Below are 43026 nucleotides of genomic sequence, written 5' to 3'. Positions count from 1 at the left end.
GGGAGTGTAAACTAAACTGTGTAAGTAAGAATGCGTACGGTTCTTACTCACACAGTTTTTTATTTGGTAGAATAAAAGTAACGAAAAAGGAGTGTGACTGATATGGCAAAGCCAAAGAAAAATCCTAACTCCGAAGAATTAGCGAACAAGATTATTGAAAAATATCAACCAGAATCTGTAGAGGACATGCAGAATGCACTCAAAGATATATTTGGACCTATGTTTGAATCCATGTTAAAGGGTGAAATGAATCATCATTTAGGTTATGATTCGAACAATAAAGAGGAAAAAGAGACAGAAAACAGACGGAATGGCTATGGAAAGAAAACGATTAAAACCAGTACGGGTGAAATGGATATTAAGGTTCCACGAGATCGTGATGGTTCCTATAATCCAGAACTGATACCGAAACGGAAAAAGGATGTATCTGCGATTGAGAGTAAAGTGATTTCGATGTATGCACGCGGGATGTCGCAGCGAGATATATCGTCAACGATTGAAGATATTTATGGTTTTTCAGTGTCCCATGAAATGGTATCGGATATTACAGATCAGGTTCTTCCTGAGTTAGAAGAATGGCAAACCAGACCGTTAAGCAGCTGTTATGCCTTTGTTTTTGTAGACTGTATGTATACAACGATTCGGAATCAATATGAAACAAAGAAATATGCCGTTTATACGATATTAGGATATACCATGGAGGGCACTAAAGAAATTCTTGGATTATGGCTCAATGAAACGGAAAGTAAACATAAATGGATGCAGATTTTCGATGAAATTAAGGCAAGAGGAGTCGAAGATATTTTCTTTATATCTATGGATGGAGTAAGTGGGCTGGAAGAAGGGTCACGTGCCATTTTTCCAGACGTTATTGTACAACGATGCATGGTTCACTTGATTCGTAACTCCGTCAAATACGTTCCTAGTAAGGATTATAAAGCATTTACCCAAGCGTTAAAGAAAATCTATGGTGCCCCAAGCCTGAAGGCTTGTCTAAGTGCTTTCGAATCTTTTCAACAACAATGGGCTGCCTATCCAGGAGCTATTGACGTTTGGACAAGGAACTTTCACCATGTCGAACAGCTTTACGATTATGGAAGTGCTATTCGAAAAGTGATGTACACCACCAACGCAGTGGAAAGTATTCATTCCAGCTTCAGAAAAGTAACAAAAAAAGGAGCATTCCCCAACGAGAACGCTCTATTAAAAGTATTATTTTTACGTGTAAAAGAACTCGAGACCAAATGGGAAGGTGGTCACATCCAAAACTGGGCAATGGTTATGAACCAACTTCTTCTACATGATGAGTTAAAAGATAGGGTGTTAAAGTACCTTGAGTAAAATGGGACTTACACACTTTATTTGACATTCCCAATAAAGCAGGCTTAAGCCTGCTGTTTGCCTTATTAATAATTTTCAAATCGACTTTCCACATAACCATCTATAGACCAAATATTTTCTCCTTCTTCTTCAGCCTGTTGTTGTGCTTCTTCAAATTCCTCTAAATACTTGGTATTTGGTTCATATACATAGCCTACTCTAGCATACCCTTCCTCAATCATTAATTGGTTGAAGTTTTCACCATCAACCCATATATAAGCAAGTATTCGTTCATAATTATCACGTTCAGGATTACCTCTTTCGATTTCTACTTCTTTTCCTTCCTGAAGCACTCCTTTAGCAAACTCACTAGATTCTTCTCCATATGGTTGTGGTTCTTTTTCAGGGTGAACAGATTCTGGGGTATCAATTAATAATAATCTTATTCTTTCTGTATTCCTATCCTCAAACTCAACAATAACTGTATCGCCATCAACAACTCTATCAATGGTAACTAATTCTTTATCGGTAGTACTTTCTTCTGTAGCTGTCGCAGTATCTTCTATTATTGTCTCTAATTCATCACAACCAGCGACTAAAAAAACAAAAAGCAATATTATGAGTAACTTTTTCATTGTTTATCATCCTTTATACTATTACGGTGCTTTTTATAAAACTCAAATGCAGTAGTAACAACCTCACGCATTTCTCTACCTTCTTTTGATGCTAAAACTTTAATATCTTTGTGTACTTCTGCGGGTACTTTTATCTGTTTATCCATCATTTTTTCAACTCTCCCTGCTTTTTTAATGAAAATCCGAACGTTAATTAACTTTCTTTCTCATTTTCATTACCTTCTTTTCCGATTTTTCTATCCGTTCTACATATTTATCTAAAAAGTCATCCATAATTTTTTGCGGAAAATAACCTACTCGCATTTTAATAATATTCTCAATCACCCATACTTTCCTTGTAGCTTCTTCATAATCACTAGAGGTTAAATCATATTCTTGCATATCTGCGCCTTGTCCTTCAGCTTTATGAACATTGATACGTAAATTATAAATATCTGACCGATATTGACGAGCAAAACGTAATAAGAACAATAATTCAATCGTTTCTTTTTCCTTTAGTTCTTTGGTATTCTTAAACATTTCAGATTGATCAGGGATATAATCAATAGTATTTTTAATACGTTCCCCATTGTTTAAAATATATCTATCTTTTAAATCCATTTCACAAAAAGCGCAATAATTTTTATGGATTTCAGTTGCACAAAAAGCACATGTTTTCATCTAACCACCTCCATTATAAGGGGAGACTATCTCCCCTTTATTTTTATATTTCACAACGCAATCATGACAAATAGTAACGGTTTCCTCTGTTCCTACAATCCCCATCATCTCTGTATTTCCGTGTGTACAGACCATATTTTACCATCATTTCTATAGTGCACCATATAGGTTACTAGTTTACTAGTAACCTATATGGTGCTTTTAATTTATTCTATCTCGGATAAAATGCACTTTAATACTGGTATACCACCGTTTTTTGCAAACAATTGAATCTCTAGAAACTGGTCTACTAAATTGTCTGTTGTATCATTAAATTTCCCTTTATAGCTTACTAACTCCCTTACTATTGGTGTTGTTATTTCTCCCTCTGGATGTATTAACTCTCCATTATCATTAATTTGATTTATCATATTTGTAACGACTTCTTGTAATCTTTTCTTACTCATTTTACAACCTCCAATTATTTTTAATTTAATCCTTGTATATAATCGCTAGCCTTCTGTGCTTGTTGCGAAGCTTTAACAATTAATGTTTTATCTTCTTTTAACACTCTCAACCATGAGCCAATATAGCTTGCTGAATTATCAATGGTTTCATTATCAATTCCAGATACTCCACATAACATGGAAGCCCCTAATTCTGCCACTAATTCCTCTTTACTATAACATTCCGTTCCGAAACCATTATGAGCTGTTATACCTTCTCTATCTATCCTGCTTGAATGTCCTGTACTGTGAATCATTTCATGAAATAATGTGCTGTAATACTCGTGTATATTCTCAAACTCTTTCATAGGTGGAACATTTATACGATCTTCAAACGGTTTATACCAAGCTCCTCCGGTTATCGAGCTGTAAGAAGGTGCATTTATATAAATATCTTTGATTTTTTCAGCTTCTTCTATTGGGTCGTGTATATATGTTTCATATTCTCTTTTCGGCTCAATTCCTTCCACCTGAGAACCAACTTCAAAAACTCTATAATACTTTAAAAACGGTATATTTTTTTCTTCTCCTGTTTCTTTATCCTCTACCTCTAACCACTTCCAAAACACAATTATTTGGCTTTTTTCGCCTTTTTTAACCTTACCGCCGGTATCTTTGATTTGCTTAAATGTTAGATATTCCCCACCATCTAGGAGCATCGTATTAATACCTCTATATGGCTTTTGTGTATTCCAATTTACTGCTTGCCCACTTGCAAAAGGCTTTTTCCAAGGTACCGTACCTTTTTCTAGTTTACTTATGATTTGATTTGTGACCATTTCATAGATTTTTTTACTCATTGTTTTAATCTCCTATCTTTTTTAGTATTTTGTAGTTGGCAAATCCGATAAGTGGATTTCCCAAAGGGGATTATTTTTCCCGTTTGCTAAGTAGAAGACAAACAGCTGTAAAAAATCGTCAATAAAACGTGGAATACCGTAACGAAGTGAGGATATGCCGAGCATAGCGACGAAAGTTTATTGACGATCTTTTTACGCCACTCTTAGCATTCAGTAGGAAAGGTTCGGGTGTCCTGCCTTCTGAATGGTTAGAGTGGCAGGTGTTTATTCTTCGGATTGCAAACAGAAAAATAACCAAAATAAAAAAGCAGGCATTAGCCTGCTCTCCTATGGTTTTATTCTTTTTATCTTTTGTTAATCAAGTTAATAATACAATTCTAATTTTTTTAGAGTGGAATAAGTTATATTGAGAGGAGAGGGGTTAATGAGAAAAGTAAAAAAAAGAAAATCACCCCCATCCAATAAACAACTTATGCTTATTTCATTTCTTTTATTTATCTTTTTTACTGTTCTTAGTATTAATCTTATTAACTCCAAAATTAAGCCAACATTGATGTACATAGCTGAGACCAAAACGACTGAATTTGCGACGAGAGCTATTAACTCAACAGTAAAGTTCGCTGAAGAATATACAATTGATGACATCACTAGAAATTCTACAAATGATAATGGAAACACTAGTATTGTTCGCTTTGCAAGTAAAGTTACAATTGTACACCGCCGTGATGAACTACGTGCACAAAAGATTTTGCAACAACGTGCATTTGATAATGATAAGATAGATTTTATTTGGGATACAACGGTAAAAACCATTAATGACAAAGATGGAAAAGTAGGTAGTGTTACATTAGTAAATACTAAAACAGGTGAAGAGTATGAGCATCCTGCAGATGGTGTGTTCATCTACATCGGAATGGTTCCATTAAGTGAACCATTTAAATCATTAGGAATCACCAATGAGGAAGGCTATATACCAACGAATGTAAATATGGAAACGGATATTCCAGGTATTTTGCTGCTGGAGATATTCGTGAAAAAGAACTAAGACAAATTGTTACCGCTACTGGTGACGGCAGTATTGCAGCAAAGTCAACTCAAAAGTACGTTGAGGAGCTAAAAGAAAATTAAAAATCTGAGACAAAAATCCCCGACAGAGTATCGGGGATTTTATACTTTCTATGATTTTATTCTTCTTTTTTCTAAAACACCAACCAATTCTTATGCATATTTATATTTTCATCAGATTTTCACATTAGAGTATTATTATACATATATAATCTTGAAGTCTTACCTTCTTTTTGTAAATAAGGGGCGATTTAAATGAAGTTCAGTATGAACGAATATGGTTTTCAAACTAATCTAGAATTTGGTGAATTAAAGGTATCTAGTCAAGAGGAATACGGCTTTCGACCATATCAACTATTGGTCTCATCCGTTGCAGTATGTAGTGGCAGCTGGCTAAGGAGAATATTAACAAAAATGCGCATTCCATTTGATGATATAACTATTTCGACAACAGTAGATAGAAATCCTGAAATAGCTAACCAGATTGAGTCAATTGATTTACTATTCACCATATCAGGAAAAGATATTTCACCTAGTAAAGTTGAAAAGGCGTTAGCAATAACTCGAAAAAATTGTGCCATGATTCAATCTATCGAGGATAGTATTAAAATTACGGAATCTTTCGAACTAAAATAAAGCAAAAACAAGCAAAGAATAGCTATCAACTTATCTCTCTCTGTTGATAGCTATTTTTTAATAGGAATCGTGAACCAAAATGTATGATTGTCGCCATCGGAAATCAAACCTACCTTTCCGTTATGTCTTTCAATAATTTCCTTTGAAATGGCTAATCCAAGACCACTTCCTCCTTGCTTACGACTTCTAGAGTTATCTATACGATAAAATCTATCAAATATTTTCTCCTGTTCTGACTGCGGTATATGTTTGCCCTCACCAGTAATAGATACTTTATATACGTGATTAAGACACTCTCCCTTAATAGTAACTGGATTCTTTCCTTTGTAGTATCGAATTGCGTTATCCATTAGGTTACTAATCACTTGATAAATCCCAAAGGTGTTGATTTCAACATATCTGCTATCTGCTTGAATGACACAACGAATATCTTGTTTATTTAATAACCAACGAAACATCTCTAATGATTGTTCCACTACAATTGCTATATTTGTGTACTCTTTTTCAGCTAAAGTTTTTCCTGATTCAACATCCCATTCCTTTAATTGATCCATTTGTTCAACCAAATTTGTCAATCGTTTCGATTCATTCAAAAGGGATTCATACAGTTTTGGCTCACCTTCTATTACACCGTTTTTCATAGCATTCAAATAACCATTTAAGTTGGATAGTGGCGTGCGAAATTCATGGGAGAGATCAGATACAATCCTCCGGCGTTGCTGATCGTTCATTTTTATCTGTTCAACTAATTGATTAAAGTGGTCAATTAATTGCCCCATTTCATCTGATGCATGAACTTGAATTGGTTCAGGATAGAAACCTTCTTTCATTCTCTGAGTAGATTTAATTAATTTTTGTAATGGTCTGATTAGTTTATTAGTTAAGTAAAAATGAAGCGTGCTCCCCACTACAACTGCAAAAAGACTAAAAGACAATAAATACTCAAATAATGCCGATTTAAATTGATCCTGTCTTCCTACATCCATTACCATACCTTCAACTAAAAAACAGGCAGTGTTATAGATTGCCCAACTAGTCACTAATATGAACGTGGTAACAACTATTGCATTTAATAACGTCAGCCTAAATATAAACTTTTTAGGCAACCACCCTCTTATTTTACTGAACAAATTTATACCCCATTCCTCTTACAGTCTGAATCCGTTCAGGTGATGCTGGGTTATCTTCTATCTTTTCTCTTAACTTTTTAATATGAGCATCTATTGTCCGATCTAAGATAGCCCGATCAGCGTTAGGATATAGTTGATTAATTAATTGCTCTCTAGATAAAACGATATTGGGATTTTCCATCAGATAATATAGGAGATTAAATTCATGCTTCGTTAAATTGACTCGTTTATCATAAAGCATAACTTCTCCTTTTCTTGGTTTAATACACAATCCATTAGAAGTAACCTTTTGACAGAAGAGCCCCGTTCGCCTCAGAACAGCTTCCACATGAGCAAGTAATTCCTCTGGTTCAAATGGCTTCGTTAAATAACCGTCAGCCCCTAATTTCAATCCATTTATTTTATCTGCTGTTCGAGCCTTTGCTGACAGCATAATAACTGAAACCTCGTTTCGTCCTTGTTCCCTTACCCACTCACAAAATTCCTCTCCACTCAATTTTGGGAGCATTAAGTCGAGGATGATTAAACATGGATGATACGTTAAAAATGCCTCTTTAGCCATTTCACCATCCCCGGCTTCTTTTACATCATAACCTTCCTTATTTAAGTAAATGGTAATCAGTTCACGTATCATTTTGTCATCTTCAATTACTAGAATGGTTTGTTTCATTAAATCACCTGTTTTTTATTTCATATTTTCAAATTCTGATACCATCATTTCATAATTTAGTGCACCAAAGGCTTGATATCGAATAACGCCATTTGAATCAATCATATAAGAAGTTGGAATTGGTCGTATTTGATAGGTTGTTGCAACTTCAATTTTTTTATCTAATAAAACAGGAAATGTTAATCCAAACTCTTCTACAAAATCATGTACATCCTGCATAGAGGCCTCTGTTTCAGTTAAATTAACAGCTAAAATTGTAACGTCCTTCTCTTGATAAAACTTTTCCATGTCAGGCATTTCTGCACGACACGGCGGACACCAAGTAGCCCAGAAATTAAGCATGACCCGCCTGCCTCTAAAGTCCGATAGTTTTACAGTTTCACCATTTAAAGTCTGCAATTTAAAATCTGGTGCGAGATTACCTACCTCTAACCCTACTGTAGCATCTGTAGATTCAACTTCGCTCGTTGAAGTGCTTTGATTACCTTCTGTGTTTAACTCCTCTGTATTTGAAGTTGTAGTATCGTTATCTTCACTCTTGACCAAATCATAAACAGCGTAGCCGAACATCGCTAATAGTACAACAGAAATGATTATTTTCTTCAATGAATATGCCCCCTATTACCCTAAGTTAGCTAACCAGCTATCTTGCACCAGCTTTAATAAGAAATTAGAGATTCTTGCCATCTGACCTGTAAAAAGAAGTACTCCCATGACAATCATGATAGCTCCACCGAATTTCATAATTTTTTGGCTATAACGAACTAGCCATCTTGTAGATCCGATGAAGAAGGTCAATAAAAGAAATGGTATAGCAAAACCGATAACATACATGATGGTATAAATAGCCCCTTGTGTAGGATTATTCCCAGCCACAACAAGAATTGATGCAAAGATAGGTCCAATACAAGGAGTCCATCCAGCTGCAAAGCCCATCCCAACAAATATAGTTCCGAAATACCCTACAGGCTTTTTGTTAAAATGAAACCGTTTCTCTTTCATTAACCCTTTCCACTGGATCCAACCTGCGACAAACAAACCCATTATGATAACAAAAATACCAGCGATTCGTTGCAAAAAGATACCAGATTGTCCTGATAATAAGTCTTGAACCCACTGACCTAAAATAGATACCCCTATTCCTAAACCGATAAATATCATGGAAACACCGGTTAGAAACAGGATTGCGTGTAGCAACAACTTGCTACGAACCTTTAATTCTTGTGAACCCTGAATTTCCTTTACAGTCATTCCTGTAATATAGGATAAATAAGCCGGAAATATAGGAAGTGTACACGGTGATAAAAAGGAAAGAATCCCTGCGCCTAATGCTAGCCATATCGTAATATCAGCAACCGCGCTCATTGTTTCACCTTCTTTCCATAGATAGTTAAGATCACACTACCAACAAGAACAACTGCATAAAACCAATGACTCAGATTGAACTGAAAGACGGTTGTACGAGAAAAAATAGCTAACAGCCATTGACCAATACTCCAAGATAATAGGCCAGTGAACACGAGGTTTTCTTTTGATAACTTGTCTTGTTGCAAAATAAATAGGATAAATAACAGAACAATTAACCCCAAATACTGCCAACTAAATACTGCTGCTCCAAAAATCATTTGGACAAATCCATAAACAAAGGAAGCTGTGAAAAATACAATGAGCCAAGCATACAAAACATCCATTGCTTGGTTATAATCCTTTGCCAACTTTAATTTTACATACACAATGGATAGAGCTACAGCAACATAAAAAGCTTTCGAGTCACTTGGATATGCAAGTATCGGTAAGGGATCATTAATAAAGGTAGAAAGGTTTGTTATAATTTTTCCAAGCCATAAAAATACTACAAACATAATGAACAGATTCATTATTCTATCTATCCGTTTTTTTGTTTCAAGTTTTGAATAAGGGCTTATAAAGCGAAAAAAAACGATCCCTAGCAAAAAGCTTCCAATGAGTAAGACTAATTCACTTTTAATAACTAGAGGTCCAATTAACCAAGCTGATGGCATGATCCTTACCTCCTTCTTCTAACAGAATAAAAGAGAAATGTTAAAGTTTTATGAAAGAAAATAAAAAAAGGTAAAGGCAATGCATTACCTTTACCGTTAAAATCCTGTATTTACGTCTATTAGATACTTTGATCAATACATACAATCAATCTATTTTCAATATCTGCAGCAAATTCCTTAATTGTTTCATCGTTAACCATCTCAATTAGAGCGGTTGGTCTAGGTAAACCAATTTTGACTTTGCCACCATCTTCATAAACAACAATTTTACAAGGTAAAAAGTAACCGACCATTTGGTTTTGAGTTAATACTCTTTGTGCTTCTTTTGGATTACATACTTCCAGCACTAAATATGGTTGGTCAAAATCTAACCCCTTTTCTTGTAATTTAGACTTAATATCAAACTGCCAAAGTACACCAAATTGTTCTTTCTTTAGACTTTCCTCAAGTGATTGAACAGCTTTCTCCATTGTTTTATCTGTTTCAACAGTATAATCGAACATAATAGATGATTCCTCCTAGATAAATTATTTACTTTATATAAATTTTAATAGGATTGAATAGATGACAAATCCTGCTCCTGCCAGGAACATTAGTTTTTGAGATGGTCATAACATTCCCCATAATTTCTTCACTAACTCTTCCCCTCTCAATCCGTAACTTTTATTTCATCCTTGCTTTTACCGCATAATGTTGTGAATTTAAATCAATTAGTTCAGCATCAATGTTTGCATTCTGAATAGTCTCTAGCATATCTGTAGCTGAAATCCTTTCGTGCAGTGGGGGACCTGATTCCGTCTCAATAGCCTTCCACTCGATAAGTAACAGTTGTCCGCCTGGTTTTAAAATTCGCTTAATCTCATTAAGCGTATGATCAATACTAGAAACTTCATGAATAACCATTGAGATAATCGCTTTATTTACTGACTCATCCTCTAGTTTAATTTCTACCAAATCATTTACAACATAATTAATATTCTCTATATTATCCTTTACTGCATTCTCTTTTAACATATCTAGCATCTTAGGCTCAATATCAACAGCATAGACAGTGTTATTAGTGCTTTTAGCAAATTGGAATAGTAAAGTATCCATTACCTGCACCGAGATCTGCAACAACATCATTAGCTTCTACTTCTAAGTATTCGATTATTTTATCAGGTGGTAATAATGCTTTTCTCTCTTCACTCACTAATTTATGTGCTTTATCTAGATTAAACTTCTTACCAGTCAGTGTTCTCACTCCTTTTTTATGAAAAAGGGACCCTCTAAAGGGTCACCTTCTATCCTTTTTTAATCCAAAACTTTAATACATCGCCTTCTTCAGTGTCTTGTAGTAGTTCATGCCCACCAGACTTTGCCCATGCTGCTAAATCACTTTTAGCACCTTTATCTGTAGCATGTACTTCAAGAACATCACCTGATTCTAGCTCATTTATTGCTTTCTTCGTTCTAACAATCGGCATTGGACATGCCAATCCTTTTGCATCTAATACTTTTGTTGATTCCATTATTTTTCCTCCTCATTAACCGTGAACCGCACAGCGGTTTGGTCCAATTTCCATTTCTCTTTGTTTTTCATCTTCAGGTGTGATTTTTCCCATGTTTGTTTCACGGATTTCTTGATATGCATTTGGTTGTGGTGGCAGATTTTCTGTCACCATTTTTCTAAATACATCTTCATCGTCTACTTGCAACCCTTCATTACGTTGATAAAGATCGCCCAAACGTGCAAAAACACTTCCGCCTTTACCAAGTTCTTCTGCAAACGAATAGTGCGCAGGTAAGACGATTAAATCTTCGGATAATTCTTTATATCGTTTATAAAGACTATTACGAAGGTCTCCAACCCAATCTTCCGCTTTACCAGCTAAGTCTGGTCGGCCGATGGATTTCACAAATAGAATGTCACCTGTTAAAAGATACTCATCATCAATAATTAATGATGTGCTTCCAATTGTGTGTCCTGGAGAATAAATTGGTTGTACTTTCACCTTTGTGTTTCCCACAACGATATCGTTTCGTTCTTCTAATCCCTTGAAATCATAGGTCAATTCTGTAGCGTCTTTTGTTGGTAAGTGATACGTTCCACCTACTTTATCAGCTAAAGCACGGCCACCCGAAATGTGATCAGCGTGGAGGTGAGTATCAATTAAATGTTTAATTTGTACTCCTTTTTCTTTGGCGAATGCTTCGTAAATATCAATCATCCGGTTTGTATCAATAATGGCTGCTTCACCATCAGATTCCACCATATACGATAAGCATCCTTTACCTAAACGTACAAATTGATATAAACTTCCGCCATCCTTTAGATTACCAATTTTCACTGGCTCTAGGTGTTCACTCCATGCTTTCATGCCACCTTCTAAATTATAAGTGTTAGTGAATCCACCTTCTTCTTCCAGTAACTCAGCTACCATTTGAGAAGAACCGCCTTTAGCACAAACAACAATAACTGCTTGATCTTTATCTAATTTTTCAGCAACAGGGTCAATTCCATCTAATAAATTAAAGTACGGTTCATTAATTACTTCTACATTCCCGCCTTCAATTTTCCAATTATCAAATTCATCTGTATTTCTAACATCTAAGATCAGTGTTTTTTCATGATTAACAACTTTTTTCGCTAATTCACTAGTTGTTATTGGAGTAGTCAATTTATTTCCTCCTTTATTTAAAATGTTAATGACGTGTTTGCATCTTTCGCATATTCAATAAAGGTAGCAGCGCCGCCTACTTCAATCCCTTCAACAAACGCCTCTTTATCTAAACTCATAACATCCATTGTCATTTGACATGCAATTAATTTAATCCCCATTTCTTGTGCCATTGACACCATTTCTTCAATTGCCGGTACATTCTCACGTTCAAATCCCTCTTGGAAGTGTTCTTTTCCTTCTGGAAGTGGGAGGTTTTTATGTGCCTCCTTATGAATTAGATTTAATCCCTCAAAAGTAAAGAATATACCTACTTCTGCATCAGACGCTGCAGCTGCAAGTGCTACGTTAAAGACTTTATAAGCATCAAAACGTCCTCCATTTGCTGCTATAATTGCAACTTTTGTATTAGTCATTTATTATTCCTCCTAAATTGTTGTGTTCTTATTAATTGCCTTCAGTTGGGCCTTCCCAATTTTTCATACCTGGTACTACATTTTTCACACTCTTAAAACCTTTTTCCATTAGTTTTTGTGCAGCTAAATCACTTCTACTACCCGTTCGGCAAATAACGTGTATATCTTGATCTTTGCTAAGTTCTTCAAAGCGTTTTTCAAGTTCACCTAGAGGTATATTCACAGCACCAGGGATATGACCAAAGGCATATTCAGCTGGTTCGCGAACATCAAGAATAGAAATAGATTCTTCACCTTCTACCTTGTTACGAAGTTCATCTAGATCGACCACATCCTCATGTTTGGTCTCACCTTTTGTCTCCGCTTCACTTGCTTTTCGTAAATAGTGTTTCAATACATCGCCATCTTCTACAGTTCCAAGATATTGATGCCCTGTACTTTCTGCCCACGCTTTGATGTCGGCAGTTGATCCTTTATCTGTTGCTTGCACTTCCATGACCTGACCTGCTTCTAAATTTGTAATTGCTTTTTTTGTCTTAACAATAGGCATTGGACAGGCTAAACCTTTTGCATCTAACACTTCATTTGCTGTAATGCTCACCAATATTCCTCCTTATATCTCAACTTCATCTTCCAAACTCAACATGCCGCCTTCCATATTCGTAACATCATAACCTTCATCCTTTAAGAAAGCACATGCTTTTCCACTTCTACCTCCTGAGCGACACACCATATAATGATGTTCAGTTTTATCAATTTCATTTAATCGCTCTGGAATTTCACCTAAAGGTATATGCTTAGCACCTGGGATTTTACCTTGTGCAACTTCTTCATCTTCGCGAACATCAATAATACTTAACTTTTCTCCTGCTTTTACTTTTTCCGCTAATTCTTTTGCTGTTATTTCTTTCATACTTTCCCTCCCTCCTATAACTCAATGATATTTTCCCCTAATGTATTTTAATTATAACTAAATATACATATACCACTATAGGTATTATGGAAATCAAAAAAATATACCAATACGGGTATTTTTTTGATTATAAAAAAGGTCAACTACTTAAATTTTGTTAACCTCTTTCATGGTACAAAATAAACTATAGAGAGTCAAATCATCTACTTTTCACAAGTAAACTTACTGCTTCTTTGATTAAATCTTCTGAGCTTTCACCAGCTTCTTTATCATCGCGAATACACTGTTCAAGGTTCGTACTAACTATTAAAGCTGCTGTACGGTCAAGAGCACTTCTTACAGCCGACATTTGTGTAACTACATCCCTACATTCTTTTTGCTCTTCCATCATTCGTATTAATCCTCTAACTTGTCCTTCAATTCTTTTCATTCTATTTTTCATTTGAGCATTGTACTCCATAGTGATGATCCCCCTTTCTTATTTTATTAGGTAAGTAATAGCCAACTACACGAAAGTTTTTTTTTGTTAAAAACCTTATACTCAAATTACTTTCAATTTGATCTGAGGCAATTACAATTATATCTTTATCTATTGGTAAATCAGCATAATGTCTTTTCAAATAAGGAAGTGGTAAACAATGAGCATCTCCCATTTTATCTTTACAAGAGGTTTGATAGTCTCTTGTATCTAAAAATACCACATCTTTTCTACCAAATAAACCAGTCGTTCGTCCGCTTAGTTCTTTAATTCCCCATATAGGTATATATCTTTGATAGAGAACCAGGAGACTGATTGAAATTATAATCATTAAGAAACTCATTGATCCTCCCCCTATCTACATTCATATAATATACCCTTAAGGGTATTTTGTCAAATAAAATAAAAAATAATTATTTCAAACCAGCAACTACTCTTCACCTCTTTAAGGTATTAAAAGAATGGAAAAGTAAATCCCAAATACCACTGCAATTATTATGACAAATAAACCAAGTAAGATAATCGTAAATTTCGGTGCATAGAAGGATTGATTATTGATTGCATTAATTTTTCTCATATAAGAAACCATTGCCATAATAATTGTAGCTATCCCTAATATTACTGAAGCCATGCCTATGGTATTTGCTAAAAAGTCACCGAATCGAGTCAGGCTAGATTTCATTGTGAAGTGCAAGTTGGTAACAAGAAATCCAACACCGATAATAGCAATGGCTGTTCTAATCCAAGCTAACAATGTTCGTTCATTCGCCATATGTTGTTGAATATATTGTGAATCCTTTGTTGGTTCATTTTGATACTTTTCTTTGCTCATGAATTAGTCATCTCTTCTTTATCATTTATTCACTAATTAGTATGGTAATAAATATTTTTCTTAATCATATCCTTTTGTTTTAAACAATTATATAAAGCTGTTTAATCAGTAGAAATACGACAAGTTGTAACTTGCCGTTTCTACTGGTTATACATGAAGTACTTGAAATTGTCCGTCACCTAACAATGTACGAATATAGTCAATTTTAACATTATTGAAATAAACAGAGTCCTTTTCACTTATTAAAAACTGAATGCCGTCTTCATTCATTATCAAATCATTATCTGATGCTGACTCCTCCAGAGCCAAGTGCAGCTTTGGACCACCTCAGCCAATGCCCATCGTCAAACGAACAAAGGGATTCTTTCCTTCTGCTACAAGTGGCTTTACTTCATCTTTAACTTTCGAAAGTGCAGATGGTGTAATCTTAACCATTTGGATTCCTCCTTCCTATTTAATCCATTTTATTTATCCCATAATTAAAATATATCCATCCATATTTTAATAGCGGTTCCTGCTATTAGTAATGCTAAAGTTACTTGTAACACCTTCGTATTTACTTTCTTTCCAGCATTTGCACCCAGTGGTGAAGCAATTAAACTAGCGATGATCATAATTGCTGCTGGGAAGTATTCAACTTGTCCTGTCGTAATTTTTCCTACTGTTGCCCCGATGGATGAGATAAATGTAATCGCTAATGATGAAGCAATTGTCATACGTGTTGGAATCTTAAGAACTACAAGCATAATTGGAACCAATAAAAACGCACCAGCTGCCCCTACAATTCCAGCTCCAACACCAACAATTAAAGCTAAAATAGCCGCAAGCCATTTGTTAAACTTTACTTGATCTAATGGAATATCATCAATACCTTTTTTAGGAACAAACATCATCACAGCGGCGATTAATGCTAATATTCCATAGGTTAGATTTATTCCACCTTCAGATAATAATTTTGAGCCGTACCCACCAATAAAACTACCTATAAGAATACTAACACCCATATAAGCAATAAGGGACTTATTTAAATAACCACCTTTTCGGTATGCCCAAACGCCGCCAATAGTTGCAAACAGTACTTGGACAGCACTAATTCCTGATACCTCATGCGCTGTAAATGCTGCTACACCGAGTAATGGTGGAATGTATAAAAGCATTGGATATTTAATAATAGAACCGCCTATACCTAGCATTCCTGAAATATAAGACCCAGCAAATCCAATTAAGAATATAGTGATAATAAAAGCAAAGTCCATTGATTCTCCCCCTTAAAGTATAGGGAACCATGTAAATCATGGTCCCCTTCTATTAACCTTTCTTAACCCAAAACTTTAATACGTCATTTTCTTCTGTATCCTTTAAAAGCTCATGGCCCCCAGATTTCGCCCATGCTGCTAGATCACTTTTTGCACCCTTATCTGTTGCGTGAACTTCCAAGATTTGGCCAGATTCTAATTCGTTCATTGCCTTCTTTGTTCTTACGATTGGCATCGGGCACGCCAATCCTTTTGCATCTAACACTTTTGTTACGTTCATTTATATTCCTCCGAAAATGAGTATTCATTCATATTGTGATATTAACTACTAACGTACCGCACAGCGGTTTGGTCCAATTTCCATTTCTCTTTGCTTCTCTTCTTCCGGTGTTACTTTACCCATATTTGTTTCACGAATTTCTTGATAAGCGTTCGGTTGAGGTGGCAAGTTTTCCGTCACTAATCTTCTAAATTCAGATTCATCTTCAATGTTTAGTCCGTGGTTCTTTGCAAATAGTGTCCCTAGTTTTTCAGCCACACTACCATCCACGTTTAATTCATCAATAATCATAAAGTGTGCTGGTAAAACAACTAATTCCTCTGATAATTCTCTATAGCGAGAATATAAGCTCTCTCTTAAGTCACCAACCCAGTCTTCAGCCTTCCCAGCTAAGTCAGGTCTGCCGATTGAATCGATGAACAAGATATCACCAGATAATAAGAATTTCTCATCTACGACAAAAGATGTAGAACCAATTGTGTGTCCAGGTGAATATAGTGCATGAATATCAATAGCAGTGTTACCGATTGTTACTACACTTCCACCTTCTAATGCTGCATATTCGAAGTTTACTACTTGAGCATCTTTCGGAGGCAACCAATATGTTGCACCTGTTTGTTCAGCAATTTTTCTTCCTCCTGAGATGTGATCTGCGTGAAGGTGGGTATCAAACACGTTTGTAATTTTTACCTCTTTACTTGTCGCGAAATCAATGAAAATATCTGTCATACGTGTTGCATCAATGATTGCAGCTTCCCCATTTGAAATAACCATGTAAGAAAGACAACCTTTCCCAATACGGACAAACTGATAAACTTCTCCACCATCTTTTAATTCCCCGACTTTAACGGGTTCTAAGTGCTCACTCCAAGCTTTCATACCACCTTGTAAATAAGACACTGTTAATCCTGCTTCAGATAGCATTTCTGCTACCATTACAGAAGAGCCTTCTTTGGCACAAACAACTAAGATTTCTTTATTAGAAGGAATCTTTTCTAGAATTTCTTCTACTCCATCTAAAAGTTCAAAATAAGGAATGTTGAAGTATTCAAAGTTTTCTCCTTCAATCTTCCAGTCTTCAAATGCATCTTCATTTCGAACATCTAAAATAAATAACTCTTCTTTATTAAAAACCTTCTGTGTCACTTCATGTGCTGTCATCATTTTTACAGTCATTCTTTTACCCCCTAAGGTATTATTTTTCACAAAAAAATTTCTTAGTTTTTTAAAGCATTTATAATACTACTTGGATCAAAACCTAAAACCCACGTACCATTCACTAGTTTTCTATTTTTGTTGTTTCTCCCGTCCACTGACTCATACCTGGTAATACATTAATTACATTTTCAAAACCACTATCCACCAATTTTTGTGCGGCTAAATCGCTTCTACTTCCAGTACGGCATACAACATAGATTTCATCTTCTTTTTTTAACTCGTTCATACGGTCTTCCAATTCCCCTAACGGGATTGAAACTGCACTTGGAATGTGATTAAAGGCATATTCTGCTGACTCCCTCACATCAAGAACCACAATATCTTCAGATAACTTTGATGCTAGTTCTTCATTTGTAGCAGTATTAGAATGTTGCTTTTCAACCGTTTCTTCATCGGATGATTTTCTTAAATAATGTTTTAGAGTGCCACCTTCCTCTAGTGTACCTAAATATTGGTGACCGGCACTGTTGGCCCACGCCTCGATATCAGCTTTTGATCCTTTATCAGTTGCTTGCACCTCAATCACTTGCCCTGCTTCTACATCTTTCATTGCTTTTTTTGTTTTCACAATCGGCATCGGGCAAGCTAGACCCTTCGCATCCAACACCACATTTACTTTGAATAAATCCATATCATAACCCCCTAATACCTATATAGGTATATTTGCATTCAAAAAAAATTATTCTGTTTCGCCTTCCCACGCTAGCATTCCGCCAGTCATGTTAATTACGTTAAATCCTTGGCCTTCTAAAAACTGTGCGGCACGACCACTTCTACCACCAGAACGACAAACCATAATATATTCCTTTGATTTTTCTAACTCATGCATTCGAAATTCTAATAAACCTAGCGGGATATTTAGTGCTCCTGTTATTTTCCCTTGTGCTACTTCATCAACTTCACGCACATCAATAATATTTAAATCTTTATTTTCTTCTACTAAATTTTGTAGTTCTTTTGTAGAAATTTCTTTCATACTTAAATTCTCCTTTCTTATTTAAATCTGAATTCTTATTATATAGAGAATAGGTATCAGTGTGTTAAGTACGCTCTCCCTCACACTGAATACTATTCACTCAGACTATCTCCAGGTATTCATGCCACCTTTAACATTTGTTACATTGGTGAATCCTAATTTCTTTAGAACTTTTGATGCTTTTTGACTTCTCATCCCACTTTGACAAATTACAACTACCTCTTTATCAGTTGAAAGTTCATATGTTGCTTTTTTCCCTAGTGTATGAAGTGGAATATTTTTAAAACCTCTAATATTATTCCCTTTAAATTCTGCTAGTGTTCGCACATCAACAAATTGCTTATTTTTATCTTTTAGTTCTGTTTTGAGTTCCGTTGTTGAAATATTTTTAATTCCTTTAACGGGAATAAATCGTTTTACAATAAAGAAGAATAATAACACATAAATAACATAATTTAAATATTCCATTTTATCGTCCTCCAACTAATGAAGAAAAAATCCATCATTTTTATATAAACAAGTTTACATTTCCATCTTCTGCGTCACCAAGATAAGCTGCAACCCCTGCATAATCAATACCCTCTAATAGTTCTTCTTTTTGAAGTCCTAATAAATCCATTGTCATTGTGCATGCTACTAGTTTTACATCCTGTTCCTTTGCCATTTCAACTAGATCTGGCAATGGCATTGCATTATGCTTTTTCATTACATCTTTAATCATCTTTGGACCGAAACCAGCAAAGTTCATTTTGGATAGTCCCATTTTATCTGCGCCTCTTGGCATCATTTTTCCAAACATTTTTTCCATAAAGCCTTTTTTCACTTCAATATTTTCATCTTTTCTTAGAGCATTTAGTCCCCAAAACGTATGAAAAATAGTAACTTCATGATCATAGGCAGCTGCACCATTCGCAATAATATATGCTGCCATTGCTTTGTCGTAATCACCACTGAATAGAACAATAGTTGTTTTTTTCTTTTCTGACATGTTAATCCCCCTATTTTGTGTGTTTATTTGTAATACTGTTACCCCTACGGGTATTTATAATAATAAAATAAAAAATGGGTGTCAACCCTTTTATTAAATCGTTACAAATCAACTGTGGCTTCCGTCTTACAAAACCTATAATATACCCTGATAGGTATTTTGTCAACAATGAATTCCTAAATAATTTATCATGTATTTAACCTGCAAAGATTCCTAGCTATCTATCTCTTTGTAATACTAGTAAAACTACAGGGACCAAAATCATGGAGATTATACCACTACCAACCGATAATGCAGTAAAACTTGAATTTGCGACAACAATACCTGATAGAGCTCCACCTGCTGCTCCTGCTAAAGCAACTAAAACATCTACCATCCCCTGTATCTTTGCACGGTTTGATGGAGTAGTTGCATCGATCACCAAGGCGGTTCCACTAATTAATCCAAAATTCCATCCTAATCCTAGTAAAATTAATGCCATCGTAAGATAGGTCATAGAATCAGTTGGTGCATAGGCAGCCAGTACACCGGCAAATAATAATGTAATACCTGAAGCAATTGTCATCAAATCACGCCCTATTTTATCGACAAGCATTCCGGTTACAAGCAAAGGAAGATACATGGATCCAATATGAAGACCAATAATCAATCCAACTTCACTCAATTCATGGCCATGCTCTCCCATATGCTGGACACATTATCGGCATAGCACGGTAAGGAATTCAAGATTAGAATACCTTCAGGACTTGCTGAAACAAGGTGAAACAAAGAAGAACCCCTCCCCCCTATATTAGCCGTCACGGGTGGGGTTCATTTTTTATGAAATTCTTAAAATCTGTACTATCTTAACAATGAACATTTTGATTTATTTATCTTAATTTCCATTTTTTCCAATAAAGCCAATAACATTACTGAATAATCACTGAACACTTTCAGCTATTGCGATAAAAGGATCCCTGTTTATGTCAGGCCCCCCTACCTATTCCAAGAATAGCCCATTTGGTTCCTTAATGAGGATCATAAAACCTTCCATATTGGATAACGAACCCCCATTTCCATTAATAATTACAGTTTCTTTTGTTTATTAGGCACATATTTGCAACGTATCTGATTAAACCCAACACACACATTCACTACCAATTAAAATGAATTCGACTAAAGAATAAGATATGGCAACCATGATCAGTGAAGCCAATCATTTATTTAAAAGGACATTTATTACTAAGAAGTAAACAAAAGTTTTTTTACCCACAATAGAAATAAGCAAATATTATAAGAATTCTCTTATTAAATAGAAAAACCGACATGCATCAGTGAACGTCTGTTTTTTATTATTTTATTTTATTATAACCCATTTACTTATGGGCAAATTTCTAGTAGTCTATATATAAAAAGGGGTCCTACCAACAAAACGCGGAAAACATACGCTAAGCAAATTTCGACATGAAGAAAGCCGATTTTTCCTACGCTAAGGATTCAACGGCTTTTAGTATTATTGAATAAGAGGGCGTAGTGAATGTAGACTTGCTACTTTACTTGCATCAAAGTTGTATTCACCAAGAAAATTAATGTGTTCCCATCCTAACGGAGAAACATGATTAAGTAAATCTTCTCTCAAATTCCCTTTTTCCTTCAATAATTTCGTTGCTTCTGTGAGATAAACAGTATTCCATACGCTAATTGCGTTTATTAGAATATTTAAAGCACTTGCACGTTGTAGTTGGTCTTGTATTCCTCGTTCTCGTAACTCACCTCGTTTTCCAAAGAATAAGGCTCTTGCTAACCCATTCATGGCTTCCCCCTTATTTAGTCCTCGCTGAATTCGACGGCGTAGTGTTTCGTTAGATATGTAATCCAAAATAAAAATGGTTTTTTCGATTCTCCCCATTTCTCGCAAAGTAATTGCAAGTTTATTTTGTCTCGCATATGACCCTAATTTCCCCATAATAAGTGAACCAGACACTTTTCCTTCTCGAATAGAATAAGCTACACGCAATACGTCATCAAAATTCTCTTGAATAATTTTAGTATTTATACGACCACGGAGTATATTTTCTAGTTTTGGGAATTCATTCGGCTTTTGGATGGTGAAAAGCTTAGAGTCAGCTAAATCACGTAGCCTTGGTGCAAAACGAAATCCTAGTAAATGACTCAATCCAAATACTGAGTCGGCGTAGCCAGCTGTATCTGTAAAATGCTCTTCAATATTTAAATCTGTCTCATGATGAAGTAATCCATCGATAACGTGTACAGCATCACGAGCATTGGTATTAATGACTTTCGTATAAAAACTTGAAAATTGATCACTGGTAAATCGATAAATGGTTGCCCCTTTTCCAGACCCATAGTGTGGATTGGCATCGGCATGTAACGATGAAACACCAACCTGTACGCGCATCCCATCAGAGGAAGAGGTACTTCCATCCCCCCAATAGGAAGCTAGTTTAAGCTTATGTTGAAAATTTACTAATGTAGCTTGTGCACGACTTATAGCATCATCGAATAAACGCCATTGCGCTGCATTAGCCATTTGATGATAGGTAACTCCTGGTGTCGCTTCTGCCATTTTAGTAAGTCCTATGTTAGTTCCCATCGCCATGAGAGCAGCCATGAGAACTACTTTTTCCTCTCCCTTTGGTGGGCGATTGGTTGATGCATGTATCAACATTTTATCAAATCCTGTCCAGTGTGCTACCTCCATTAAAAGATCAGTGAGCTTTATTCTTGGCAACATATTATATAAAGACAGGCTAAAAGCTCTCGCTTCTTCGGGTGTATTCTTCTCCAAACGGTCCACTCGGATCTTAGCCTTTTCGATATTTACTCCTTCTAGAGAATCAAGATTATTTGAAACCCATGTAAGGCGTTGAGCTAGTGACTTTCTTCTTTCCTCAAGATATTCATCTGCCGATGATCGAACAGCTAGTTTAGTTTCCGTAAGACGAGTTTTTGTCCAATCTTCTTTAGGAACAAGATACTCTTCAAAATCTTTATGAAGTCTACTACCGACTACGGATATGTCGCCTGAACGAATATGATTTTTCAACTCTGTTAGTGCAGCCATCTCATAATAGTGCCGGTTAATTATTCCATCATCACCGTAAACATGCTTCTTCCAACGTTTGGGAATAAAATCTACCGGGGCATCATTTGGAATTTTTCTTTTACCAGATTCATTTATTTCATTTAGCGTTTTTAGGGCTTGTAATAATGGTTCTGTACCTTGTGTAGAACGAAATTCAAGAGATTTAAGAAAAGTAGGAGTATATTTTCTTAGATAAGAAAACCGATTTTCTAACAAATCTAGATAATCGTAATCCATCGGTCGGGCTAATTTTTGGGCTTCTTCAACGGAAGAAACAATTTTATCCCATGGCATAATCATTTCAATAGCATTAAATGGATCGAGCCCTTCATTTCGTGCTTGAATAAGTGCAGCACCAATATCTGCAAAATGCACGACTTTTTCATTCACTGCTTTTCCATTTTCTTTTTGCATTTCCTCTTGTGTTTTACGACCCTTTGATTGTAAAATCATCATTTGTCGATCATGAATTTCAATTGCTTGGTCAATTAGATCTTGGCTTAGTGTTACTAGATAGGCAACAAGAATTGCATATTTCTTCATTTCTTTAAATCTTCGAAATGAGTGTGGTTCATACCGTGCTCCAATACGAGATAATTGAAGTAACCGATTGGGATGGATTTGTTCTGTATTTATTTCTAATTTTAATTCTCGAATATATTCTATGCGCTTTATTACTTTTAAAAAGGCTTCAGGTGAAGATTGGCCGGGAAGCTCCCTCAGCCATGCTAAAGGGGTTTTTCTATTGTCTACAAATGGATCTATAAGTTTATCTAACTTTTGTTTTTGCCATTTGGAAAGAGTACAAGTTAATGATTTAAAAATCCTTTCCTCTGCTCGTTGACGAGTTTCCCAAACAAGTCTTTCTATAGTAGTCATGCCAGGGAGAATAATTTTCTGATTACGTAGTTCTTCTTGTACTGTACGAAGAAGATACATTGAATTTCCATTTTGAAGGGCATGATTCAAAAGAAAATGAGCTGCCTTGCGATAGTTCCCTAAGGAGAAATTTTGATAACCATAAACTTGGCGGATTTCTTCCATATGCTCATGTTTAGTTGGCTCTCGTTGGGCATATAAAGAAAATGAATTAGGATTAACATCAATTTGGCTAGCTATGTATTCTATTATGTAATCTGGAATAGGTCCAACATCTGAAAGGGACCATCCAGGATAGCGTAGAACACATAATTGAATAGCAAAGCCTAATCGATTATGAGCTCTTCTGTGTCGTTTAATAATTTCAAGGTCATATTGTGAAAAAGTATAATAAGTTTCTAGTTCACTTTCACTCATATCAGCTGGAATTCGTACAAATTCCGTTCTTTGATCTTCTGTTAGTAATTCTTTCCCTCTCATGCTACAACTCCTTGCTAGATATCTTTTTCTTTTCTAGATAACGATATAAGGTTGTCGCTCCAATCCCTGTTGCCGTCTTAATTTGAGATAAAGAGTAATCTTTGCTTTCATACATTTTTATAGCAAGTTCTCTTTTCTTTAAGTCAACCTTCGGTCTGCCCCCGTTTCTTCCCCTAGCTCTAGCAGCCGTCAATCCATCCTTCGTTCGTTCACTAATAATATCTCGTTCTAATTCTGCTATGCTGGCTAACATTCTGAAAAAGAACCGTCCCATAGCAGTTGTGGTATCGATCTTGTCTTGTATGGAAATAAAATGAATTTCCTTTGATTCGAAATATTCCATAAGCTCAATTAAATGTTTGGTACTACGACTAATACGATCTAATTTATAAACAATGACCGTATCACCTTTACGTAAAACTTTAAGCAGTTCATCTAATTGAGGTCGATTTTTCATTTTTCCTGATTCTTTTTCTTCAAAAATTTTATCCACTCCGTAGTGAGCTAATGCATCGAGTTGTAATGTTAATGATTGATCTTGTGTACTTACGCGTGCATATCCAAATTTCAACACAAATCTCCCCTTTTCTAATATGTTAACTATACCAAAAAGGGGTTTTAAATAGATATATTGGTCTTTTGATTTTGGTTATATTTTTGGTTATGTATTTAAGTTGTTTTTAAGGTTTTTAGAGAAGTTCTCTATTTATAACCAAAAACGGTCGTTTTCGGTATTGTTTCAAAATAGACATATGGCTATTTTTAGATTGAAAAGAATATATATGTCACCTTTTAGTAAAGATTGATAATTACCAATGCAGGTATATTATTAAAAAGAGTTCTAAATGATTGAGGCCACTGAAAAACTAACGTTTTAGATTTATGGTGTCGGAAAAAGATAAAAGAAAAGGGGTCTGTCCGTTCAGAATTGAACGGACAGACCCCTTTTTTCCTTGCTTTTATTCCTTTGGTTCGTTCATTAGTCTGATAATTCGTTTCAAGTTCACTGTGAAAATCGACATTGCTCCCTGCATTTCCATGCCAACGAGACCCGAGGAAGATGCCACATCATACCCGTGTCTGTGTTTTAGTTCACTATTTTTCGCTTCAATTTTGTAACGTTCTTTTGCTTTTTCACGAAAATGAGGACTATCCTGAAAGACTTGCTGCTCCATATGTTCGGAGGATTTAATTGTGACGGAGTAAGTCTTTCGACTTCGCCCCCTCTTTATAACACCCATCCCGAAGCGGGCAGACCTTACACTTTTCCACATCAAAATAATAAGTATAACTTTGATTCGATGATTTCTTACCAGTACGTGCTTTCCGTATGGCCATATTTCCTGCCTTACAAACATACATGCCGGCATCCTTATTGAATTCAAACTCATTTTCTTTCTGACGTACTCCTTGTGTAATGAGTGGATGTAGCTTTGACACTAATTCTAAATCATTTTGGTTTGCGTATTGGATATTGTATTTTTCCGAGTAAGCTGTATCTCCAATAACACACTTCACATTCATGCCTGTACTTTGCGTATTTTCAATTAATGTCTGTAGATATTTCCCATCATTCTTTTCTCCAGTAGTGACAACCGCAGCTGTAATCACTCGTTCTTCACTCATAGCGATATGTGTTTTATATCCAAAGAAAGAGGTATCGGCCGATTTATGCCCTTTTCGGGCATCAAGATCATCGGAGGAAGGCAGGTTCTCTACGTGATCTTCCACTAGTTCTTTTAAGTAATTTAGCTTTTCTTTCACTTTCGGATAGCTGGATACAGCCTCTTCTTGGTCCAACACTTCAATAAGTTCCTTATTGTATTGAAGTTCATCAGCTAAATTCTCAGTAACGCTCTTCGAAGGAAATTTTTCTTTCAAACGTTCGTCCACCTGGTAAACAGCTTTACGCAATAGCTTTGATTTTTCCCTCAGAAATTCGATCGGTGATTTCTGGTTAAAACGTGCTTTTGTATGGGTGGCATCAACGATGATGGAATTACTCGCAATAAGATCTTTTTCCAGAGCTAACTTCACTGATTTCTGAATTAACATGTCCAGTAACTGTGTATCCTTTAGTCGTAATTTCCGGAACTTGGTTAATGTGCTTGAATGAATAACTGGGTCTTCTGGTGCCATTTCTAAAAAATATTTGAAGGACATATCATATTTCGAACGCTCGACGACATCAACATCAGACAAATCGAAGATTGTCTTAAGTAATAGATATTTAAAAAGACGAATAGGAGGGACAGCGTTTCGACCGTTATCCAAACAATATTTATCTCTTAATTCTTCTAAAATAAAAGAGAAGTCCACCAGTTCGTTTATTTGTCGAAGCATATTGTCTTTGGGTACTACTAAATCGTATATTGCCATGAAGGGACTAAGATTAAGCGACTGTTGATCAGAAATCATATGTACCACCACCACTAAAAATTGTTGCTTCCATTATACATGAAAATAACAACGAGGGTTTTCTCGATTTCATCGAGAAAACCCTCGTTAATTAGAATTTGGACTTTTTCAGTGGCCTCAAATGATTAGAACCCTTTTTTACATATTATTCTTTTACACGCATGAGCCGCAAACTGTTTAATGCTACTAGAAGAGTTGCCCCCATATCTGAAAGGATTGCAATCCACAGTGTTAACCAACCTGGGATAACCAATAGCAATGCAATAAATTTAATTGAGATAGCAAAGGTAATATTAGCCTTGATGATGTTTAATGCTTTACGGCTTAGTTTCACCGTAAATGGAAGCTTTCTTAAATCATCTCCCATTAAAGCAACGTCCGCTGTTTCTAGTGCTGTATCGGTACCAGCTCCCCCCATTGCAATCCCTACTGTCGAAGCTGCTAAGGCAGGAGCATCATTTACACCGTCACCAACCATAGCTACTTTGCCATACTTGGCACGCAATTGTTTAATGAAATTTAATTTATCCTCTGGCATTAATTCCGCCTGCACATTAGATACACCAACATGATTACCGATAGCCATAGCTGTACCTTGATTATCACCTGTAAGCATAATCGTTTCTTTGATTCCTGCTTTGTGTAACTTTTGTATCACTTCTTTACTTGAATCTCGAACTTCATCTGCAACTGCAATAACAGCCAGAATTTCTATCTCTGTTCCTACAATCATTGCGGTTTTACCTTCATTTTGCAGTATCGATACTTCTTTTTCAAACTTTTTATCGAAAGTTATTGAGGATAACTCTTTAAAGAGCTTTGGACTACCAATATAATAAGTAACCCCATTTATAATTCCTTTAATTCCTTTACCTGTAATAGATGAGAAATCCTCTACCTGTACGTCAGCATAATTGATACGCTCCAATTCAGCTTTTTTCATGATTGCTGATGCAAGAGGGTGTTGTGAGCGATATTCTAAAGCTGTAATGATGGACAATAATTCTTTTCCATCTGTTTGTGCGTTTAACAATTGATAATCAGTTACAACTGGAACACCTTTCGTTAATGTTCCTGTTTTATCAAAAGCAATTGCTTTTAATGAACCAATTTCTTCAAGATAAACGCCACCTTTAACTAATACACCTTTTTTAGCCGCATTCCCAATAGCGGAGACAATTGAAATAGGGGTGGAGATAACTAAAGCACATGGACAACCAACTACTAGAACAGCTAACCCTTGATAAACCCACGTTTCCCAACTTCCATCAAAAAATAATGGAGGCAGGACGGCTACTAAAGCAGCAACGACCATAATAATAGGTGTGTAGTATTTTGCAAACTTATCTACAAATGCTTGTGCTGGAGCGCGTTCTCCTTGTGCTTCTTCAACAAGATGGATTATTTTAGAAATTGTTGTATCCTCAACTAATTTTGTTATTTCAACTTCTAATAAACCTTCTTCATTCAATGTCCCTGCAAAAACTTCATCATCAATTGCTTTTCCTATTGGGACAGATTCTCCTGTGATTGCTGCTTGATTGACTGATGAATGCCCCCTCACAACGACACCATCCATCGCTATCTTCTGGCCAGGTTTAACAATCATGATATCACCTACTGCAATATCATCAACATGTATCATTAATTCTTGACCATTTCGTCTAACAAGAGCTTCTTTTGGTGCAATGTTCATGAGAGAACGAATTGAATTTCTTGCTCTATCCATGGAGAATCGTTCAAGCTCTTCACTGATAGCAAAGAGAATAACAACAAGTGCAACTTCTCCCCATTCACCAATAATGGCTCCACCTATAACAGCTACAGTCATTAGGGTTTTCATGTCAAACTCTAAACGTAATAAGTTTTGAAAACCAACTTTAAAGAGTGATAACCCTCCTACCAACATGGACGCTAAAAATAATAACGTTGTAAGGATATTATCTTCTCCATTTACAAAATAAGACAAATAACCAAACACAAGAAATGCAACTGAATAAAGCAATTTACTATACTTTTTATAAAATGGAACTTTTTCTCCTTTATCCTCTTTGGCTGTATTTTGAGACGTTTGATTGGAATTTTCTGGTGTTACCTTTAGGCTTTCAAATGATCCAGCTTTTTCTAATTCCTCAACTGAAGCTTTACCGAATACTGAAATTTTAGAAGCACCAAAATTCACTTTCGCATCTTCAACTCCTGGAATTTCCTTTACGTTTCTTTCGAATTTCCCAGCACAATTTGCACAAGTAAAGCCTTGAACACGATAAACACTTTTATCTTTTTTCAAATTTTCCTCATTCACGGTTATCTACTTCCTTCCCATGAACAATTGCTGTTGTCACAAGCATTTTGACATGTTCATCATCTAAAGAATAAAAGACTAACTTGCCTTCTTTTCTACTCTTAGCAATTCCTAGGTTACGTAGATGGCGTAAGTGGTGAGAAACTGTAGCCATAGTTGCATCGATAATATTCGCTACGTCACATACACATAATTCATCTTCTTGAACCAATGCATAAGCTATCTTTAGCCGTGTTTCATCTGATAACGCCTTGAAGATGTTTGCCACTGGTGCAAGATTTTCTTGTTCCACAATTGAACTGACACGTCTTACCTTTTCTTCGTCATAACAGAAAATTTCACAAGTATCATGTGTTTGTTTAACTTTTTGAGCCATAAGTTCACCCTCATTCAAATAATTATTTGATTATAACTACATTCTAATACTCATTTGATTAATCTGTCAATAAAATAATCAAATGAGTATTTAAATATTTTTTCTAATTAAGAATTTTAGTTTAGAAGCCGATTTTATTTTGTCGTTTATATTTTCTTTGTTGCATTGTATCTATGTATTTTAAAAAGATTTTGACATTATATATTAGCTGATGCTAATATGTTCCAGTGAACATATAAATTTTAATGAATAGGAAAGGAAGGTTAATGTGGAGACAAACAAATTAGATATCAAAGTGAAATTAATACATGGCTTCTCGAACAAAACGAGATTACTGATTCTGGAAAGCATTAAAGAGAACGAAAAGACCGTATCTCAAATTGTAGAAGACATTAATGGCAATCAATCGAACATCTCACAACATTTAGCATGTCTCAAAGGTTGTGGAATTATTGTAGGTAGAAATGAAGGAAAATATTGTTATTATCGTCTGAGAAATGATCATATAAAAGAATTACTCACAATGGTTGATGTAGTATTGAGCGATGTTGAAAAGGATATAACATGTTGTGATAATCATATTTTATAGTAACTAAGGTTGAGGTTAATAATGAGAAATTTACCGTTATTATTAATTATTTTATTGATTCTTACTTCTTGTGGTTGGAGTATAGTACTGGGAAGCAGAGTGAGTACGATATATCCGAAGCAGGATGGGAAGTAACTGACTTTGATTATGTAAATCAGAATGGAGAGTCTGTAAGTTTAGGTGAATTGGAAGGGCAATTTTGGTTAGAGCAAATATGGTCTTTACTGCTTGTCCTACTGTTTGTCCTATTATGACTCCAAATATGAGAGAGATCCAAGACTATGCCATTGAAAATGATATTGATATGAAATTCATATCCTTCTCCCTAGACCCTGAAAAATGATACCGTTGAATATCTAAAGTATTATACAGAAGCGATGGGTGTTAATGATGATTATTGGAGTTTTTTAACAGGTTATGGTTTGGATGAAATAACTAGATTCGCCGAAGAAAGTTTTAAATCTCCCGTAAAAAAGTTAGATGATGATTATTTACATAGTACTAGATTCTTCCTAGTTAATGAAAATGGAGAGGTTATAAGAGCCTATAATGGAATGGCTACAGACTTATCAGATATAAAAAATGACACCAGTAGAACTGTTCAATAATGCCTTTATAATTAATAAGGAGAGATATAGTTGACACATGAATTTATTATTATTGGTGCTGGTCAAGCAGGGATTGCCATGAGCCAAAAGTTAAAAAAAGAGAGCATAAGCCATCTAGTAGTAGATAACAATGAGAAAATTGGAGCTTCATGGCGTTCAAGGTACAACTCACTAGTTTTATTTACACCAAGGAATTATTCCTCGTTACCAGGATTGCCCATGGATGGTCGTCCTGAGGGTTACCCAACAAAAGATGAAATGGCTAACTATTTAAAGAAATATGTAAAGCATTTTCAGCTACCTATTTCATTAGATGTGAAGGTATTAAAGTTAGAGAAAGAGCAAAATCAATTTCTACTTCATACTTCAAACGGATTATATAAATCGAGGAATGTTATAGTAGCAACAGGTGCATTTCAAAAGCCATTTATCCCTATTTCTCAAGATAGAGATGAAATACAACAAATACATTCTTCTTCTTATAAGGATCCGATAGACATAAATGGTCATAATATCTTAGTAGTTGGTGGTGGGAATTCAGGAGCTCAAATAGCCACCGAATTAGCTGAAACGAAAAATGTTACTATTTCTATTTCGCATAAATTAAAATTTTTACCTTTAGAGAAATTTGGGAGAAGCATTTTTTATTGGTTAGATCGATTACATTTATTGCACGCTGGGATAGATACAAAAAGAGGGAGAATCTTTAAGAAGCGAAAAGACCCTATTTTTGGTTACGACTTAAAAAAACTAATTCAGAAAGATTCTATAAAAATAAGACCACGTTTAGAAAAAATATCAGGAAAAAAAGTATTATTCTCGGATGGAAGTTCATTAGCGATAGATTCTATAATATGGTCAACTGGATTTAAACCTTCTTATGAATGGATATCTATTGAAGGGGCTATTAATTCAAAAGGAGCACCTATACATCAAAGGGGAATTAGTCCATGTGAGAACCTTTATTTTATTGGTTTGCCGTGGCAATTTCAACGTGGTTCATCACTTGTTTGTGGTGTAGGGTTAGATGCAGAATTTTTGACTCAATATATTTTAAATAATCGATTAATCTAAATTTAAGCTTTTCTTTCCATTTAGAGCAAATCAAGCAAATAGATTCTCTTTCCTTTTTTTAATAGGTACCGTCAGGAAAATACGATTTACAACGTTAAGGAAATCATAGTAGTTTAGAATCGGTAATTGAACAACGATAATTATTTGAGGCAGTCATATGGGACACTTTTAGCCCTCCAGTCTACACAGTTTTACCAACAATAGAGCGGAGTTACAGGTAAGCCAGATAGAACCTTGCCCAATGGATTAAGGTAAATAAACATTACTTTGAGTAAATTTTGTTCAATTAATCACTTAAACTGAAAGGAGCTAGAGTTTAACAAACCAAACAAAAAAGTCGATTCCTTAGCCTAAGGAAAATCGGCTTTTTTTAACTAGAATTTTTCTTAGCGTATGTTTTCCGCGTTTTGTTGGTAGGACCCCTACCATCGTAGAACTCATTAAACAGTTTCATAGCCATATCATGTATATCCATTGTGATATTGCTTGGTATATCAAATGATCTAGAACGAGAAAATCCTCCACCTGTTTCTTTTGAATAACCAATTCCCAGTTGAACAGTCTTACCTATCTTCCCTGCTGTTCGTGCTCTTCTACATACTTCCTCGCATAAGTCTAGTATGCAGTAATCAATTTCTTCAGCACTATAGTTTCTTAATAAAGCAATACCATGACCGAACCCTTTTTGTTCGTGTTTCGTGAAGTCTCCAAACACTGGACTTAAATCGATTCCGTGAGCATGCCAATATAGCTGCTCCCCCATAACACCGAAACGTCTTTTGAGTACATCTAGACTGAAATTAGCCAATTGTCCTAAATTTACAATACCCATTCGATTTAAATTTTTCTTCATACGATGACCAATTCCCCAAATATCGCCTATTTGTGCTGGCCATAATAATTCCTCTACATCTTCATATTTACATTCAGCTACACCTTTCTTCTTGGCATGTAGATCCATTACTACTTTAGCCAAAAATTTATTATCTCCAATACCAATTGAACAAGTTAGTCCGAATGTATTTAAAATATCATCTTTTATTTTTTGTGCTATTTGTCTTCGATTACCAAACAATTTTTCTAACCCGTTAACTGTCACCCATAACTCATCCACACTATATACGTGTATAGCATCAGGTGGAGCATAGTTATTAAGTAGATTTGTTATTTCTACTGATACTTTTAGGTAGTCTGCCATATGTGCAGGAACAATTATTATATTTGGATCATCAGGAAGTTCAAAGTATCGACTAACATTACTGATTCCATATCTTCTTTTTAATTCTGGCGTCGCTGCTAATACAATACTTCCTGACCTACTTGGATCACCTACAACAGCTAGCATAACTTTCATTGGATCTTCTCCTAGTTTCACAGCTTCAACGCTGGCATAGAAAGAACGCATATCGATGCAGAGAACATCATTTCTTGGATAGTTCGAGTAATCCATTTATGACACCTCACTTATAAGAACGTGTGTTCTTATTATACCAAAATTATGTTCTTAGTAAACATAATTTATTAATGTAAATTTTTCCCAAAAAAAGAAACGTATAATTGATACGCTTCTTAATAATCCTCCTGCATTTCCTCACTTTCATCTCCCACAGTAAGCGCAAGTCCATTTTCAATATATGTAATAAGTTCATCCAGTATTTTTTCTTTCGTATATTTTTTCATTTTGCTATCGTATTCTTTAAAAGTAGTATGATTGTCGGAAAAATCCATCATATCACTTTCTCCTATACGAATTAAATAGCTTGCGGTAACTATATCAGCTCTTGGACTCTTATGATGTAATTGCTTTGCATGTTCTATACGATGATTTCTCACATCTATTTCTCTCTGTTTTTGTTGTTGTTGCCTTTTTCTTCTTTCTTCTTCAATTTTCTTTTGTGTATCGTAATAATCTTCTAAAGTATTATAATAACTTTCCCCTAATTGTCTTTGCATTTCTTTTAACAGATTAAATGCAATTTGAGGTTCTAAAAATGATTTATGGAAACACCTTTGCATCCATTCTGGACTAGGCTTTATTTCTTCAAGATACCATTGTTCAATAAGAGTTCTTAAATACACCTCATATCCAGGGAGCCCAAATTTAGAAGAAGTTCCTTTTGCAATCAATACATGTAAAATAGTATGCTCTATCAAATCACAATAAACTAATTTGTCCCTTCTTTGGCTTTCAAAGGGTATGTTATATTTTTTCACAAAATTTTGATCAGATATATTTAACCATTTATTTTGATCAATATGATGGCAGTATAATCCTTCGCTTGTTCTTGAAGCTTTACCTGTTGTAATGTTTTTTATTTCTCCATTCATAAATCGTTGGTATGAAGACTCTCTGAAATAGTCATCTATTGCAGGTCCATATTTATTAAGTAAATAGATAACTACTTCATCATAAGTATTAGACAGTAGATCCTTGTACTCTTTATAGTTATTCATTCACAAAACCTCTTTAAGCGATAACTTCTTGAATACCTTCGTTGCAACGTTATTAAATATAGATTAATATTTCCATATTATCCTAGAAGGTGTTCTGTAAATATTAACGCTGCGGATAATGCAACTATTGCAATAAGTTTTTGTTTCCATGTATCCTTCATGCTGTGCTTACTAGTCAATAATAAAATGACAACAGTTGAGATTATTATTAATTGAAAAGGTGACATTATTAATCTTCCTCTCTAAAAACTTTGTAGCTTACTTCACCATCCGATTTTACGACAAAGCGTACTCTTCCGTCCCAATTTTCTCCATCATCATCACTTATATACAATATAACTTCTTTTGTTCCTACTTTTGGAATTGGTGTTCCAACAATTTCCCTCCAGATAGGAATATTACTTTGTATTTGATAAGATGTATAACCTGCTGCAAATTCCTTGGAGAATTTTGCAGTGTCATCCAATTTGTCAAAAGCTTTTTTAACGTACTTTATTTTTTCTCCAGCAAATAACCCTACTCTTGCCAACGAATAAGTTCCTACTACATTAGCTGCGACTTGAGCACCCTCTGCTATACGATAATTAATCTTTCCTTGTACAGCATCTTGAGTATAGTAGTGCAAATCTGGATTATCTTTGAAGATTATAAAATCTCCATCTTCTATTGTATAGTTTATCTGATGACCATTTAATTCAATGCTAGAAGGTTGAATGCCTAGAGCTTCATAATCTACACTTTTCCCTTGACTGACTTCCATATTGTTTTTCTGCCATTTAACAATACCAGAGCCGTTTGAACCCTCATCGGTTACTTTTATAGAAGGTTTGTATTCTAAATAAGGTAAGTTTCTTCCTGCTAGTAATTGTTCTGCTCGATAAGAATCAACATGTTCCTTTAATACTGGTAAACCATAAATATCTAAAGTATTAACATAATTAGTGAAACGTTGTTCTCCTTTTGTTGTGCCAGCTCTGTCAATCGTTATTTTTATATGATGTAGTAACTCTTTAATATCAGAATCTACTTCGTTTGTTATAGTATATGTTTCTAATTTCTTGTTTAAATTCGATAAGCTTTTTGTCACCTCTCCTTTATCGGTCGTTATCGGAGAAAAGTCAGGCTTAGTCACACTGCTAATATCTAATACACTGTTAATGGTATCATTAATAGATTGATATTCTTTTTCTAGTTTTTCATATGTAGTTTCAACATCCTCTTTTGTATCAAGTAGATAATCGCTATTAATACGTGTAGCAGGACTAGAATCGACATTTGATTGAAATTCAGTTAGGTGTTTTTCTAGATCAGTATTCATCTTCATAAATAGTTTACTAAAAGAATCCAATAATGTTAAATGGATTTCTGAGAAATATTTTTTTGCGTTGTTTGCTGTTTTTCCAGAAAATGAGTCCATGCTTAGAATTTTGTATATAGCTTGTTTTATGTCATTAAGACTAGCTTCAGTTGTTTCAGCATACTCTTTGAGGTCATGTGATAGTTCTAGCACTTCATCAATATCTACTTTTCGTGCCATTTCATTACATCCCCATTCTAAAAATTGTTATATATACAGTATAAAATAAACCCCCTGTCATTAGATAGGGGGAGTTTGCTAAATTTGTTGTAGTCACTCTTGAAAGCTATTTTCAATATGTTTTATTATTTTTACAGGAGACGTACTTATCAGATAATAATTTTCATCTTCTATTCCATCATGAGAATGATTACTTTCAAACATGGAAAGTTGCAAATCAATGCTTACTTCAACTCCATCATCATAATTAATTATGACTTTTACTACGTCAGAATCATGATTGTTCAAGCTATTTTCTTGTTCTGCGTATTGAACAGAATCAATGGTATTATCTCTAGAAATTCTATTCATCAATTTTTCCGCAACGATGTACTTATCTGGTTCTTCGAATTGAAAAAGGTCATTAGATAAAATAGTTGTTTCAAAGGAATTAAAAAAACCATCGATATCATTTGATTTAATAGAAGAAAAAAAGTATTCTACAGCACCTTTTTTTGGAGCAGTATTCTCATTTGTTTCTTCATGATGATGGTGACTATAACCACTTATATCTATACCATATTCTTCTAGTTTTTCTGGATCATTTTCATATTCAGAAGGAAAATGAACATCTAACTCGTGATGGTGGTGATTAGGTTGGTTAGCAGATACAGAAACTTCTTCATAATCTAATGCCCCATCATTTATATAATATAATATTGTTATTAATAGAAGGAAACCGATAAATACAAGGCATCCTATTTTCAACCATTTATTCATAAGAAGAATACTCCTTTAAAAAGAAATCATACGTTCAGGATTTATAGCATTTTCCTTACCTATAGTCCAACTCCCTGAATGGATTTCAAAATGTAAGTGTGGACCAGTTGAACGGCCAGTATTACCTAATAATCCTATTTGTTCTCCTTTATTCACCTTTTGGCCTTCAGATACAAAATAACCGTAAAGATGAGCATATATAGTTTCATAAGCTTTTCCATTAATATTATGTTTTATGAATACTACATGACCATATGAATCAGAATAGTACGCTCTTGATACAGTACCATTGGCAGCAGCAACGATTGGAGAAACACCTTCTGTGCCACCTAAATCGATTCCATAATGAAATCCTCCATTACGGTTTCCATATCTTGATGTCACAACACCTGCTGTTGGTCTTGTAAACGTTCCATCTGAAATGACTGGTAAATCATCACCTGGCTCATAAACTGCTTCAGTTTTATAACGATCAGCTCGCGCTAAAACTTCTTTTCCATATTGTGTACTTTGATTATATGCTAACAATGCTGTAGCAGGATTTTTAGCATATCCACTACTAGCAAGATAATTAGCTGCAGAGTGAATTGCATCTGCTAAATCCCATGGATCTGCTTTACCATCTCCATTAGCATCAACACCATATCCACCACCCGACTTAATAATAGATAGGCTAGTGATATCTATATTTCCAGGAACTAACCCAGTATTTCCGGGACTGTACTTCCATCCTGCCCATGTAGCTGGAAGAAATTGCATGTGTCCAATCGCCCCAGCACTAGATATCATGGTTGGATGGGTACTAAATTGAGTCTCTTGAGCATGTACGGAGGCTAATACATACCAATGGACCCCATATTCGGCTTCAGCATCTAAATAATATTGCATATATGCAACGGGTATATCTGAACCGGGTATTACATTTCCTGGATAAGGGATTGCACCACCAAAGTCGCCACCGGAAGAACCACCTTCTAACCATGCTATATAGTCCATTGGTAGATTTTGAAACTTGTAGTTGGTTTCTAGTAATCTCTTATCGTTTAATCCAAAACCTAAAGAGTTTAAAGCTGTATCTAAGTAAGTATAGTCTGTTGTTTTGATTTCATTTTTTTCATAATACTGTTCTCTGGTTTTCGTATATGTGCGAAGTTCTTTTTCTACTTCAACTTCTACTTCAACTTCTTCTTCCACAAATACGGGAACCTCTTTTTCAATTGTTTCTTTTACTTCTCTATACTTAGTTACAGGAACTTCTCTTACCATTGGATTACCGTTCTCATCCCATATCATTCGATACTCTGTAGTTTCATAAGGTTCCATTCTTGTCACGGTTTCTTCTACTGTTTGATATTCATAATAAGTGTGTGTTCTGGTCTGTGTTTCCATTTCAGTTATAGTTTCAACCTCAACAGTCGTTTTCCAATCTGTTACAACTTCTGTATATTCATTTCTAACATTTCCTTGCCAATAATCGATTTCTGTTAGCTTAGATACATAGTTATCCACTCTTTCAATATCGCTCCAGGGTTCACATTTTTCTCCTTCTTTACATACTTGTGTTTGTGTTTCTTTCCATTCATTGAATTCATCACTATAAGTGAAAGTTGGCTTTAGTGTATCGGCCATATCGCTTACTATTTCATAATGGTCATCATTTTGCATTGCTTCTAACTGTACAACTGATGAGAGTAATTCAACTGGCACTTTATATGGAGACTGTTCAGGATTATCCATATCAACGGTATTATTAGATTCTTCGACTATATGATCATGTAAATCTTGTTGTTCATCGTTAAGGCCTATTCCACCACCAAATAATGCTGATGATACAAGAGTAATGATGATGATAAGAAGGATAATCCCCACTATTACTAAAATAGCGGGTAATCCTACTGTCCCTAACAATGCTATTAATGCTTTCCCTAAAACTGCAGCACCAGCTTTAACACCTTTGAGCGCTAACTTACCCAGGGTTTTACCAAGCTTTTTTAAAGCTTGATTTTTAGCTTTATTACCAACTTGTTTAGCAACCTTTTTCACATTTGATTCTTTTTGTTCAGGTTCTTTTTGTGAGAAAGGGTCATAATGATAAGCCATTACTCTGCACCACCGATTTTCTTAAATCGTTCTTTATCAAACTGTTTACGGCGTTGATATCGCTGATTTGTTGGTGTATTCAGATATTCTTCTGTTTCTAAACGTGGAGTATAATTTACTTTTTGTCCGTTTCCATCTGTTATATTATCCATATGGAATCGTGTATTTCTAACCTCGTATTTTACCTCTCTCATATCATTAGCATTCAGCCTAGCATCACCTTGTTTATATGGAGAAATACGGACTTCTTGACCTGTAGACTTGTCATTTCCAACCATATAACTTCTATCTTTTGTTACAATCATGCGTATATTATCAGTCGTTTGAGCAGCTTCTTTCTTACTAAAAGAACCTGTCTCAACACTAGCATTATAAGGCGATATATCTTGTGTAACTCTTTTATTTATTGAATTAGGACGTTGAGTAGCAATAAGTTTATTGGGATTAACATTAATATTTCTTCCAGTATTTACTTTACTTCCACCAGTATCCATTTGATAAGGATTGGATGATGCGACAAATCCACCGTTGTCACTCATGTTTAAATCTTGATATATAACTTGTCCTTCTTTAAGTGCACTATCACCAGAACCATAACGAGATACAATTCTATTTCTTCCTGAGCTATCTGTAGCTTGAACATAGGATTGTGTAGGTGTACTTACAAGTTTTATATTCCCTTCCGGTACGTAATATTGTCCTGTTTCAGGGTTTTTCTGTGAAGCCATTTGTTGTATCTCAGATGCTTCATAAACTCCACTTTCGGTTCCTTGATTAATAGCCTTATTATAAGGACTAACTTTAGAAGCAAATTGTCCTGCTTTTTGATATAACTTAGCTCCTCCAACTAACCCTCCTGTATAAGCTACTGCATTACGAAATCTTTCTTGTTTTTCTACAGCATTTTCAGAAGATGGTTGAAAAGAGGAGGTTACGTTTTGTAACCCTTGTGATAATCCAGAACCAATAGCTTTAGTCTGTGTAACAAATTTACTTCCGGTATTATTCATACTTTCAGGACTTTCTAAAATAGAAGAAGATCCATCTTCATATCCATTCATAAATGTTTGGGAAACCATTTTTCCTTTGTTCACAACGTCTCCAGCTTTATCCCATGCAGGCTTTATACCTGTTGAATTGGAAATAAATGCGCCTGTTGCAGCAGCGCCCGCAGTCATTTTCTGCATGCCATCGCTTTTTCTAATCATTTGTTTCATTGGCATAGATTGCGGTAATTGATTATTAAAGTGAGACAAGTTATCTTGGAATTTTTGTGGTTCTTGTTCACTCCACATTTGTGTCGCCTCTGGCTCCTCCATACCACTTGCCATTTTGTCCTGGATAAAGTTTTGTTTATCATCAAGTGTTTTTGCCGATGCCAGTTGATTTGTTAAATAACCACGATTTACTTGTTGATTCGCACCTTTATTGAATACTGCTTCTGGTGCAACCCCGTTTATGGAGTTATTTGCTGAAGACATATAACTTCTTGCTCCGCCTGCTACCATACCGTTTGCTTTATCATAAAGTAATTCAGCTTGTTCTTTTGTTGCATTAGGATTTTGCGTTTGATACGCGTCTACAAATGAGCTCTTGTTACCTGATATAGCATGTTGTTGAGCCATGTCATACGTATCACCAGTTTGTTTAATCATATTATCAGATGGAGTAAAGCTTTGATCCTTCATAAATGCTTGCTTAGATGTGCTTCCTTTTATTGATTCATACATTTGACTTGCTTGTTCTTTCGTAGCAGATGGATTAATGTTAGATTGATAGTTTTCGATAAAACCTTCTTTATTATTTCCATCTATATAGGATTTTGCAGAATCATAAGCATTTTCAGCTACTGCTTTATGGTTACTTTGTGCAGCATTCATTGCACTATTAACATAAGCATCTTTCGAACTTGCACTTTGTATAGATTCAAAAGCTTCATTCGCCTGTTCTCTTGTAGCACCATTATTTGTGGCAAGATATGAATTGGCAAAGTTCTCTTTTGCTTGATTTCTTTTCGCCATGTGGAAGGCTTCATTTGCTTCATCTAAAGTAGCATTAGGGTTTTGTCTTTTATATTCATCAACAAAAGATTGATTATCTTTATTTTGCATATTATCTGCAAAGTTTTTAGCAAATTCTCCTCTGTCAACATGTTCACTGCCCATAGCATTTGCTTTCATTTGATTAGCAGTATCATTAGCAACCCCTTGAAATTCTGAACGTTTTGATGCGACAGCTTGATTCCAAGAGTTTTCTTTTGCCATAGAATGTGCTGTTTTCTCTTGTTCAGTTGCGTTTTCTGATAACGGGTTTTCTAAATCATAGTTTTGCTCGAAATTATCTTTATTATCGTTTGCCCATTTGTTTGTCATTGCTTCAGCACTTTGGTTAGCAAGTGAATCTGTATTTGCCAATTTTCCATCTTTACTAGTACTTCTCTTCACGAGATTTCTCGCATTAGAAAGGTTACCAGCATGAACATCACTCTTGTGATCTTCCCATTGTTGTTCAAGACCTTGTTTATCTAAGTCCGGGAATTTCTCTCTTGCTTTTTCAATGAAACTATCTTTATTTGCTAATTCATAATCTGCTGTGTCTTTGTTTGCTAATGTATTAGCTACATCCTCTTGGTTAGTACTTAATGGATCTGACATTTCCCCCCAGGTTTCTTGGAATGCACTCTTTCCGTTTTTAATACCTTTACCAGCTAAGTCTCCAAGGGCTTTTGTTCCACGCCCTGCTAATCCACCAGCAACACCTCCAGCAATAAAACCTCCAGTAGCTCCTACCATTGACCCCATTGGGCCACCAATTGCTGCTCCACCAATTGAACCTGCTGAACCGAGAACGGCTTTACCTGCACGACTTCCTATATCGCCCCATTTAAGCATTGCATCCGCTTTTGGTGTAGAACTGCTATCTGTTCCGGTATTAGCAGCCATTGTTGCATCTTTAATGATAGATTCTTCTCCTTCTTTAGAAGAACCGTTATTTGAACTCTTAACACCATCCTTTGCCCCTTTTAAAGCTCCCATAACGCTACTGTTATTATTTTTATCCATTGCTCCTTTAACAGAACCATATACGCCTGCTAAAGCGGACATTCCAAACATAGCACCTACTTTACTCATTGTGCTGTTCATTCCTCCACCCATGCCTAGTAAAGCGCGAATAGATTCTCCAACTGGTATAAAAATTAAATATAATATAACAACCTCTAGATTAAGTATAGGGTCTGTAACCTTAAATTCTCCAGATGTTATAGGATCAGAACCTGCAGTTATAAGAAGAACAGCCCATAATAAGACAGCATGTATACTTTGTACAAATACGGTTCCTACAAATTCTTTTAACCAAGCACCAGTTATAGGCTTTAGTTGCGGAATTAGAAAGAAAGCTATCATTAAAGGACCGAGTATCATAAGTATGAGCAATGTAAGTTTTCGCATCATGTAATACCAATTCGCCCATAACGTTAGGAATAGAATAATAATGTTAATTACGATGGCTCCTATTATTCCACCACCTGTTATTTGGTCTGCTATGCCTAGAATCCCTCCACCACTATTGGCTGCAAACACATTAACTATTCCTTCATTTAATGTAAAAACCATTTCATAGAAAAACCCTAGGTTAAAAAATACAATTACCACGATTATTAGATCTTTAAGAAATTCTATATAATAGGTTCTACTGGCTGGATTGATGACGGTTGAACTAATCCTCATACCTGCCATAACAATTGCAGCTAATATGAAAAATCCAGCTATTGTAGCTACTATTGTAGCTCCCGGTCCGAATATATTTTCAATTTCATTCGTATTGAATGTTTTATATACAAGATCTTCTGTTTGTCCTTCTCCAAAAATTAAATTGTGGAAACTATGAAGAATAAGAAAAGGCTCAACTAGTACCGAATAAAACCATGAGAATACGTCACCTAATATGTCCAATAAATTATCTGCAATATCAAACATTTATTTCCCTCCTAGCTAACCTCTTTCTTCTTCCGTTTCTTATCAAGCATTTGTTCTAGAACTGCTCTATTGGATTCAATAAAGGCTAGTTCTTCTTCGGAAGGATTTGTTTGTAAATACACAGAACTTTTACCAATTCGTAAAATACCTTCACCCTTAGCTGGGTTATTAAAAATAATAGATATTTCACCTTCAGATAGGTCGAAGTTTTCTCGAATTTTCTGTAAGTCAATATTATTTTGTTGCATGAATAGTATTGTGAAGGTAGAGGATAGAATCCCTCTTGATTTCTGATTTTCCAAAATACGCACAAAATCTTGTGTTGCCCAACATAAACCACAATTCCTTTTTCTTGCTCTTCGCGCTACTTTCTCAAAAAACTCAACCGTTTGTTCATTATCTATAAATTGCCATAATTCATCTGCGTATATATATTTCTTTTTAAGAGCATTTTCAGGATTTTTTGCAAAATACTCCCAAATATAGTTAAGGATAACGTGGTAAGCAATAGGTCTTAAGAAACCTTCTTCCATTTCAGATATATTAAAATTAACAATTCTAGAATCTTGTAAGGATTGAGACATCCCTTTACCAAAATAGGTTTGTCCATCAAATATAGGTTTAGAACCGTCTCTTAGGAAAGGTCGGATAGCTGCAATAATACGTTCAGCTTTAATTTCGTTTTTGAAATTACTATATAAGTGATTATAGATATCCGAGATAGTTGGTTCAGGTTTACGTGCTTTAGACTGCACAAGTTCACCATCAATTTCCATTGGAACATTTTGATATAATGAATCTGGGTGTGAAGAGATATTTAATTGTTCCTCAAACACATATTTAATAGAGTCTTCTAAATAATTTCTTTCGAATACATTTAACCCTGGCTCTTCAGAATTTTTACCACGGACAATAATGTCAAAAAAGTTTAATATTTCCGCCTGTT

Annotated in this window: 47 protein-coding genes and 3 pseudogenes (1 of these 50 only partly in view); 7 read left to right on the top strand and 43 right to left on the bottom strand. The window is 35.1% G+C overall.

Going from position 1 to position 43026, the window contains the following annotated elements:
• Nucleotides 1-102 precede the first annotated feature (102 nt).
• The gene (locus ABC346_RS21235; RefSeq protein WP_413236695.1) at nucleotides 103-1341 is read left to right on the top strand and encodes an IS256 family transposase; all 1239 of its coding nucleotides are present in this window, start codon (nucleotides 103-105) and stop codon (nucleotides 1339-1341) included.
• A 65-nt stretch (nucleotides 1342-1406) separates the two neighbouring features.
• On the opposite strand, the gene ABC346_RS21230 is transcribed toward ABC346_RS21235, so the two are convergent.
• The 5 genes from ABC346_RS21230 to ABC346_RS21210 all read right to left on the bottom strand — a co-directional run bounded on the left by ABC346_RS21230 (nucleotide 1407) and on the right by ABC346_RS21210 (nucleotide 3900).
• Nucleotides 1407-1955: a thermonuclease family protein gene (locus ABC346_RS21230; RefSeq protein WP_413236694.1), complete on the bottom strand. Its 549-nt coding sequence runs from the start codon at nucleotides 1953-1955 to the stop codon at nucleotides 1407-1409.
• The gene (locus ABC346_RS21225) at nucleotides 1952-2104 is read right to left on the bottom strand and encodes a hypothetical protein (protein WP_413236693.1); all 153 of its coding nucleotides are present in this window, start codon (nucleotides 2102-2104) and stop codon (nucleotides 1952-1954) included. Before ABC346_RS21225 ends, ABC346_RS21230 begins: the two co-directional genes overlap by 4 nt.
• A 40-nt stretch (nucleotides 2105-2144) precedes the next feature.
• Nucleotides 2145-2615, bottom strand: coding sequence for a hypothetical protein (locus tag ABC346_RS21220; protein WP_413236692.1), 471 nt, complete (start codon nucleotides 2613-2615; stop codon nucleotides 2145-2147).
• Between the two features lie 206 nt (nucleotides 2616-2821).
• Nucleotides 2822-3061, bottom strand: a complete 240-nt coding sequence (locus ABC346_RS21215; protein WP_413236691.1) for a hypothetical protein — start codon at nucleotides 3059-3061, stop codon at nucleotides 2822-2824.
• Between the two features lie 20 nt (nucleotides 3062-3081).
• The gene (locus tag ABC346_RS21210; RefSeq protein ID WP_413236690.1) at nucleotides 3082-3900 is read right to left on the bottom strand and encodes an ArdC family protein; all 819 of its coding nucleotides are present in this window, start codon (nucleotides 3898-3900) and stop codon (nucleotides 3082-3084) included.
• A 682-nt stretch (nucleotides 3901-4582) separates the two neighbouring features.
• Between ABC346_RS21210 and ABC346_RS21205 the strand changes: the two are divergent.
• Together ABC346_RS21205 and ABC346_RS21200 are read left to right on the top strand one after the other, a co-directional pair.
• Nucleotides 4583-5028, top strand: a pseudogene (locus tag ABC346_RS21205) (NAD(P)/FAD-dependent oxidoreductase); the annotation flags it as partial.
• A 192-nt stretch (nucleotides 5029-5220) separates the two neighbouring features.
• Nucleotides 5221-5601 carry an OsmC family protein gene (locus ABC346_RS21200; RefSeq protein ID WP_413236689.1) on the top strand — a complete coding sequence of 127 codons (381 nt, stop codon included), beginning with the start codon at nucleotides 5221-5223 and terminating at the stop codon, nucleotides 5599-5601.
• A 50-nt stretch (nucleotides 5602-5651) separates the two neighbouring features.
• Here the strand turns inward: ABC346_RS21200 and ABC346_RS21195 are convergent, their stop codons facing one another.
• The 30 genes and pseudogenes from ABC346_RS21195 to ABC346_RS21050 all read right to left on the bottom strand — a co-directional run bounded on the left by ABC346_RS21195 (nucleotide 5652) and on the right by ABC346_RS21050 (nucleotide 28982).
• Nucleotides 5652-6731: a sensor histidine kinase gene (locus tag ABC346_RS21195; protein WP_413236688.1), complete on the bottom strand. Its 1080-nt coding sequence runs from the start codon at nucleotides 6729-6731 to the stop codon at nucleotides 5652-5654.
• A complete protein-coding gene (locus ABC346_RS21190) occupies nucleotides 6721-7401 on the bottom strand; it encodes a response regulator transcription factor (RefSeq protein ID WP_413236687.1) in 681 nt (226 codons plus the stop codon). Before ABC346_RS21190 ends, ABC346_RS21195 begins: the two co-directional genes overlap by 11 nt.
• A 15-nt stretch (nucleotides 7402-7416) precedes the next feature.
• Nucleotides 7417-8007, bottom strand: a complete 591-nt coding sequence (locus tag ABC346_RS21185; RefSeq protein WP_413236686.1) for a peroxiredoxin family protein — start codon at nucleotides 8005-8007, stop codon at nucleotides 7417-7419.
• Between the two features lie 15 nt (nucleotides 8008-8022).
• Nucleotides 8023-8766 carry a cytochrome c biogenesis CcdA family protein gene (locus tag ABC346_RS21180; RefSeq protein ID WP_277679789.1) on the bottom strand — a complete coding sequence of 248 codons (744 nt, stop codon included), beginning with the start codon at nucleotides 8764-8766 and terminating at the stop codon, nucleotides 8023-8025.
• A complete protein-coding gene (locus ABC346_RS21175; RefSeq protein WP_413236685.1) occupies nucleotides 8763-9422 on the bottom strand; it encodes a hypothetical protein in 660 nt (219 codons plus the stop codon). The genes ABC346_RS21180 and ABC346_RS21175 overlap by 4 nt, the downstream gene beginning before the upstream one ends.
• Nucleotides 9423-9541: 119 nt before the next feature.
• Nucleotides 9542-9925, bottom strand: coding sequence for a DUF302 domain-containing protein (locus tag ABC346_RS21170; protein WP_277679791.1), 384 nt, complete (start codon nucleotides 9923-9925; stop codon nucleotides 9542-9544).
• A gap of 160 nt (nucleotides 9926-10085) precedes the next feature.
• Nucleotides 10086-10517, bottom strand: coding sequence for a class I SAM-dependent methyltransferase (locus ABC346_RS21165; RefSeq protein ID WP_413236684.1), 432 nt, complete (start codon nucleotides 10515-10517; stop codon nucleotides 10086-10088).
• Nucleotides 10489-10665, bottom strand: a complete 177-nt coding sequence (locus ABC346_RS21160; RefSeq protein ID WP_413236683.1) for a class I SAM-dependent methyltransferase — start codon at nucleotides 10663-10665, stop codon at nucleotides 10489-10491. The genes ABC346_RS21165 and ABC346_RS21160 overlap by 29 nt, the downstream gene beginning before the upstream one ends.
• 40 nt (nucleotides 10666-10705) lie before the next feature.
• Nucleotides 10706-10933 (bottom strand): sulfurtransferase TusA family protein, encoded by a 228-nt coding sequence (locus ABC346_RS21155; RefSeq protein ID WP_018930918.1) that lies wholly within the window; start codon nucleotides 10931-10933, stop codon nucleotides 10706-10708.
• 15 nt (nucleotides 10934-10948) lie between these two features.
• On the bottom strand, nucleotides 10949-12082 hold the full coding sequence (locus ABC346_RS21150) for an MBL fold metallo-hydrolase (RefSeq protein WP_413236682.1): 1134 nt from the start codon (nucleotides 12080-12082) through the stop codon (nucleotides 10949-10951).
• Between the two features lie 17 nt (nucleotides 12083-12099).
• On the bottom strand, nucleotides 12100-12498 hold the full coding sequence (locus ABC346_RS21145) for a DsrE/DsrF/DrsH-like family protein (RefSeq protein ID WP_413236681.1): 399 nt from the start codon (nucleotides 12496-12498) through the stop codon (nucleotides 12100-12102).
• 31 nt (nucleotides 12499-12529) lie between these two features.
• Nucleotides 12530-13099 (bottom strand): sulfurtransferase TusA family protein, encoded by a 570-nt coding sequence (locus tag ABC346_RS21140; RefSeq protein WP_413236680.1) that lies wholly within the window; start codon nucleotides 13097-13099, stop codon nucleotides 12530-12532.
• Nucleotides 13100-13111: 12 nt separating this feature from the next.
• Nucleotides 13112-13411: a rhodanese-like domain-containing protein gene (locus ABC346_RS21135; RefSeq protein ID WP_413236679.1), complete on the bottom strand. Its 300-nt coding sequence runs from the start codon at nucleotides 13409-13411 to the stop codon at nucleotides 13112-13114.
• A 199-nt stretch (nucleotides 13412-13610) separates the two neighbouring features.
• The gene (locus ABC346_RS21130) at nucleotides 13611-13871 is read right to left on the bottom strand and encodes a metal-sensitive transcriptional regulator (RefSeq protein ID WP_018930923.1); all 261 of its coding nucleotides are present in this window, start codon (nucleotides 13869-13871) and stop codon (nucleotides 13611-13613) included.
• A complete protein-coding gene (locus tag ABC346_RS21125; RefSeq protein WP_413236678.1) occupies nucleotides 13843-14232 on the bottom strand; it encodes a rhodanese-like domain-containing protein in 390 nt (129 codons plus the stop codon). The genes ABC346_RS21130 and ABC346_RS21125 overlap by 29 nt, the downstream gene beginning before the upstream one ends.
• Nucleotides 14233-14334: 102 nt before the next feature.
• Nucleotides 14335-14721, bottom strand: a complete 387-nt coding sequence (locus ABC346_RS21120) for a YidH family protein (protein WP_018930925.1) — start codon at nucleotides 14719-14721, stop codon at nucleotides 14335-14337.
• Nucleotides 14722-14868: 147 nt separating this feature from the next.
• Entirely contained in the window at nucleotides 14869-15030 is a 162-nt protein-coding gene (locus ABC346_RS21115; RefSeq protein ID WP_413236677.1) for a hypothetical protein, read from the bottom strand.
• 170 nt (nucleotides 15031-15200) lie between these two features.
• Nucleotides 15201-15977 carry a sulfite exporter TauE/SafE family protein gene (locus ABC346_RS21110; RefSeq protein WP_413236676.1) on the bottom strand — a complete coding sequence of 259 codons (777 nt, stop codon included), beginning with the start codon at nucleotides 15975-15977 and terminating at the stop codon, nucleotides 15201-15203.
• 52 nt (nucleotides 15978-16029) lie between these two features.
• The gene (locus ABC346_RS21105) at nucleotides 16030-16257 is read right to left on the bottom strand and encodes a sulfurtransferase TusA family protein (protein ID WP_413236675.1); all 228 of its coding nucleotides are present in this window, start codon (nucleotides 16255-16257) and stop codon (nucleotides 16030-16032) included.
• Nucleotides 16258-16305: 48 nt separating this feature from the next.
• The gene (locus ABC346_RS21100) at nucleotides 16306-17433 is read right to left on the bottom strand and encodes an MBL fold metallo-hydrolase (RefSeq protein WP_413236674.1); all 1128 of its coding nucleotides are present in this window, start codon (nucleotides 17431-17433) and stop codon (nucleotides 16306-16308) included.
• Nucleotides 17434-17536: 103 nt separating this feature from the next.
• A complete protein-coding gene (locus tag ABC346_RS21095) occupies nucleotides 17537-18106 on the bottom strand; it encodes a sulfurtransferase TusA family protein (RefSeq protein ID WP_413236673.1) in 570 nt (189 codons plus the stop codon).
• A 48-nt stretch (nucleotides 18107-18154) separates the two neighbouring features.
• Nucleotides 18155-18451 carry a rhodanese-like domain-containing protein gene (locus ABC346_RS21090; protein WP_018930932.1) on the bottom strand — a complete coding sequence of 99 codons (297 nt, stop codon included), beginning with the start codon at nucleotides 18449-18451 and terminating at the stop codon, nucleotides 18155-18157.
• Nucleotides 18452-18556: 105 nt separating this feature from the next.
• On the bottom strand, nucleotides 18557-18919 hold the full coding sequence (locus ABC346_RS21085) for a rhodanese-like domain-containing protein (protein ID WP_413236672.1): 363 nt from the start codon (nucleotides 18917-18919) through the stop codon (nucleotides 18557-18559).
• Between the two features lie 40 nt (nucleotides 18920-18959).
• Entirely contained in the window at nucleotides 18960-19439 is a 480-nt protein-coding gene (locus ABC346_RS21080; RefSeq protein WP_018930934.1) for a DsrE/DsrF/DrsH-like family protein, read from the bottom strand.
• Nucleotides 19440-19656: 217 nt separating this feature from the next.
• Nucleotides 19657-20127: pseudogene (locus ABC346_RS21075) on the bottom strand (MFS transporter); the annotation flags it as partial.
• An 804-nt stretch (nucleotides 20128-20931) separates the two neighbouring features.
• Entirely contained in the window at nucleotides 20932-23883 is a 2952-nt protein-coding gene (locus ABC346_RS21070; RefSeq protein ID WP_317958569.1) for a Tn3 family transposase, read from the bottom strand.
• 1 nt (nucleotide 23884) lies between these two features.
• Complete coding sequence (locus ABC346_RS21065; protein WP_317958568.1) at nucleotides 23885-24454, bottom strand: recombinase family protein; 570 nt, start codon at nucleotides 24452-24454, stop codon at nucleotides 23885-23887.
• Between the two features lie 388 nt (nucleotides 24455-24842).
• Nucleotides 24843-26301: pseudogene (locus ABC346_RS21060) on the bottom strand (IS1182 family transposase).
• A 145-nt stretch (nucleotides 26302-26446) separates the two neighbouring features.
• Nucleotides 26447-28606 (bottom strand): heavy metal translocating P-type ATPase, encoded by a 2160-nt coding sequence (locus tag ABC346_RS21055; RefSeq protein ID WP_317958567.1) that lies wholly within the window; start codon nucleotides 28604-28606, stop codon nucleotides 26447-26449.
• Nucleotides 28599-28982: an ArsR/SmtB family transcription factor gene (locus tag ABC346_RS21050; protein WP_105101351.1), complete on the bottom strand. Its 384-nt coding sequence runs from the start codon at nucleotides 28980-28982 to the stop codon at nucleotides 28599-28601. Before ABC346_RS21050 ends, ABC346_RS21055 begins: the two co-directional genes overlap by 8 nt.
• Nucleotides 28983-29250: 268 nt before the next feature.
• Here ABC346_RS21050 and ABC346_RS21045 point away from each other — a divergent pair, with 268 nt between their 5' ends.
• The 4 genes from ABC346_RS21045 to ABC346_RS21030 all read left to right on the top strand — a co-directional run bounded on the left by ABC346_RS21045 (nucleotide 29251) and on the right by ABC346_RS21030 (nucleotide 31253).
• A complete protein-coding gene (locus tag ABC346_RS21045) occupies nucleotides 29251-29571 on the top strand; it encodes an ArsR/SmtB family transcription factor (protein ID WP_317958566.1) in 321 nt (106 codons plus the stop codon).
• A gap of 214 nt (nucleotides 29572-29785) precedes the next feature.
• Entirely contained in the window at nucleotides 29786-29914 is a 129-nt protein-coding gene (locus tag ABC346_RS21040; RefSeq protein WP_397351702.1) for an SCO family protein, read from the top strand.
• A gap of 34 nt (nucleotides 29915-29948) precedes the next feature.
• Complete coding sequence (locus ABC346_RS21035) at nucleotides 29949-30179, top strand: thioredoxin domain-containing protein (protein WP_397351698.1); 231 nt, start codon at nucleotides 29949-29951, stop codon at nucleotides 30177-30179.
• Nucleotides 30180-30209: 30 nt separating this feature from the next.
• The gene (locus ABC346_RS21030) at nucleotides 30210-31253 is read left to right on the top strand and encodes a flavin-containing monooxygenase (protein ID WP_317958565.1); all 1044 of its coding nucleotides are present in this window, start codon (nucleotides 30210-30212) and stop codon (nucleotides 31251-31253) included.
• A 370-nt stretch (nucleotides 31254-31623) separates the two neighbouring features.
• Here ABC346_RS21030 and ABC346_RS21025 read toward each other — a convergent pair whose 3' ends face one another.
• The 8 genes from ABC346_RS21025 to ABC346_RS20990 all read right to left on the bottom strand — a co-directional run.
• Nucleotides 31624-32703, bottom strand: coding sequence for a Y-family DNA polymerase (locus ABC346_RS21025; RefSeq protein WP_317958564.1), 1080 nt, complete (start codon nucleotides 32701-32703; stop codon nucleotides 31624-31626).
• A gap of 119 nt (nucleotides 32704-32822) precedes the next feature.
• On the bottom strand, nucleotides 32823-33707 hold the full coding sequence (locus ABC346_RS21020; RefSeq protein WP_317958563.1) for an SAV1803-related protein: 885 nt from the start codon (nucleotides 33705-33707) through the stop codon (nucleotides 32823-32825).
• A gap of 77 nt (nucleotides 33708-33784) precedes the next feature.
• Entirely contained in the window at nucleotides 33785-33934 is a 150-nt protein-coding gene (locus ABC346_RS21015; protein ID WP_317958562.1) for a hypothetical protein, read from the bottom strand.
• A 2-nt stretch (nucleotides 33935-33936) separates the two neighbouring features.
• Entirely contained in the window at nucleotides 33937-35244 is a 1308-nt protein-coding gene (locus ABC346_RS21010) for a T7SS effector LXG polymorphic toxin (protein WP_317958561.1), read from the bottom strand.
• Nucleotides 35245-35337: 93 nt separating this feature from the next.
• Nucleotides 35338-36003, bottom strand: coding sequence for a hypothetical protein (locus tag ABC346_RS21005; protein ID WP_317958560.1), 666 nt, complete (start codon nucleotides 36001-36003; stop codon nucleotides 35338-35340).
• Between the two features lie 15 nt (nucleotides 36004-36018).
• The gene (locus ABC346_RS21000) at nucleotides 36019-38103 is read right to left on the bottom strand and encodes a peptidoglycan DD-metalloendopeptidase family protein (protein ID WP_317958559.1); all 2085 of its coding nucleotides are present in this window, start codon (nucleotides 38101-38103) and stop codon (nucleotides 36019-36021) included.
• A complete protein-coding gene (locus ABC346_RS20995) occupies nucleotides 38103-42080 on the bottom strand; it encodes a TrbL/VirB6 family protein (protein WP_317958558.1) in 3978 nt (1325 codons plus the stop codon). The genes ABC346_RS21000 and ABC346_RS20995 overlap by 1 nt, the downstream gene beginning before the upstream one ends.
• 11 nt (nucleotides 42081-42091) lie before the next feature.
• A protein-coding gene (locus ABC346_RS20990; RefSeq protein WP_317958557.1) for a VirB4 family type IV secretion system protein crosses the window boundary here: on the bottom strand, nucleotides 42092-43026 show its end. The gene runs 1183 nt beyond the window's last position; only the last 935 of its 2118 coding nucleotides appear in the window; its start codon lies off the right edge, out of view; it ends in the stop codon at nucleotides 42092-42094.

It is taken from the genome of Oceanobacillus phoenicis (assembly GCF_047238145.1).
In the GTDB taxonomy this organism is placed as follows: Bacteria; Bacillota; Bacilli; order Bacillales; family Amphibacillaceae; genus Oceanobacillus.
Note: the sequence above shows the minus strand (reverse complement) of the source record. Positions and strands in the feature narration are given on the sequence as shown.

Excerpts from the sequence above, each read along its gene's own strand:
- ABC346_RS21235 (WP_413236695.1), top strand. The coding sequence starts at position 103 with ATGGCAAAGCCAAAGAAAAATCCTAACTCCGAAGAATTAGCGAACAAG.
- ABC346_RS21230 (WP_413236694.1), bottom strand. The coding sequence starts at position 1,955 with ATGAAAAAGTTACTCATAATATTGCTTTTTGTTTTTTTAGTCGCTGGT.
- ABC346_RS21225 (WP_413236693.1), bottom strand. The coding sequence starts at position 2,104 with ATGATGGATAAACAGATAAAAGTACCCGCAGAAGTACACAAAGATATT.
- ABC346_RS21220 (WP_413236692.1), bottom strand. The coding sequence starts at position 2,615 with ATGAAAACATGTGCTTTTTGTGCAACTGAAATCCATAAAAATTATTGC.
- ABC346_RS21215 (WP_413236691.1), bottom strand. The coding sequence starts at position 3,061 with ATGAGTAAGAAAAGATTACAAGAAGTCGTTACAAATATGATAAATCAA.
- ABC346_RS21210 (WP_413236690.1), bottom strand. The coding sequence starts at position 3,900 with ATGAGTAAAAAAATCTATGAAATGGTCACAAATCAAATCATAAGTAAA.
- ABC346_RS21200 (WP_413236689.1), top strand. The coding sequence starts at position 5,221 with ATGAAGTTCAGTATGAACGAATATGGTTTTCAAACTAATCTAGAATTT.
- ABC346_RS21190 (WP_413236687.1), bottom strand. The coding sequence starts at position 7,401 with ATGAAACAAACCATTCTAGTAATTGAAGATGACAAAATGATACGTGAA.
- ABC346_RS21180 (WP_277679789.1), bottom strand. The coding sequence starts at position 8,766 with ATGAGCGCGGTTGCTGATATTACGATATGGCTAGCATTAGGCGCAGGG.
- ABC346_RS21175 (WP_413236685.1), bottom strand. The coding sequence starts at position 9,422 with ATGCCATCAGCTTGGTTAATTGGACCTCTAGTTATTAAAAGTGAATTA.
- ABC346_RS21170 (WP_277679791.1), bottom strand. The coding sequence starts at position 9,925 with ATGTTCGATTATACTGTTGAAACAGATAAAACAATGGAGAAAGCTGTT.
- ABC346_RS21165 (WP_413236684.1), bottom strand. The coding sequence starts at position 10,517 with ATGGATACTTTACTATTCCAATTTGCTAAAAGCACTAATAACACTGTC.
- ABC346_RS21155 (WP_018930918.1), bottom strand. The coding sequence starts at position 10,933 with ATGGAATCAACAAAAGTATTAGATGCAAAAGGATTGGCATGTCCAATG.
- ABC346_RS21145 (WP_413236681.1), bottom strand. The coding sequence starts at position 12,498 with ATGACTAATACAAAAGTTGCAATTATAGCAGCAAATGGAGGACGTTTT.
- ABC346_RS21135 (WP_413236679.1), bottom strand. The coding sequence starts at position 13,411 with ATGAAAGAAATAACAGCAAAAGAATTAGCGGAAAAAGTAAAAGCAGGA.
- ABC346_RS21130 (WP_018930923.1), bottom strand. The coding sequence starts at position 13,871 with ATGGAGTACAATGCTCAAATGAAAAATAGAATGAAAAGAATTGAAGGA.
- ABC346_RS21125 (WP_413236678.1), bottom strand. The coding sequence starts at position 14,232 with ATGAGTTTCTTAATGATTATAATTTCAATCAGTCTCCTGGTTCTCTAT.
- ABC346_RS21120 (WP_018930925.1), bottom strand. The coding sequence starts at position 14,721 with ATGAGCAAAGAAAAGTATCAAAATGAACCAACAAAGGATTCACAATAT.
- ABC346_RS21110 (WP_413236676.1), bottom strand. The coding sequence starts at position 15,977 with ATGGACTTTGCTTTTATTATCACTATATTCTTAATTGGATTTGCTGGG.
- ABC346_RS21105 (WP_413236675.1), bottom strand. The coding sequence starts at position 16,257 with ATGAACGTAACAAAAGTGTTAGATGCAAAAGGATTGGCGTGCCCGATG.
- ABC346_RS21100 (WP_413236674.1), bottom strand. The coding sequence starts at position 17,433 with ATGACTGTAAAAATGATGACAGCACATGAAGTGACACAGAAGGTTTTT.
- ABC346_RS21095 (WP_413236673.1), bottom strand. The coding sequence starts at position 18,106 with ATGGATTTATTCAAAGTAAATGTGGTGTTGGATGCGAAGGGTCTAGCT.
- ABC346_RS21090 (WP_018930932.1), bottom strand. The coding sequence starts at position 18,451 with ATGAAAGAAATTTCTACAAAAGAACTACAAAATTTAGTAGAAGAAAAT.
- ABC346_RS21085 (WP_413236672.1), bottom strand. The coding sequence starts at position 18,919 with ATGGAATATTTAAATTATGTTATTTATGTGTTATTATTCTTCTTTATT.
- ABC346_RS21080 (WP_018930934.1), bottom strand. The coding sequence starts at position 19,439 with ATGTCAGAAAAGAAAAAAACAACTATTGTTCTATTCAGTGGTGATTAC.
- ABC346_RS21070 (WP_317958569.1), bottom strand. The coding sequence starts at position 23,883 with ATGAGAGGGAAAGAATTACTAACAGAAGATCAAAGAACGGAATTTGTA.
- ABC346_RS21050 (WP_105101351.1), bottom strand. The coding sequence starts at position 28,982 with ATGGCTCAAAAAGTTAAACAAACACATGATACTTGTGAAATTTTCTGT.
- ABC346_RS21040 (WP_397351702.1), top strand. The coding sequence starts at position 29,786 with ATGGTCTTTACTGCTTGTCCTACTGTTTGTCCTATTATGACTCCAAAT.
- ABC346_RS21035 (WP_397351698.1), top strand. The coding sequence starts at position 29,949 with ATGGGTGTTAATGATGATTATTGGAGTTTTTTAACAGGTTATGGTTTG.
- ABC346_RS21025 (WP_317958564.1), bottom strand. The coding sequence starts at position 32,703 with ATGGATTACTCGAACTATCCAAGAAATGATGTTCTCTGCATCGATATG.
- ABC346_RS21020 (WP_317958563.1), bottom strand. The coding sequence starts at position 33,707 with ATGAATAACTATAAAGAGTACAAGGATCTACTGTCTAATACTTATGAT.
- ABC346_RS21015 (WP_317958562.1), bottom strand. The coding sequence starts at position 33,934 with ATGTCACCTTTTCAATTAATAATAATCTCAACTGTTGTCATTTTATTA.
- ABC346_RS21010 (WP_317958561.1), bottom strand. The coding sequence starts at position 35,244 with ATGGCACGAAAAGTAGATATTGATGAAGTGCTAGAACTATCACATGAC.
- ABC346_RS21005 (WP_317958560.1), bottom strand. The coding sequence starts at position 36,003 with ATGAATAAATGGTTGAAAATAGGATGCCTTGTATTTATCGGTTTCCTT.
- ABC346_RS21000 (WP_317958559.1), bottom strand. The coding sequence starts at position 38,103 with ATGGCTTATCATTATGACCCTTTCTCACAAAAAGAACCTGAACAAAAA.
- ABC346_RS20995 (WP_317958558.1), bottom strand. The coding sequence starts at position 42,080 with ATGTTTGATATTGCAGATAATTTATTGGACATATTAGGTGACGTATTC.